This window comes from Paenibacillus sp. GCM10027627, assembly GCF_042675505.1.
Classification (GTDB): Bacteria; Bacillota; Bacilli; order Paenibacillales; family Paenibacillaceae; genus Pristimantibacillus.
The window spans coordinates 230172-287842 of record NZ_JBHTHB010000003.1 but is presented as its reverse complement, the minus strand read 5'-3'; the positions used below and the strand labels follow the sequence as shown (position 1 = coordinate 287842).

The following is a 57671-nucleotide window of genomic DNA, read 5'->3' as shown; positions in this document are numbered from 1 at the left end:
GTCCATACAATCCAGCCCTCCTGCTCCATTCTTCTTAGCAACAGAACCATGTTGCGCTGTGTGCAGTCCAGCGTCTCCGCGAGCTCGGAAGTCGTCACCTCGATGGGCTCTCCGTTTCGGGCTTCGGGATACGCTTCCCGCAGCAAAAAGTAATGTCTGCGAACTTTCATGCCATAGGCCTTCTTTCATTCAGAAAATATGAAATTAATCGTTTTAAAATTGCACTTTTTGTTCTTATTTTCTAGGTTACAATAAAATCAACGTGAACACAAAGGAGTGCTTTGGAATGAGAGACGCGGCGCCTTGGCAGAAACGTTACGACATGATGGGGATATCGGCGATCTTGTTCGGGCTGATCGGGCAATATTTGCTGGTCGGCAGAGCGCCGGGCATATCCATTCCGCTGTTTGTTATCGTTTTTTACGGCTTGTTTTTTTATGCGGTGAAAGGGAGAATCGGAGGATTCGACCGATGGAAGGGACAATCGAAAACGGGGTGGCTGCTGCTTGGTCCGATCGGCATGATCTCGCTGGCCTATGCTTTTTTTGACAATCATATTTTCCAATTTTTTAACTTGTTCGTTCTATTCGGCTTAATAGTCGCTCAGACGATGCTCATTACAAGAGGAGGCTCGCAGCCATGGCATCGGCTCCGATTTCTCTATGAACATATGAAACAATGGATGATTGTGCCGATGTCTCATTTGCGAGTGCCGTTTGAGATGCTGGGAGGCTGGCTGAGAATAGGCGACAACAAGACGAGAGCGGGTGCAGGCAAGGTTGGAATGGGGTTGCTCATTGCCGCTCCTATTCTAATTGTTGTTGTGCTCCTGCTTGCCTCCGCCGATGGGATTTTCAGTTCGTGGCTGAATTCCATTCCGCTTTTTATGGATGAAGACCTTTTCGGAGACGTTTTGGTTCGGGTTATATTCGGCGGATTTATTGCGTTGTATACGTTTTGCTATATATGGGGTTTGCTGTTCCGCAGCCGAAATGCTGTACATGAACAGAAGGCGCAAGCATCTGCATTCCCGCAGGCTTTTGCGTCGCCGCAAGGGGCGGTGTTGCCGGAGGTTAAGAAAAGCGGAGGGCTTGATCCCGTCACAGCGGCCACCGTATTTATTTGCATCAACGTGGTTTATGTTTTGTTTGCGGCCATTCAATTTACGTATTTGTTTGGAGCGGCGGAAGGCATTTTGCCCGAAGGGACGTATTATGCCGATTATGCCCGTCAAGGCTTTGCGGAGCTGGTCGCTATTGCGCTCCTCAATATTGGATTGTTAATAGTGGGACTGCATTACATTGAGCCGTCAGGAACGGGGATGCAGCGTTTTCGGAAGCTTTTGCTCAGCCTCCTGGTCGGATGTACGGTTGTAATGCTTATCTCCGCGTACAGTCGTCTGTCGCTTTATGAGGAAGCATATGGCTATACGCAGCTTCGGCTTCTCGTGCATGGCGTTATGATTTTGCTTGGCGTGCTGATGGCGGTTGCGCTGGTTCGCATTTGGTATCAATGGTTCTCTTTGGCGAAGGTTTATGTTGCATGTATGATTATAGCGTACGTTATAATGAACTATGTCAACTTGGATTTGCGGATTGCAAACAACAATATAGAACGGTATGAGGAAACGGGCAAAATGGATTTTGATTATTTAAGCATGTTATCCGCCGATGCGGCCCCCGCTATATTTAAGTTTCGCGAGAACTATCCAGAGCTTGGAAGGCTGGATGAGATTATAGAGGGCTACAACGATGCGGCGGAGACGAAACGCCACTGGCAATCGTGGAACTTTTCGCTTCAGCGGTTGAGAGGGGAAGGCGGTAACTGAGAGTGAAGGCTGTACCGGAAGCTGAACGGAGACAAGCGCAAAGTGACAAGCGGGGAAGTGAACCGTCAAACGGATAACGGTTCCCGATGGCAGCGGGATGCAGCAGATGGGTGCAAAGAAGAGCGAGGGGGGGGGGGGACATTATGAGCAGGACGAAACGTTGGTTTTTCATTTATATACCGGTTTCAATTGCAGTGCTTCTTCTTTTTTTGTACACGGAAAACAATTCAATCGGCACGACTGCCTATAAGTTAAGCTCGAGCAAGCTGCCCTCAGGATTTGAGAGGTATCGAATCGTCCATTTATCCGATTTGCAAAGCAAGGAGTTTGGACGGGATCAGCGGCCGCTCATCCGCAAGGTACAGAAGCTGAAGCCCGATATCATCGTCGTAACCGGCGATTTAGTCGACAGTACTCACTACAATGCGGACGCCAGCTACAAGATGATGAAGGGCGTTGCGGAGATTGCTCCCGTTTATTTTGCCAGAGGCAATCATGAATATTTTGCTCCGGACTACCCGGCACTTGAACAAAAGCTGCGGGAGGCTGGCATTCATATTTTGCAAAATGTTTCGGTAAGCTTGCCGCTTGGCGATGGAAGGATTGAGCTGGCCGGAGTGGACGATCCCGTGTTTGACCAGATTGAGGATGGGGATGTTGCTAAAATATCTAAACATCTCGATCAAGCGTTAGGCGGCTTGGAAGGCGAGGAGGCGGAGGCCTATACGGTGCTGCTGTCGCATCGGCCGGAGCTGTTTCAGGTTTATGCCGATTACGAAATCGATCTCAGTCTGGCAGGCCATGCGCATGGAGGACAATTCCGCATTCCGTTTGTAGGCGGGGTTTATTCTCCGGAACAAGGCTTCTGGCCGGACCTCTCGCAAGGTTCGCATACGTTAGGGGATAGCACCTTAATTGTTAGTCGGGGCCTCGGCAACAGCATCATTCCGCAGCGATTGTTCAATCGCCCCGAAATTGTAGTGGTCGACTTGATTGGAGAGGGATAGTTTGAGGGAGCATTGCCGTCCAATGAATTTGGAGGGTTAGCGCCATTCAGCATGAGAGCCTATGCCAGGTCGTTTAAAAAGGGCGCCGCAAAGCGGTGGAAAAGCCAATTCGTCTCTACTCTCGCATGCATATACTATTTAAAGTGTTTGCGAGATTAACGAGAAAGCGGATGATCGTATGCCAAGCTGGTGCTGCGGGGTTCGAATTGAAAGAAATGAAGGCACTATTATATTCGGAAATATTAAGCAGTATTCGCCTGTATCCAACACAGTAGCGGGGCCGATCGAAGAAAAAAAGGCGGCAAGAGAAGAACAGCTTGCCGAAAGCCAAGGCTGCCGACGTTTCAAACGGAAAAAAAGAAGACGGATAAAAAAAGGGACCCGCGGCAACGGGCAGCGGGTCAAAAGTTTATATTTTAAAAAAGGGGGTCGAGTTCTATTATATGCCCCTTTCATTAAGACGTGATGAATGTAATGTTTCATTTTCATTACAAAACATGGGTAGCCTTTCCACGATAGCCGCGTTAGCATTTTCGGATAGAAGCTGTTCCGCCCGCCGCTGGCAAAAGCGATCATTAACCATGATCTATACGATGTACAAAAAAAACCGTTCCTTTCGTAAATGGTGGATGATCATTCCATTTACGAAAGGAACGGTTTTTTTCTAAGACGGCTTACCGTACTGCTGCCGAAATCAAAAATCTATGCTGTTGGAACAACCTCATCTTTTGCATACCCCAAAAAACGTATTGAACGAAAAATAACGCTATGATATAATCAGTAGCGCGATTGACTTTTTAAAGAAAAAGAGTTATTCAGTTTTATTCCCACTTTAATTGTATACCTTTAGCTTTGATTTGTCAACGCACTTTTTTATCCCAAAAAACGGTCATAAGGAGTGTGTTCAAAGGGACATGGAACCCAAACATTGGCGGCAGGAACAGGAGCAGTTGGAACGAGTTAAAGAAAAGCTGCAGGCGAGAATCGACGAGCTGGAGCCGGAAGTAGCCGGACTGCGTAATCAAGCTGCGGACATCCGTAAGCGATTTTGGGAAGAGGTAACGATTAATACAAGCACGCAAGAGGACTTCGAAGAAACCTTCTATACGATAAACCAGCAGTCGGCCGTATTGGCTGAACGGGAGCGCGGTCAGAAGCTGATGACGCAGCAATGGAAAAACATGAATCGTTTGCTGCCGTCGCCCTATTTTGGCCGGATCGATTTTCAAGAAAAGGGGTTGGACTCCAGCGAGCGGATTTATATCGGCGTATCCTCCTTTGTGGATGAGGATGGACTAAGCTTTCTCATTTACGATTGGCGTTCGCCGATTGCAAGCATGTACTACGACTGTTCCCCAGGTCCGGCGTCCTATGAGACGCCAATCGGACAGATAGCTGGGGCGATGGAGCTGAAGCGCCAATTTCAAATCGGGAACGGACACATTCGCAGCATGTTTGACGCCAGCGATACAATTGGAGACGAATTGCTTCAGGAGGTTCTCGGTAAAGGCGCAGACTCGCAAATGAAAAACATCGTGGCCACCATCCAGAAGGAGCAAAACGCCATTATCCGCGATGACAAAAGCCGAATGCTCATTGTGCAAGGAGCGGCCGGCAGCGGCAAAACTTCCGCAGCTTTGCAGCGGGTAGCATATTTGCTGTACAAACATCGGCAGACCATTAAGGCGGATCAAATCGTGCTTTTTTCGCCGAATCCGATGTTCGCGAGTTATATTTCGACCGTTCTGCCCGAGCTTGGCGAAGAAAATATGCAGCAGACGACTTTTCAGGAGTATCTCGATCATTGGCTAGGTTCTACTCTTGCGCCGCAGGATCTTTTTGACCAAACCGAATTTGTGCTGACCGCGCAAGGAAAGACGGGATATGAGGCACGCCTGAAGGGAATCGAGTATAAGGCTTCCGAGGTTTATCTGCGGGCTTTGCAAAATTATGGAGTGTGGTTAGGGCGGGAAGGCATGCGGTTTCACGATATTTGGTATCGAGACCGCAAACTAATTGGAGCTGAGCGAATAGAGGCCCAATTTTACAGCTATGACACCGCTTTGCCCTTGTTCCATCGGATTGAATCCCTGCAACAATGGCTGTTGGATGAACTGGCTTTGCTGGAGCGGATGGAGCGCGGAGCGCCGTGGGTACAGGAGGAGCTGAGTTATCTCGACTCGGAGCAGTATGCAGACGTTTTCGGGATATTGCATAGGGATAGAGAGTTGTTTGATCTAGCAGAAAATTACGCCGTCGTTTACGAGAAATTGAGCAAGAAGCGCCGGGAGGATGAGGGAGACTTTTCTTTCGCCCAGAAGGAAGAGGAGCTGCTTCTTCGAAGGGTAGTGAAAGAAAGCTTTAAACCGCTTAGGAAAAGCGTGAAAAAATTTCAATTTGTCGATGTAAAAGGCATATACGGCCAATTGTTTGGCAACGAAGCCGATTATCGGGAAAAAACAAACGGAGCCGCCATTCCCCCGCTATGGGATGAAGTTTGCAAGCAAACGAAGGAAGCGCTGCTGCGGAATGAATTGTTCCATGAGGATGCGACTCCGTATTTGTATATGAAAGAACTGATCGAGGGAGTAAGGACAAATACGGAAATCCGGTACGTCTTCGTTGACGAAGGCCAAGATTATTCGGCGTTTCAATATGAATATTTGAAAAAGCTGTTTCCCCGTGCCCGCATGACGGTGCTAGGTGATTACGGGCAGGCGATTTTTGCGGGGGCAACAAGCTTAACTGCTTTCGATTCGCCGCTAGTCCGCCTTTATGGGGCAGAGGAAACGAAGCTGATCTCCCTTGCACGAAGCTACCGCTCAACAAAAGAGATTGTTGAATTTACGAGAGCGATGCTCGCTAATGGAGAGGAAATAAAGCCTTTTGAAAGAAGAGGTCCAAAGCCGCTTCTGATCAAAGCGGAGAACTCCGATAAGCGCAATGCGGGAATGTTGGCCGATATTGCCGCTCTTAAGGCTGAAGGCTTCGATTCCATTGCCGTCATAACCAAAACTGCCGCTGAAAGCCGGACCGTCTACGAATCGTTGCGCAATGAATGGGACGAAGCCACGCAGCTTATAACGAAGGAAACGCCAAGTTTTGAAAAAGGAGTCATGATCCTTCCCGTCTATCTGGCTAAAGGCGTCGAGTTTGACGCTGTTTTGGTTTACGACTGTTCACCTGCGTCCTATGGAAAGGAAAACGACCGAAAGCTTCTATATACGGCGTGCACTCGTGCGATGCACCGGCTCCATCTTTATACGACGAGCCATTGGTCGCCATTCGTGCAGGCATTGCCTGCGAATTTGTACGAAAGCCCGCAAGCTTGAGGGACATCCATCCATTCTAAAACAATGCTCATTGAGCGGAAAGCAGGGATTTATGTCAGCTCCTAACGGAACAAAATCAATGCAGGCAAGCGGGGAATCTTTTTCGATCAAAACGATTTTACCGCCGCTGATCGCCATCGTAGTCGGCATGATTATGGTTATTTTGGACAGCACTGTCGTCAATAATGCCATTCCGCAGCTTGTCGACTATTTCGATACCGACTTGAAGACGATTCAATGGACGATTACCGGCTATACGCTCGCTTTAGCAGCCGTTATTCCGCTTGCAGGCTGGATGACCGACAGATTCGGGGCTAAACGAATTTTTATGATTACGATTGCCTTGTTCACCTTAGGCTCCATCCTATGCGGTATCGCGCAGACGCCGGAGCAGCTCATTATTTTTCGTATCATTCAAGGATTGGGAGGCGGCATGGTAGGCCCGATTGGGATGGCCATGGTGTTTAAACTTGCGCCTCCGGAGCGCCGCGGCTCCATTATGGGCGTACTCGGCATACCGATGCTGGCGGCTCCGGCTTTCGGTCCGGTGCTTTCTGGTTGGCTCATCGATTCCGTGAGCTGGCACTGGATTTTTATGATCAATTTGCCGATTGGCATTCTCGCTCTTATTCTAGGATATAAGTATTTGCCAAAAGGAGGGCGTCAAAGGGCGCCGCATTTGGACGTCATCGGCATGTGTCTCGCTCCAATCGCTTTCTCCATGTTGGCATTCGGCGTTAGCGAAGGCGGTACCAGTTGGTCCTCGACTTCTACCCTTATAGGTTTGACGATTGGCGGTATTGCACTTGTTCTCTTTATTTTTGTGGAATTGGCGCAAAAGCAGCCGCTGCTGGAATTAAAAGCGTTCAAGTCGTCTGATTTTACACGAAGCATCATCTTGACCTGGATTGTTCAACTTGCGATGTTTGGCGCATTGCTTATCGTACCGCTTTATTTGCAAGGCGTCATGCGTTATACGGCGCTTGAAGCGGGCTGGATTATGATGCCGTATGCGTTATGCGCAAGTATCGGGATGCCTATTAGCGGCCGGCTGTATGACAAAATCGGCGCACGCCCGTTAGCGTTCGCTGGTCTAGCTACCGTAGCTGCCGCGTTGTTTATTTTGTCCGGCATATCGGTGGATACTTCACTTTGGATTTTGCTGCTGTGCCTCTGTTTGATGGGCCTTGGCATGGGCTTCTCCATGATGCCGCTTAACACGCATGTACTTAGCTCCGTGCCGCGCCATTTGGTGAGCCGGATCACACCGCTGACGACTGCCGCTCAGCAAGTTGTCGTCTCATTTGCGGCCGCGGGTTTGACGGGATATTTAACATCGCAAATTGCCCTTCATTCCGCAAGCGCAGAAGCGAACGCAAATCCATTGCAAGCCGTCGTTGCAGGGTACGGCGATACGTTTTTCCTGTCCGCGTGCCTCGTTATCGCGGGAGTGGCGCTGACTCTTTTGCTGCGCAAACCGAAGCGGCAGGAGGAGGAGGGCGCTGCCGGTGCGAGCAATCCAGATCCGGCGATGATGAGTCATTAAGGAGATTTAGGGCGATGGAATGCGATTGCGACCTTCAGCTCCTCATCTTTTATTGGGAAAAATCCTTGGTTGCCGTGAGGTCGGCCAAGGATTTTTTCTTTTGATCAGGGAGAGTTTGGACAGGCTGGAGTCATGACGATTTTGTCCCGTGGAAATGCTCCATCAACCAGTCGCGGAACGAACGCGAAGCGAGGGACAAATAACGTTTTTCCGTCCACGATAAATAGTAGGTTCTAATGCTGACGGGCTCTTCAATAGACAAGGGGCGATAGTCACAGTCCGTGTCGATTAACGATTCCAGCCAAAAAGCGACCCCGATCCCCGATTTCATCAGCTGTTTCATCGTATTTAGATCGTCGACCTCGCAAATGATATTTGGCTCGAAGCCTGCAAGCTGGCACAGTTCATCGGTCTGCTCCCGGAACGAATGCCCTTTTTTGAAACTCATAAAAGGCTCTTCGGCCACTTCGCTTAATTTAATGCTTTGCCGGTCGGCCAGCCGATGGGAGAGAGGAACGGCAAAAAATATGTTTTCGTCCACGATAGGATAGTTCACGATTCCTTTACGCTTCACCGGCGAGCATGAAATACATAGGTCGATGCCTCCGTTTTCAAGCAGCTCTTCTTTTGCCTCCCTTGTGGAAACTTGCGATACGCGAAAACGAACATCCGGGAAAGAAGCGCGGAAAGCGTTAATCGCCTCTGGAAAATAAGGCAGTGAGCTGGAATCGATCGACACCGTTCCTTTTTCCAGCCCGGCCATATCTCGAAGCTCCCGTTTCCCCTCTTCCAGCGTGTTCAGCGCTATATCCACCTTTTTCAAAAAGGCTTCTCCATATTCGTTAAGACGAATTTGTCTGCCCTCGCGGTCGAACAGGCTGACGCCCAAATCGCGCTCCAGCCGCGAAATCGTCTGGCTTAATGCAGGCTGCGTAATATAAAGCTCCTCGGCCGCTTTCGTCAAATGTTTAAGCTGCGCCACCTTTTGAAAATATTTCAGCTGAAGCAAATCCACCGATCGCCGCCCCCATTTCATAAGCTCAAACTTATGATTATATAAACTAATATACATTTAACATTATTTGTATTCAACTGTACAATTCGAAGTACGGACCGCTTCTGGCGGTGTAAAAAAGCTGTATTTGAAAAGGAGGATTGGCGGATATGGAAGATAGACGTTTATCCATCGCCAAGCAAAATCGCATCGTTTTGTTGTTTTGCTGCATGGCGCCGTTTGCCATCATGAATAGCTATATGTTAAATCTGGCTTTGCCGGAAATGGCCGCTTATTTTGGGGTGAACACATCTACAGCCGGCTGGCTGATTACGATGTCCGGCATTATTTCGGCGCTGGGCGCCCCGATTTACGGAAAGCTGGCCGATATTTACGGCGTTAAGAAGCTGGCCATATTTGGAGTTATCTTGTTTTCAGCCGGTTCGGCCATCTGTATGGTTTCGCCTTCTTTTCCACTATTAATGGTCGGCCGGGTCATTCAAGGAATAGGCGTGTCTTCCATTCCATCGCTGGCGATGCTTGTTCCGGTATTTTATGTGGATGCGGAGCGCCGGGGAAAGGCGCTAGGCACGATGGCTTCCACGATGGCACTTGCAGGAGCGGTAGGGCCGGTTGTTGGTGGAGTGATTACAGGGTATTTGCACTGGCGGTTTATGTTTCTTTTTTCAGTATTGGTTCTGGTTATGCTGCCGCTTATTATGAGATGGCTGCCTGATCAAGGAGCGAAAAAATCAGAGAAAATGGACTTCCCCGGCGCCGGACTGCTCGCGGCTTCTGTGACCGGACTTATGTTGTCCGTTACGTTGCTAAATCCGCTGCTGCTTATTGGGAGCTTGATTGGTTTTGTCATCTTTGTTATCCGTGAGAAAAAAGCAAAAAACCCGTTTGTGCCGTTGCCGTTATTTCGTTCCTCTTCGTATCGTTTCGGCTTGCTCGTGGGGGGATTAAATACGGTGATGAATTTTGGAGTATTTCTCATTACGCCGCTGCTGCTTTCCAAGGCGTATGGGCTGGAAGGACAGTGGATTGGCTTGCTGATGGCTCCGGGCGCTGTCGTTGCGGCAGTGCTGGGGAAGTATGGAGGGAAGCTGGCTGACCGAAAGGGCAATCATTACGTGCTAAGGATTGCCGCCATATTGCTCGGCATCGGTTTCCTTTCGTTATCGACCCTTGCAGGGTACGCCTATTGGGGAGTGTCCTTGAGCCTCATTTTGACGCAGGCTGGTTATATTCTGATGCAGCCCGCTACCGCTAATTGGGTGTCGGCTTCCCTAGATCGAGAGCATGCGGGGATCGGCATGGGCGTTTACAGCTTATCTAACTTTCTATCGATTGCATTAAGCGGGGCAGCTATGACGAAACTGGTGGAGTTCGACGCACTGCCCCTTGTCAATCCAATCGCCGGTTCGATGGATCAGTCAAGCATATACAGCAACCTATATCTTCTGTTTTTTGTTCTCGCCTTGTTTAACTTATATTTTGCCTACAAAATGAAAAGAAAAAGGGCGGGTAAAGAGGGATCCATTGAAATGAAAAAAACGGCAACCCAATCAAACACTTAGCGCAATAAGGCTTAAGAAGAGAAGCGGCTTTTCGTTAAAAGGACGACTGGCGCAGCCCTTTCCACAAAGCCAGCAAGCTTTCGAGCTGTAAGATGGCATCGTCCATTTCATGCGGAAATAGCTGCGCTTGTCCGCCGGGCGACTGGATAAGCTCCGCAATCGACTGGGACAATTGTTGTTGCCTCGCCAACTGATGGTTCCATTGCTCTAGCAAAGCGGCGAGGCTCGCTTCGGAAGGAGCGGAGGTGGAGCGTTCCGATGTGGCTTGCTCCGACCGCCCGGAACCCGATTCTGCCCGCCCTTCAGGCGCTCCGGATACACCAAAGGAGCCCGGTGCAGAGGCTGAGGCGGAGGGCGCTTCGCTGCTTGTTTGCAGAGGCTCCGTCTTCTGACTGGCGGTGGCGTCAGCCTTTTGGCTGGCCTCCGTCTTCTGTCCGGCGCTAGCCTCAGCCTTTTGCCGAGCCTCTGCCGCTTCAGCTCTCGCTTGCTCCGCTTTTACTCTTTCTTTACGGTTCTGCTCGTAGACCGACCATGTTTCGATTAGCCCCGGACCCGTTTTCAGCAAAAGCTTTTCTTTTGTGCTCTCCGAGATCGTTTTGTCCTTAAACAGCTTGGCTATTTTTTTCACGTCACTAACGGGAAGCTCATCTCTTGCGGCAATAAGGGCGATGGGATCGCGATGCTCCATCGGCAAGTCTTTTAATGGCATTAACTGATCTTCGGTCAGCTTGTCCTTCCGGATTTCCGTTCCGCCGACAATAAGCTTTTTGACCGCGTTGCTGAATTTCAACAGTTCGCATTTGTTTTTGATATAGTTTTCCGGCTTGCCGAGCTTGGCGGACAAAAATTTGATCGAGCTGCGGAACCGGTTATCGTTCATCAGCTTGTCGAACGCTTCCGCTTCCTCAATTGGCGAAAAGCCTTCGCGAGTTAAGTTTTCCGCAATTTGCTCCAAATAAATATCCATCTCGTTCGTTAGATCGGAGACGATGCAAGGGATGGCATGAAGGCCCAGTCTTTGGCTTGCTTTGTAGCGGCGATTGCCGTATATGATTTTGTAGCGGCCGTTGTCCGCTGTTCTTACTTTAATGGGGGAAAGCAGCCCCAGTTCCTCTATGCTTCGCATAAGCTCCTGCAGCGCTTCTTCGTCGAACTGGTATCTTGGCTGATCCTTATCTTCATCGATAAGCGCCAAAGGCAATTGTATGATATCCATTCCGATTCTCCTATTCATTCTTTGTTTAAGTGGAACGAACCTAATTATATAACAGGTTGGACATGTCATGTAGAAAATAAAGTAAAAATAAGATGATGCTCGATTTGTCCATTTACTTAATTTTACCAACCGACGCGGAAGATATTTATGGCGCTTTGTAGAATAATATCAGCAAATCATGGCGGGGGTGGACGAATTTGTCGCATCGGAATCGGAAAGGAATTTGGGCCGCCGCTATCGCCGTTTGTTTGCTTGCAGTCGCCGTGTATTGGGGCTGGAGAAGCAGCTATTCCGGTGTTCAACTGCCGCCGGCGGAGCCGTTGCCGCAGCTTGAGTCCAAGGAAACACTAAGGGAACAATACGACGTCATTGTCGCCGGGACCGATCCCGAAGGCGTTGCGGCAGCGGTGTCGGCGGCGCGAAATGGACTGAAAGTTTTGCTTGTAGACGGGAAACAGCGAGATCGGCTTGGCGGACTTATTACTTTAGGATGGTTGAATTCGCTTGATTTGAATTATTCTCCGGCCAAATCGCTTGTGCCTGGCAAACATGCTTTTTTAAATAAAGGGATTTTTCAGGAATGGTACGATGAACTGGAGGGGACCTCAATCGATGTTCAGACGGCAGCGGCCCAGTTTCACCGGCTGGTGGAGGCCGAGCCTAATATCGATCTTCTGGTGAAGGTGCAATCGATGAGACCCAAAATGGATGGGCACACCGTTGTCGGCATGGATATTGTGGATAAAGAGGGGCTTCATCGAGAGGCGGTAGCCAAAGCGATTATAGATGCTACACAAGATGCCGATGTGGCCGCTTTGGCGGGCGTACCTTTTACGACGGGACGCGAAGATTTGGGGCAGCCGGATGCGCGGATGGCGGTAACGCTAGTATTCAAGCTTAGCGGAGTAACGGAGGAGATTTGGCGTTCTTTCGGCAAACGGGAAGATACGGGCATAGACAAGATGAGCGCATGGGGCTTTTTGGACGCTAAGTTGTACGAGTCCTCCGATCCGAAGCGGGTTGGCATGCGCGGGCTCAATATCGGGCGGCAAAATGACGGCACTATTTTGATCAATGCCATGCATTTGTTTGGGATCGATCCTTTGGACCCGGCATCAGTGAAGGAAGGCTACGAGATCGGAGAGCGGGAGGCGCCGCGCATCACAGCATTTCTAAAGGGCAAATTTAAAGAGCTGGAGAAGCTGGAATATGCGGGCGTAGCTCCGGAGCTGTATATCCGGGAGTCCCGTCATATGGTTGGGGAATACCGGCTGTCGATGGCTGATTTGATGCAAAATAAAGATTTTTGGGACGCGATCGCTTATGGCTCCTATGATGTCGACATTCAGAGGTTAGGCGTGGACGATTCAGGTTCGATTATGATGTCCCCGCTGCAATACGGTGTTCCTTTCCGCGCTTTGGTGCCGAAGCAAATAGACGGCTTGCTTGTCGTTGGCCGCTCCGCCAGCTTTGATTCGCTTCCCCATGGCAGCGCTCGTGTTATACCGCTTGGGATGGCGACCGGGGAAGCGGCTGGAGCGGCAGTAAAGCTGGCTATATCGGAGGGGATTTCGCTTAGAGAATTGTCCCGTTCGGAACAGAAAATCGTCGCTTTGCGCATGATGCTGACGAAGCAAGGCATGGACCTAGACATGCATGTCAAAAGCAAGCCGCATTATACGAAACATAAGGCGTACAAAGGGTTGTTAGCTGCCGTGAGCATGAATATGACGATCGGCGGCTACGGCAACAATAAATGGGATTTAAACGGAGCGGCGGATGAAGCTCAATTTCTCAATATGATGCAAAAGCTTCGGGAGTCGCATCCGGGTCATTTTCAGGGCAGTCCGGGAGCGACAAAGCTGGTGAATAAAGAAGGAAGGCTGCTCTCTTTGGATAAAGCGGCGTATGCCCTTTGTGCCATGACGGGGATAAGGACGAGTGAGGAGACGGCTGTAGGAGAACTGCTCCAGCGCGGTTGGATTTCGAAATCGAGCGTAGCGGAAATTAAAAACACCAATTCGTTGACGAATGGAGATACGTTTATGCTCATTCGCGACATTACGGAATTTTACGCCGGGGAGAAATATGAATAAAGGGGAAGGAGCTGCCATCAGCGCGCCGTCATTACGGCCTGCCGGGGCAGCTCCTTCTGTTTGTTAAAAGCTTTTTGGGTGCGATAGTTCCAAAGCCGTTATTTAAAAAAGCTTTCGAACGCTTTTTTGACGGCTTCCTGATCATGGGAGATGGAAAGCAGCACATAGTTGCCGTTGCGTAAAATTTGATAATTTTTAGCGTCCTCATATTGGTCCGGCAAATATCTTGAGAAAATATCAATAATGTCTTCGGCCCGCTTCGTCAGTCCTTCTTTGACGGCATCGTAATGTTTCTCGGATTTAAGCTTGACGACTACGAGTTCCGTCGCTTTTGTATTCATCATCGCTTGATTGAAGCTGCCTTCGGATATGTAGTCGCTCGCTTTGAAATAATACCAATCCTCTACCGCATCGCCTGTAACGGAGAGAAGCGCGGGGAGTTGAACATCCGCTAAAATTTTGTCTACGATATCCGACGTTTTGATTGCGCCCTCCGGATCCGGCTTAGGAGTCGGCTTTGGTTTTTCGCTCGGCTTAGTCGACGGTTTTACGCTAGGCTTTTCACTTGGCTTGGCGCTCGGCTTGCCTGCGGCCGGTTTGTCGGTCGGTTTTGGCTTGGCGGCAGGAGGTTTTTCGGACGGTTTCGCGGTCGGTTTTTTGGACGGCTCCGTTGTCGGTTTCTCCGACGGCTTGACGGCGGGTTTGTCCGTCGCTGCGGCTGACTCCGAAGGCGCTGCGCTTGGCTCTGCACTCGCTTCTGGCGTAGCCGAGGGTTCGGCAGTCGCGGAAGCGGAAGGCGAAACGGTCGCTTCCGGGGATCCGGACGGCTCGGTGCTTGTGCCCGCGCTAGCGCTTGGGGCTGCGCTGCTCTCTGCGTCCGAACCTTTGCCGTTAGAACAGCCTGCGGCAAACAAGGACAACGCGATGGTCAGAGCGGTCATTGTTTTGAAAAGCTTCTTGTTGTTGATCATGCTCGTCTCTCCTTAATCTCATGAAGTCGAATCACTAGACGGCCTCCTCCGTTCAAAGGTTGCAGGTCATCTTGCGTTTGCAGCGAGGCTCAATCCAATTTTTCCAATCCTTTGTAGGCGAAATGATTTGTTGGTCCGTGCCCTTTGCCAAAGCCTAGACTGTGCTCGATCGCCGCTTGAATAAAAGCTTTGGCCGTATGCATAGCCTCAAGAAGAGAAGCGCCTTTGGCAAGCTCGGCCGCAACCGCCGCTGAAAACGTACATCCCGTCCCATGGGTATGCGCCGTATCGATCCGTTTGCTTTCTACGTAGTAATAGCGGCTTCCGTCATAAAGCAAATCGACCGCGGAGTCTTTTGTTGAGCTGTCATGGCCCCCCTTCAAAATGACGCCGCCCGTCCCCATCTGCAGCAGCCGTTTGGCAGCCTCTTCGCGATCGCTTAAGGTGGCGATGCTCATCCCCGCCAATAGTTCCGCTTCCGGGAGATTGGGCGTAATGACGGCGGATAGAGGCAGGAGATGGTCAATAAGGGCGGATAATGCTTTGCTCGCCAGCAGTGAAGTTCCCCCTTTGGCGATCATGACAGGATCGATGACGATGTTTCGCCATCCGAATTTGGCGGCGGCATCAGCGACGGTTTCGATTACTTCCGCATCGACCAGCATTCCCGTTTTTACGGCATCGGGAGGAAGATCGTCTCCGATAGCGTTAAGCTGCGCGGCGACGGCCGAAGCCCCGGCAGGGAAAACGGCGTGAACGCCTAGCGTATTTTGGGCGGTAATGGCAGTAACGGCGGACATTCCGTAGACGCCAAGCTCTTGAAAGGTTTTGAGATCGGCTTGTATGCCCGCTCCTCCGCCGCTGTCCGAACCTGCAATCGTAAGCGCCTTGCGAATCGTTGTTGTCCCCTGCATCGCGTATCCTCCTTATTTCGTCCGTTTAAAAGATTTATGCATATGTACAGCGTATTTTCATACACGACATTCGTCTCGTCCCAGCTTCTTTATCATTGTAGCAGGAGAAGGCGCCAAGAAGGGGTTATTTTCGCCAAGGGGAGGAAAGGTTGATTCGTTGCCGCGATTTTGATAGTTTGGAAGAACAAATGTAACTAGAGGGGAATGGATGAGACATGGCGATGGAAATCGAAAAAAAATATTTGCTGCCGCAATATCCTGAACATTTGATCGCAGAAGGGGAACTGGTTGTGCGGTCCGAGCAGCGAATTGAACAGACTTATTTGGCTATGGACGATAATGAGGAGCTGCGCATTCGCCGGATCGAAGATTTAACGACGGGAGAAATCAGCTACACGCATACTTTTAAAAAGGGAAATGGATTGGTGCGCGAAGAGGTGGAATATGGGGTGTCGGAGGGGATTTACAGTCAGGTGGCGTCCGCCTTCGGGTATGAGCCGTTGACCAAAAACCGGATAACGGCGTTGTGGCAAGGAAGAACCGTCGAAATCGACTTATACGATCAAGTGCAGCTGGCTGTGCTCGAAGTGGAGTTCGAATCGGTTGAAGAAGCCCATTCGTTTGCCGCTCCGCCATGGTTCGGCCAAGATATAAGCTCGGAGAAGCAATACAGCAACAAGACCGTATGGAAGCAGCTGCAAGGCGGGAAGTGGAAAGGGTGAAGGAAGGGCAATGTCGATTCATGAGCCGGGAGGTTTTTTAAGAAAAATAGCTCTGCTGCGGGACGAGGTGCCTTCATTCGAGCAGTATCCGTTCAGCCTGCAAGCGGTTCGGGAACTGGAGGAGCTTAGCTTTCATCCAAAGGTGACGTACATCGTCGGGGAAAATGGGACGGGAAAGTCGACGCTAATGGAAGCGATCGCGGTCGCTTTGGGGTTCAACGCCGAAGGCGGGACGATCAACTTCTCCTTCCAGACGGAAGAGACGCATTCTGATTTACATCAATATATCAAGCCGGTAAGGGGAACCAAAAGGCCGAAGGACGGTTTTTTCTTCCGAGCGGAGAGCTATTATAACTTGGCAACCAATATTGACGAGATGGACCGCGAATTCGCATTTGGCCCTCCAATTATCACTTCCTATGGCGGCAAATCGCTGCATAAGCAATCGCATGGAGAATCGTTTTTTGCTACGTTTCTGCATCGGTTTGGCGGGAAGGGGCTGTACCTGCTGGACGAGCCGGAGGCGGCGTTGTCTCCGTCGCGGCAAATGGCTTTTCTGGCAAGAATGCATGATTTGATTCGGGACGATTCGCAATTTATTATAGCGACGCATTCGCCCATCATGCTCGCTTATCCGGAATCGGTCATCTATGAGCTAACACCGTCCGGAATTCGGACGACGACTTGGGAGGAGACGGATCATGTCGCCGTCACCAGACAATTTTTAAATCATCGCGAACGGCTGCTGCAGCAATTGCTCGGCGATGATGAGGAGGAATAGGCTGGTGAGGAATGCGCCGCCTATAGGGAAGGCCGGTTAAGCGAGGGGATGCCCTCTTTGCTTAACCGGCCTTTTTTGCAATGAAGCTGCTCTACTAGCTCATATCGGGTTAGTCCACTGCCAATTCCTATTTTCCCGTTAGCGATTTAAGCTCGTTATAGAGAGCTTTTGTTGTTGCGGAATCCTCATCATTGTATACGACATATTGCTCTTTCAGCTTAATGAGTATGAAGGGAGGAGCCTTTTTGAACACGTACAGCTTCGCAGGACCTAGCTCGGTCAGCTTAAAGCTGCCTCTGGCATACGCGGAGGTCGCTATTCCGTTTTGGCGAAAGCCAGTCGGAACGGTGTCCTCCAGCGTAATCTCAAGCACGTCTTCCCGCTTGAAGCTAATAGCGTATTCCGTGTTTTCAATGCTGACTATGCCACTCTCCCCGTTAATTTGCATCGTGGGCGGAGTCGAGTCCGCACGGACGATCATGGCTGCGGCTGGAATCGTAACGGCTGCGGCAAACACGATGGTCCCAGCAAGCACTGCTTTGCCGCCTTTGGTCGCCATGTTGAGCGCTCGACCGATGCCTACGCGCTTTGGCACCATAATGGACGTATCGGCCGGATTAAAATAATGCAACCCATGCCGCCAATGCAGGTCGTTGTCCGCATAATAGCCTTTGCCGTCGGTGCCGCCATATCGGTATTCCAAGTCCCGGATCCGGTTATGAACAAAATAAATGCCGAGCATTGGCACAACGGAAACCATCGCGATGCCGCCGAGCCATAGATTGGCGTTGATCATCGTTCCTTCGGACAGCAGCCTGTACGCGATAAAGGCGTTTATCACTTCGAAGATGGCGAGCAGCAGCCAAAAAATGGACCAGTACCATCTTGCCGCATTGCGGATGGCCTCGTTCGGCACGGGGTTCCGGCTGTATGCGCGCGGCTTTCCGTGTGTAAACGTTAAGGAAATGAGCAGCGTCACTCCTGTCATAAGCAACGCTGCGATTCCTGTCAGTCGAAGCAGCGGGCTTCCGTTTTGAATGGACAGCACGATAAACGGAACACACAATAGAGCCGGAACGGCAAACCAATACGGGGACCACGGCCACATCGCCATGTAATGGGCAAGCTCCTTTTCGATAGAGACGTACCGCTTTTCCCCGACAAACCATCCTTGCTCCCGCTTTAACTTGACTGTCTTGTGATGGATTCGTTTAAATGGTACTGTTGAGGTGTAGATGAGCATGATGAGCCACAGCAAGAAATAAAACAAGGCCAGCGCTACAAACTCGCCCATCCAAAGCATAGGGAGCAGAGCTGCAAGCGCGAAAGCGCCGTACCAAAGATAGCTTTTGCGGTATTCCGCCCGAAGCGCGGCAAGCCGCTTGTCGGCCATCGCTTCCTTCGGCAAAGTTACGCCGAACCAGATGCCGCCTCTCGCATCCGATTGTCTCCAATACTGTGCCAGGATGGCGATATAGGCCATGATAGACGGAATAAATAAGATCCAATTATTCAAATGTTGTACCTCCCGAATTGATAGGCTTGGCATTAACGCCCAATATAATATACTAGATTTGCTTTTGTCAAAACTAAAGGAGCTGCAAACGAAATGATACGATTTGGCTTTATTGGCACAAACTGGATTACAGACCGCTTTCTTGCGGCCGCCCAGCTTCATGAAGCTTTCCAACTGTCAGCGGTTTATTCCCGAACGGAGCAGACTGCTCGCGAATTTGCGGAAAAATATGAAGTTCCCCATCGGTACACCGATTTGGAGGAAATGTTTAAAAGCGGAGAAATTGACGCCGTTTATATCGCAAGCCCGAACAGCTTCCATGCGGCTCACGCCATTGCGGCGATGAATAACGGCATTCATGTGCTGTGCGAGAAGCCGATTGCGTCCAATGCCCGGGAGCTAAGAGAGATGATAGAAACGGCGAAGCGGACGGACACGCTGTTGATGGAAGCCGTCAAATCGACGCTTATGCCAGGTTTTGGAGCCATGAAGGACAACTTGGAGCGAATCGGCCCGGTTCGCCGTTATTTTGCGGGTTTCTGCCAATATTCATCGCGCTATGACTCGTACAAAGAAGGCGTCATTTTGAATACGTTTAAGCCGGAATTGTCAAACGGTTCTCTGATGGATATCGGCATTTATTGTATTTATCCGGCGGTGGCGCTGTTTGGAAGGCCGCAGAGCGTCAAGGCGCAGGGCTTCCTGTTGGAAACCGGCGTTGACGGGGAAGGAAGCGTTGTGCTCGGCTATGAGTCGATGGAAGCGGTGACGATCCATTCCAAAATAACGAATTCCTCTCTTCCGAACGAAATTCAAGGTGAAAAAGGCAGCTTGGTCATTCAAAAAATTAGCGAGCCGAACCGCATCGAGCTTCAAATGAGAGACGGTCATACGGAGGACGTGTCGAGGCCGACGATCGAGCAGACGATGTATTATGAGCTGGATGAATTTATTACGCTGCTAAAAGAAGGGCGCCGGGAGTCGGCCGTCAATACACATGAAGTGTCCCTGATTACGATGGAAATTTTGGATGAGGCGCGCCGTCAAGTCGGCATCCGTTATCCGGCGGACGAAGTTTAAAAATATTTTTTCTAAAAATATATGTAACTATTTTCCAAGTAATGGCGTCTTATAATTGAGGTTTGTTTGTATTTAGGCTGCTTGACCCCAGTTAAATAAAGGGTCTTCCGTCTTTTTCAACAAACCATAACGTTGAGTGTTCTTTACTTTGTTAGAGTAAAGCAAACAACTTAGAGTGAAAAATATTACAAATTATGCTTTATTCATATCAAAAGTAAGAGCTTCTCAACTGGAAAGGAGAGATGCTCTTACTTTTTTTTGTGCTGCAAAATTAACAACAGCTGTATTGGATTTACTTAAACCATATTTGTAATGAGCCGACGGTTAAATACTTGCAATTGTTCATATTTAACATGAACGGGGAGGGGCATAACGATGAAAAAAATGTGGGTAACGGTCATTTTAATCGCTTTAATGGTGTTCCAAACTACTGTGTTTGCACAGAACGATAGTTTAGGAGAGAGCAGCAAAGAGATTGGGAGCGAGCTTCCATTAGATCCTAAACAACAAAACCAATTGAAGTATGAGAAGCAATATTTGGATTCCATTTTTACTATTGTTGAAAAGTATTTTGGCGACACGGAAGGGTTTCATAGCTACGGAGAAATTTATATTGATAATGAGGCGGAGTTTAAATTTGTAGTAGCCGTAGCGAAATGGGACGATACAGTTGCATCGTTTATAAACGATTTAAAACAGGTTGTTCCTGCACATTTGCTGTCTGTGGAAAATGTGAAATATTCAAAGGGAGACCTTATTGCGCTTCAAGAGAGCATTCTTGCAAAGTTAAAGAGCAGTCATCCTAATTTTTCTAGTTTGAATGCTGTAGTCAACTCTAGCATAAAGGATCAAAAAGTTATCCTTTCAATTACTCAGCCTGTAATGTTTAAGCAGGAAGACTCAATCTCCGGCTTGCTTGCGGAATACGGGGGGCTGCTGAAAGTGGAAGCAGGCGTAAAGAGTGAGCCGGCAAAACTTAGAACCGATGAATTTACTGCTTTGGGCGGCGGCATACAAATCACTTCGCCCGGCTGTAGTACGACTGGCACAGCTACGAAAGACACTAGAGAGTTTTTAATTACGGCAGGCCACTGCTTGACCAATATAGGCGGTACAGCGTATCAAGGTGGAGCCAACATTGGAACGCAGCACTATTCGGCGTACACGAACGGAGGCACCGATGTTGGAATCATTCTGTTGACCAACAAAAACAAAAAAATTACTAATCAGTATTATTACAATAATGTTCTCAATGCAGAATATGGGAATAAATATACGACCACGTCAAACGTATTGGCGAATCAGCTGCTATGCAAGTCAGGCAACACAACGAATGTCACATGCGGAAATGTAAGCAATACGAACGGCAGCGTTACTTATGGCAGTATTACTCTTTCTAATATTATTGTTATATACAAAGCAACTGGAGGAGTTGTGGACGGCGGCGACAGCGGGGGCATTGTATTTGACGCTTATACGACAACTAGATTAGTAGGGATTGTATCCGGCAAATCTTTGGCAACCGACACTCAACCTGACGGTGCTTGGGGATATATAACTAAAATCGGCCCTGCACTAACCGCCGCAGGGAATGTTACTTTGTATACTAGCGATACATTAAAAAATGTTGATCCAGTAAACTAATTCAGAAATTAGCGTAGTTTGGCTTAAGCTGGCATCGGTCTTCGTGGATGCCAGCTTTTTGCATTATTGCATTGCCAAGCACCCTTGCAGCTCTCATGGGATTCATCACCAAGGTGGTTTTCCTATGTTCACCGGAAGGGTGTTTGGCGCTTTTTTAAAACTTAATCTAAAAATTAGGAAAGCCGGTAAATCGCAAAAGGCTCTCTCTGCTTGAATGGCGCGCTAATCTCATCCAGCTTGGCTAAAGTATTAGCGTCAAGCTTCAGCTCAAGCGCTGCGAGGTTGCTTTCAAGCTGCTCTGCCCGCGTAGCTCCCGCGATCACGGTCGATACCGCAGGCTGGGCCAGCAGCCATGCCAACGACAAGACGCTCGCCGTGCAGCCTAGCTCCGTTGCCAAGTCGTTCACTTGTTTTGACAGAGAAATCGTTCTTTCGTCTAAAAACCTGTTAAACGATGGATCCGTTTCCGCTCGCGAGCCTTCCGGCTGATCGGTTGGGGTGGAATATTTGCCGGTCAAAATACCGCCCGCTAGCGGGAAATAAGGGATGATGCCGATTCCTTGATCCAGGCACATTGGAATGAGCTCGCGCTCCGGCGTCCGATCCGCCAGCGAATAGCTCGTTTGCATCGAAATGTAGCGGTTTAGCCCAAGCTGGTCGCTTATTCCGATCGCTTTCATGAGCTCCCATGCGTAATAATTGGAGGCGCCAATATAACGGACTTTGCCGGAACGAACCATATCGTCTAGCGTCCGCAGCGTTTCCTCCAGAGGAGTTTCAGGGTCGAACGTATGAATTTGGAATAGGTCGACATAATCCGTTTTTAGACGCCGCAGGCTCCCTTCCAGTTCCGCCATCAGATGGCGTCTGGACGATCCGCGCTCATAAACTCCCGTTCCACGGGGCAAACCCGCTTTGGTCGTCAGCACAGCCTCGTGCCTGCGTCCCGCTAACGCTTCTCCAATTATTCTCTCCGATTCCGTTCCCGCATAAATGTTGGCCGTATCGAGGAAGTTGACCCCCGCATCCAGAGCGCTGTGAATAATCCGAATCGAGGCTTGCTCGTCTGAGCGTTTGCCGAAAGCATTTGTTCCAAGTCCGAGTACGGAAACCTTCAACCCGCTCCCGCCTAATCGCCGATAGTCCATAGAAATGTTTCCTTCCCTTTCATATAGGTTTCATGTCCATTTTACCCCCGTTTGGAGAAGAATGCCAAGAAGCGCCGAAAGCGTCTTGCCTTTCAAGGATTGTTAATCTTGAACTCTAATTGCCGCTCTCCTGCTCAGAAGTTGAATGCCGCTTGGCTGGAGAGGTATACTTTTAATATCAACATACTTGTTTGCTTAGGAGGACTGCCCGATGCGTTTTGTCAGCAACAACGGAATAACCGATCCGGCGCTAAACCTGGCACTGGAGGAATATATATTGCGATCCTTGCCTGGCGAGGATGACTATTTGCTTTTTTACATTAACGAGCCGTCCATTATTATAGGGAAAAATCAAAATACAGCAGAAGAGGTTAATGCCGAATATGTGGAGCAAAACAAGCTGCATGTCGTGCGGAGGCTGTCTGGCGGCGGGGCGGTTTACCACGATCTTGGCAATTTGAATTTCAGCTTTATTATGCGGGATGACGGCGGGTCGTTTCACAATTTCAAGAAGTTTACGGAGCCGGTCGTTCGAGCGCTTAAGAAATTAGGCGTAGAAGCGGAATTGACCGGGCGCAACGACTTGCAGGTCGGCGAGAGGAAAATTTCCGGCAATGCGCAGTTTCATACGAAAGGCAAAATGTTCAGTCATGGCACGCTTCTGTTTGACAGCGAGATTGAAAACGTCGTGTCTGCGCTTAAAGTGAATGCCGAGAAGTACGTCTCCAAATCGACCAAGTCGATTCGCAGCCGTGTAGCCAACATTTCCGAGTTTCTTGCAGAGCCGATGACGGTGGAGCAATTCCGGCAAACGCTGCTTGCGTCTATTTTCGAAGGGGCGGAAGAAGTTCCCGTTTACGAGCTGACCGAGCAGGATTGGGAAAAGGTTCGCAAGCTGGCGGATGAAAGATACCGCTCCTGGGAGTGGAACTACGGCAGATCGCCCGCCTTCAATGTACAGCAAAAGAAACGGATCGAAGGCGTCGGCACGTTCGACGTTCGGCTCCAGGTGGAAGACGGCGTTATAGCGGAGGCCGCCATTTTCGGCGATTATTTCGGCCGCGGCGACCGTGCGGAAGTGGAGCAAAAGCTTGCGGGTACGCGTTATGACGCGGCTTCGCTTAAAGAGCTAACGGAAGAGCTGGATTTGGCCTATTATTTCGGCCCCATTACGAAAGAGCAATGGCTGGAGCTTCTATTGTAGGTTAGGCCGTTGATTCTTGTTTGATCACTGCGGAAACGGTTTTGTTAGAAGCTGCAACTATGCGGACTAAGTAAATCATCTTGCCTAAGGGCGGGTGAGTCGCTTGGTCCGCTTTTTTAGCTACACTAATTTGCAAATTAGTGGTTTTTGAAGCAACTAAACTCTCCAATCGGCACACTCGGACACATATAGTGGTATGTGGCACAACTGGAGTCTCCAATTGGCGCTCCCTGGCTAGTCTAGTGGTCCCTTTCGCAATTACCGGCCCCATTTCCATCCATCCCCCATGCATTCGGAAAATCTAATATTTCTGAGATCATACCGTCTCCATTTTTAAGGTTCCACCGTCTCCTTTTTAGGGTGTGACGCCTCCCTTTTCATTGGCGCGATAAAGCTTGAAGGCATGACTCAGCATAACTTTGGCCACCGCATACAAGGGAACGGCGAGCAGCACGCCGAGCAGACCGGAGAAGCTCCCCGCCGCCAAAATAAGAACAATGACCGTAACGGGATGAATGTTCATCGTTCGGCCCATGATTTGCGGGGAAATGAGATTTCCTTCAATTTGCTGAATGGCAATGGTAGCGATGACGACATATAAGGCTTTCATAGGATCTTGAAACAACGCCACGATGACAGCCGGCACCGCTCCGATGACCGGTCCAAAAAAAGGCACGATATTGGCCGCCATGCCGATGATGGCAAGCACTAGCGCAAAGTCCAGTCCTATGGCGAGATAAGCGCCTAGCAGGAGTACGCCCGCGACGAGGCTTACGAGCGCTTTGCCTAAAATAAACGAAGACAACGTGTCGTCTAGCTCGGACAAAAGCTCCGGAAGATGGCGCTGGTAGCGAAGGGGAGCAAGCCTCGCCAGCTTTGGTGCAAGAAGGCTGCCGTCTTTTAGCGCGTAATAAAGAATAAACGGTACAAGGCTGAGGACGAGCAGCATATTGCTTATCCATCCGATAGCTTGCATGACGCTGTTCGCTACGGATCCCGCATACCGTTTCCATGCCGATCCCATTTCGCCCCGCATATCCGGTATTGCTTCTCTAATAGGCGGGGAAAGGGAGTTGGATTCCTTTTTTAACGAATCGAAGCTGTCCGCCGCAAATGCGGCCATGTTTGGAATTTCCTCTATAAAGCTTTCAAACTGATCCCGGACAAAAGGGCCGGCCGACCATACGAGAACCGCGATCAGCAATGCGGCACAAAAAAAGACAAGCAGCACCGCGGCCGCTCTCGGCATTTTGAATCGTTCAAGGCCGTTGACAAGGGGTCTAAGCAAATAGTACAACACCCCTGTAACGGCAAATGGCCAAAATACAGCATTCAGCACAGTCAAGGCAGGCTGGAGCAGATGGCGGTTCAGATGGATCAAATAAAGCAGCAAAAAAATGAGGATGGCGGCGATCAACCATTTAAACCGCTTTTTTTCCTGACATGACATTCGGCAGACCTCCCGTCTTTTATAATGGGAGTAACCTCGGCGCACAAAGTTTAAACGAGAGAACAAGCAGCTCGGAGGAGCAACTCTAACTAGAAGACGCATAGTAAGAACCGTTATGTCGGATAAAAAGGGAACCTTTTGGCGGGCTAAAGGGTCAAATAAGTAGAGGTGAGAAGTGGTGGAAAAACATTTTATGCACTATCTGGCTCCCGGCTTCGACCGATCCGCCGTTTTGGAAGAGTTGATGACGGAATACGGGGAAGATGTATGGAACTTCGCCTATTTTCTGACGCGCAGAAGAGAGATGGCGGACGACATTTCCCAAGATGTCTTTTTGATTGCCTATAACCGGCTTTATACATTTAGGGGTGAATCCAGCGTCAAAAGCTGGCTGCTCAGCATTACCCGCAACAAGTCGCTTAATTATTTGAGAAGCGCGTTTTTTCGCAAGGTCGTCCTTTTTGGTGCTCATCAGCATGGGGACAGGGACGAAGGAGGGGCCACCGAGTTTTCGGCGGAGCAGGCGGCGATGAACAGAGCTCATGCAAACGATATTTGGGCAACAGTCATGTCGCTCCCCGTCAAGCATCGCGAGGTGCTTGTGTTGGCCTATCACTACGACCTGTCTATGATGGAAATCGCGCGCACGCTGGGGCTGTCCCTCGGGACGGTGAAGTCGAGATTGTTCCGGGCGAAGGGAAACATGGCTGATCGAATGCAGAAGATACGGGAGGAGGAGGAGGAATGATGGATCAGCATTTTAAACAGGACTGGGAAAGCCGGTTAAAGGAGTCTCCTTTTCAGGAGTCGGGGTTCACGGAGGAATTGAAACGTAAAGTGAGACTACGGACGAATTCAAGCGAGAGCAAAAAAACGGTCCGGATAGCCGCATTGTCCGGCATTTCTATTTGTATGGTTATTCTTTTGGCAATGTTTGTTCCGGGAATGTTGAAGCAAGGCGGGCAGGACGCTGGACAGCCTCCGTCCATGACTGATGCATCTTATTACGAAAACGATAAGCTAGTTATGCAGGTTTTTGCCGATCCGGGTTTAATTGCGGGCAAGTCGTTCGGCTATCTTTTTCATTTCACCGATCCCATTGAAACGTTTATAGATAAAGGAATAAGAATTACCGCCACTCATGAGGCAACCGGACAAAACGTTACGGCTATGTCCTCCGTGCAAATAAAAGGACCTAGCTCTGGCTACAGCGGTTTGCATCGGTTTACGCCAAGCTTTGCTCTGCCGCTCGAGGGCCTTTGGCGGTTTGAAGTATGGGTCGATAATGAGCTGCATGCTATCGTTCAGCTTAATGTTGGCGAGCCGGATTGGAAGCCAAGTTCTGTGTTTACCCTTACAAGGAGTGCGGAGGGAAAGGCTGGAGAGATCCCGGCGTCATATCGTGTAACTGGGGTGCCCGACCGAATCGCCTTCATAAATCCCGGTTTTGTAGCTGGGAAAACGAACAAATATATGTGGTTTTTACCCATGCCGATTCAGGAACGGGACGCAAACTTTCGTGTAATGGCCGTCAAGCAAGGCACGAGCGATATGATGGAGCTGTTTCGATCCGATTCCATCGGCAATGACGGAAGCGTACCGAGCAGCATGATGATTGAGGAACCCGGACTATGGAGGCTGCTGCCCTTCGTAAATGGCGAGTTAATCGAGAGCATAGTGGTCGAAGTCAAAGCGGAAAAAGAATAGATTACGCCATAGAGCCGTTTCCCGAACCGAAGGTTTCCGGGAGACGGTTTTTTTGGAAACATCTGCTCATTTTGCACGTAGTACGTTATAATTTAGGCACATTAAAGACCGAGAGGGTGGAAAAACGTTTGGAACAAGGGGAGTTAGCTGTTGTATTGCTAGAAAAAGTCGGCGACGGGCTTCGAGAAATTGAAGTGCGCAATTGGTCGGCGAATATGGTGGCCGCACTGGATCATGTCAATTATATTGTCGTAGGCGGCAAGGAATATGAAACGGTGGAGGGCAGGCTAAATCTCGATACGAATCGGCTGGAGCTTCTCCTCGTCGCAATGAGAGCTTGATTTTCATAACCGAAAGGCGGCAATCACATTGAAGCAAGATGATAAAAGTCGTAATTCGATAGCAAGAATGGTTGGTACGAACGGGAAGCCGCTAAAGGTGCTGTCTACTACGCTTGGGGCGGCTTTGCTGGCAAACGTTATTTTTGGAACAAACGCTTTTGCAACGGAAGTAGAATACGGGGGCGAAGAGGAGCCGAAACTGATCTCATGGACGACCGAGGAAGTAAAAGCTTACTTTGATCCTGTTGCGGATTGGGAGCTTCCGTTCTCGGGGATAAGCGGGGAGGAAGAAGAGGGCGTTAATGGAGCAGAGGAAGCGACTGGCGGGGCAACTGTTAGCAAACCCGGCTCCAGCTTCGGCTGGGATGATCTGCTTCTCTACCACATGCTGTTTAGCGTGGGCCGCTCCTATTCGTCCAAAAAGTGGCATGAACATCGCCCTTCTTTTTACAGCAGTTCAAAAGCTGCGTATGTGCCGATGTCGTATACAAGCGACTATTTTCAAAACAAAAAGGTTGTAGCACCAGCCGTCAAAGGCCAGACGAACGGTTCAAGTTCCAAGACGGGTTCAACCTCGGCGCCTGCTGTGAAAGACCGTTCCACCTCCTCTAAGCCGGGAGGCATTGGCGGCAAATCTAGCAGTATGAGCTCAGGTAAAAGCAGTTCTTCGGCGTCCAGCAGCTCAGGTGGCGGGTTCGGCGGATGAGGCATACCTTTGAGGTCGTATCCGAGCCGGATCCGAACCGTGATGAGCGAATAAAAGCGTTGCAACAACTGGGTTTTGGCTGGGCCGATATTGGAGAAGAACCGTATTGGATCGATCAAGTGGTAGCGATGAACAGGGATACATATGAAGAGCTTGTGCAAGCGTCCTCTAAGCTTTGGGCCATTCTTGAGCGGACCGCACGTTACGTTCATCGTCATCATGGTTTGTATGAGCTGATTGGAATTCCGGACATTTTGTGGCCGATGTTGGATCAATTGCCGATTCCGGATAACGAACCGATCAGCCGCTATGCCAGATTCGATTTTGCCATCGACAACGACGGAGCTATTAAATTGCTGGAGTTGAATGCAGATACGCCAACCGGTTATGTCGAAGCTTCAATTGCCACTCCTTGGCTTTGCGATCAGGTAGCACTCGATTCGCCTAATCGAGCAATGAAGGAGCGAATTGCCGAAGCGTGGTCGAAAGAAATGCCGGATACGGCGGCATGTGTCGCTTACGGCGAGCATTTGGAGGACTCCGGGACGATTGAAGCGCTTGTCCGCCATAGCGGTCTAAATGTCGTTTGCCGCGATTGTCTAGAGTTATACGTAGACGAAGGCGTTTTGCGGGATAGCGAAGGCAGGGAGATTAAAAGAATGTTCGCTCTTTATCCGAAGGAATGGATGGCGGTTGACGACGGAGGGGAGGCGCTTGCGTATTCCATTGAAACGGAGCGGTTGTCGCTGTTTAACCCGCCGCACAGCATTTTGCTCCAGTCCAAAGGGCTGCTTGCGGCAGTATGGGGATTGTATGAGCTAGGGCAGTTATACAGCGAAAATGAGAGAGAGGCCATCGAAAAATACATGCTTCCGACGTACAATAAAGCCGTATTCGAAGGAAACTTCGTATCCAAATCGATGTTTGGACGCGAGGGCGGTTCCGTGCGCTTATTTGATCCCTCCGGCTCGCTGGAGTTGGAAGATAGAGATGGATATGATACAAGCGAACTGTTCCCCGTCATTTATCAAAAGCGGGCTAAGTTGGCGCAAATCCAAACGACCCATGGTTTATTGCATTTGTTGACGGGCATGTTCGTTATAAACGGAGAACCGTGCGGTCTTCTTGGCAGAGGTGGTGGCCTTATTACGGGCAATGCCAGTCATTTTATCGCGATTGGAGTGAAATAGATGTATCCATTTAGCAGACAAGCTAATGTCCGCAGCAACAAGAAGCCTCAAAAATGGGGGCTGGCTGCCGCAGCAGCCTTAACGATAGCTCTCGCCTTGACTGGCTGCTCTTCCGATACCGATTCGGTGTTCCGGACTTCTTCATCCTATTCATTTCTAGAACAATCGCGTTCCTACGTTGATGACGTTCCTTACGATTATCAAGTGGTTCAAAGCAAGGTTGATAACATAATCGGGGATGAGATTTTTATTATGCCGGAACGCGAATTTCTACTTAACGACCAGAAGTACGCCGTAGGAGACAAAGTATGGGCGCTACAGTTCAAAGGGGCCGAAGTTACTTCGGATTCGAAGGAACGAACACGGGTTTGGACGACAGCTTGGAAAACGATTAAAACGTATAAAGATAAAAAGTCCGCCGTTGCTGATATGGATAAATTGAAATTAACCATTACAACGGAGATTGATCTGGTAGGTCTATATAAAACGACATATAAAGGGGAGACTCGCCATTTCGCTGTTGTGGAGCTGCCCTCGGGCAACCGCGTGAAGCAATTGGTGGATGACGCCAGATACGAACGACTTTCAAAAGGAAAAACGGCGACGGTGCATTTGGAAGAAATCCATGATTATTACGATTACGATTTAGTTTTTTCGAAATTTCGGGGGTGGGCGGATTGACGGTTGTTATAAATATAGTGGTTAGTGTAGCTGTCATTATTGTACTTCAATTGCTCGGCATGTTTGTGTTTAGTTTAATGACGCCGTTTAAGGACATGGAGGAATTGAAGAAAGGTAATATTGCGGTGGGGCTTGCGCTTGGAGGCAAGTTTATTTCGACAGCTTTGATTTTGGGAGTAGCGGCTTATACAAATTCATCGATCTGGTTCATGATGCTCTGGTTTGCGATCGGCTACGTTTGCTTGATTGCCGCTTATTGGATTTTTGAATGGCTGACGCCTAGCTTCAACGTTTCTGAGCAGCTTCTTAAAGGCAATATTGCGGTTGGCATTATGTTGCTTGCGGTATATTTGGGCTTTTCGTTTGCGATCAGCAGTTTAATTATTTAAGTCAGAGGGGCGTCTATATGCATTTGATTCGTCTGCTATCGACCAAGCTGGTGGGCTTAAGGAAAAAGACGATTGCCATCTGGATTTTTATCTTCGTCACTTTCAGTTCAACGGTTGCCTATGCGCTTGAACCGGACACATTCGGGAATTGGTTTAATGCGTTGTATTGGGTGCTGACGACGATGGCGACAGTTGGCTACGGGGATTATTTCGCTAAAACCATGGAGGGAAACTATTTACGATTTTCCTCTATTTTTTTGGGATTGGTCTGCTAACTCTTGTCATCGGTAAAGTCATAGATTCGATTTCTATCATTCAGCGTATGAGAGGTGAAGGGAAGTTGAGCTACCATGGCGAAAACCACATCGTCATCATTAACTGGAGCAAAAAAGCGCAGACGGCTGTAGAGGAAATTTTGTCGCATCGTCCTAAAATGAGCATCGTCATTATCGACGAGTCGAAAAGTCATCCGATGGAGCATCTGCCGTCCGTTCATTTTGTAAGCGGCGACCCTTCCGAAGATGAGGTTTTGAATAAAGCGATGATTCATAAAGCAAGTGCGGCTATTATATTTGCCGATGCAAGAATTGACGAGTCGTCGCTCGTCGACGGCAAGTCTTTGCTAATCGCCTCCAGTATTGAAAGGATAGCGCCGCAGGTGCATACGACGGTAGAAATTGTCCAGGAAAAGCATATAACAAATTTTCGTCATGTTCAGGTTAACGAGTTTGTGCTTTCGCATGATGCGATCTCCCGGCTTGCCGTTCGCTCCGCCATGCAGGAAGGCAATTCGGACGTGTTCCGCCAACTGATCAGCAGGCAATATGGCGACGATATTTATGAAGTGCCGGTAAACCCTTTATGGCGTTCGTATGGAGATGCTTTCAAAGGATTGCTGGAGCAAGGCGCCACTTTGCTTGCGGATCGCAATGATCTGGGCATCAACCGTCAGCTCGATAAGCCTATACCGCCAGACGCTAGGCTGTTTGTGATTAGCGATGAAGCGACGTTCAAGCGAATTTCCGGTAATTAGGGGAGGCGTATGTACGGGGAAAGTTAAATGATGGTGGATGTACGGGACAAAATAATGGATTTGAAAATTGCCGTGCAAATTGCGGCTTTTTTTTATTTTTTGGGATCAAGGTGATGTCATAGCTAAATGACATGCTCTTGATCCCATTTTACAATGGCCCGTTCTAGAATAATTCGATGATTGAAATACTGACATTAGCGGTTTGTGGGGGGGAAGGTTCCGTTATAAATACGGTTGTAACTGTAGCTGCAACAAGATTGAGTATGCTTGGCCCTCCTGCTGCTGTTGTGACTATGACGGAATAGGTGTCTACCTGGACAATTTCGACAGCCGCTTCATACCCAGAACCCGGAACGGGGACCCCATTGAGTGTAAGAAAGATAACAGGGGCAGTGTTGTTTACCATATTAACAGAATGCGTTATGAAATAAGTGTGTCCGCCTGCTAGTAGAATATCTGGAGAACCGGGAACGTGAGAGATATCCGTTCCGGATATAACGCCGTTATTACTGATTGCAATAGGCTGATTTACAATTGTTGTTACTATAGGTGTAAGGTTGTATACATGTGCGGAATTTGTTAATTGCGGTCCCGTGGCACCAGTTGAACCTGTATCTCCAGTGGCTCCAGTGGCCCCCGTGGCTCCAGTAGAGCCCGTGGCTCCGGTGGCCCCCGTAGCTCCGGTAGCGCCCGTAGCCCCAGTAGAGCCCGTGGCTCCTGTATCACCAGTATCTCCAGTGGCACCAGTAGCTCCAGTAGCCCCGGTATCTCCAGTAGCGCCCGTGGCGCCAGTGGCTCCTGTATCACCAGTATCTCCAGTGGCACCAGTAGCTCCGGTAGCGCCCGTAGCGCCTGTAGCTCCCGTTGGTCCTGTCGGGCCGCCGGATGGTCCCGTTGGACCGGTTGGTCCTGTTGGTCCGGTCAAACTTGGTGAGCTTAATATGTTTTCCAGCTTGTTAGATAGCACTAAGTCTTTTTGCACCGACGTTTTCAGCATATCCTGGACGCTCGTATTCACATTTAAAATATCGCTGATCGTTGCGGATGGTCCGGTAATACCCGGCAATGTCCCCAATACAAATTGAATTTTTTCACCCTCCGCATTGATAATATGGCTCATTCCAAGCTCTTCCATTGCGATGGAGGAAAGTAATAAATTGATTGCGTCGTCCCGAGACACTGTTATCGAAGGAGTTATATTAGGAATGTTGGCTTGTGACAAAATGTTCACTCCTTTCATCGTCTGTTTTTTAGGCTTAACCTGCAAAATATTTTATTTATATAGTACAAGGTCTGATCAAAAAGAGTGTGGACTAACTAAACAAATAGGTTAGAAATGAGCTCCATTGTCAGCATATCTTTACGTGGCTTGAACCCGGATAGGGCTGTGGGATAGCGGAATGGCGCACGATGCTGTGGGAAACAGTAGTAGGGTGCATAAACGCTTAAGGATAAGGAGCCAGAAAAAGATGCAAAAACAACCGGGACAACAGCGCCAAGCCTTTCCGCCGCAAAATCAAGAGAGGCAGCCGGGGTTGGAGTCGGAGATGAGCCCGCGGCCCATTTTCGATAACGGCCGATATAAAGCGGCTTCGAAGCTGGAAGGGAAGGTAGCGCTTATTACTGGCGGGGACAGCGGCATCGGCAGAGCCGTTGCGGTCGCTTTTGCCAAGGAGGGTGCCTCTATTTGCATTGTCTATAAAGATGAACATGAAGATGCGAACGAGACTAAACAAATGGTTGAAAAGCTGGGGGCTGCATGTCGGCTTGTCAGCGGGGACATCGGCTCGGAGGCGTTTGCCAAAATCGCCTTAGGCGCAGTTATCGAGGAGTACGGGAAGCTGGATATTCTCGTCAACAATGCGGCGGAACAGCATGTTAGGCAGAAGCTGGAGGACATCACTTCCATTCAACTCGAAGCCACATTCCGTACAAATGTGTTTGGCATGTTTTATGTAACGGCAGCGGCTATGCCTCATTTAAAGCAGGGGAGCGCTATTATTAATACAGCGTCTATTACCGCATACAAAGGCAATCCTACGCTCATTGACTATTCGGCGACAAAAGGGGCGGTCGTTTCCTTTACACGGGCGCTTGCCGCCAATCTGGCAGGACAAGGCGTTCGCGTTAACGGAGTCGCTCCCGGACCGATTTGGACGCCGCTTATCCCGGCATCGTTCGACCCGCAAGCCGTTTCCGTCTTTGGGACGGATACGCCAATGGGCAGAGCAGGGCAGCCTCATGAATTGGCAGCGGCGTACGTTTATTTGGCTTGCGACGATTCCAGTTACATGACAGGGCAAATTTTGCATTTGAACGGCGGGGAAACCGTGAACGGATGATAAGTTAGGCCACCTAATACGACAAAGATTGTCATATAACAAGGATATAATTTAATATAAATAAATCGAATACATTAAAGGAGGGTTGCGCATGCGAGCAAGCAGGCTCGTGTCTATCGTTATGCTGCTGCAAGCGGAGCGCAAGCTTACGTCCAAACAACTGGCGGAAAGACTGGAAGTGACGGAGAGGACGATTGTTCGCGACATGGAAGAGCTGAGCGCATCCGGTATTCCTGTATATGCGGAGCGAGGGAATAGGGGCGGCTGGCTGCTGGCTGACGGATACCGGAGCGGCATGACCGGGCTTGGCGCCGATGAGTTGACCGCTTTGCTGCTGGTCTCCCAAGATACGCCGATGAGCGAGCTGGGCGTTCAGAAGCCGCTGGAATCCGCGATCAGAAAGCTGTTTGCGGCAGCGTCGGAGGCTGCCCGCACCGATGCGAAGTCGACCCGGGACAAACTTCATATCGATGGAGCGGGGTGGCGCGGGAATCCGGCTGTCACCAACCAGAGCGGACACTCGCTGTTGCCAGCCGTTCAAGAGGCGGTTTGGAACGAACAAGAGCTGAAAATCATCTATGAGCGGGAAGGGACCAAGACGGAACGATTCGTTCATCCATTAGGATTGGTAGTGAAACGCAGCATATGGTATTTAGTAGCGGCAGTAGAGAATGGGGAGCTAAGAACATTTCGAATATCGAGGCTGCTTGATGCGGAGATGAAGGAGAGGCGTATTGAACGTCCTGAAACATTCGATTTGGCTGCTTATTGGGAGCAATCGATCCAGCAATTTAAAGAGCAGCTGCCTCGCTATCCGGCCCAACTGCGGGTGAAGGAGCAGCTCATAAAAAGACTGTCAGCCGAAAGATTTGTATCGGTCGTGTCGATGGCCTCAGGCGACAGCGGCTGGATAGAAGCGGCCGTACAGTTTGAAACGCTTGATTCGGCTTGCGAAATTGTGATGAGCTTTGGGTCGGGAATCGAGGTGTTGGAGCCAGCCGAGCTTCGCAAATTTGTTATAGATGAAATGGAAGCGGCCAGAATGGTATACTTAAGCGGCAGCGGTTAAACGAATGAACGCCGCTGATCCTAAACTAATCCGTTAAGGGGATGTACATATGAGCACAAACATGGAAACTTATTTCGCCAAATACGCGGAGCTTATCGTCCGTACGGGCGTCAATATTCAGGAAGGTCAAGAGGTGTACGTGAACGGTGCTTCTATCGAGATTGCTCCTTTGGTGCGTCTGATTGCAGAGAAGGCATATGAGGCGGGAGCTTCCAACGTACATGTGGAATGGATCGACGAAAAGCTGTCCCGCATGAAATACGAAAAAGCGTCCGACGAAGTATTCAGCCATTTTCCAGAATGGGAGACAGCAAAGCGCAATGAATTTGTGGAAAAGGGCGCTGCCTTTATTTCCATCACTTCCTCCAGCCCGGATTTGCTGAAAGGCATTCCTTCGGATCGTATTTCCGCTTTCCAAAAGGCGTCGGGCCAAGGCCTCAAAGAGTTCCGCAGAGCGATTCAATCGGATAAGGTGAGCTGGACGGTTGTAGCGGCAGCCGGTACGGAATGGGCGAAAAAGGTGTTCCCGGACGTCTCCGAAAGCGAAGCGGTAAATTCGTTGTGGAAAGCGATTTTTGATTCCGTAAGGCTGCATTCCGAAAATCCGGTGCAAGCATGGGTAGATCATAACGATACGCTCCATCAAAAAGCGGAAGTGCTGAATCAAAACCATTTCCGCAGTCTGCATTATACGGCTCCGGGCACTGATTTGACCGTGGAGCTGCCGGATAAGCACATTTGGGTGGCAGCAGGCAGCACCAATCAAAAAGGGTTCTCCTTTATGGCCAATATGCCGACGGAAGAAGTGTTTACCGTGCCGCAAAAAAACGGAACAAACGGGTACGTATCCAGCACGAAGCCGCTTAGCTACGGCGGCAACATTATCGACAATTTCAAGCTGACGTTTGAAAATGGACGTATTGTGAAGGCGGAAGCGGAAGTTGGCGAGGAAATTTTGAACAAGCTGATCGAAGTAGACGACGGCGCTCACTATTTGGGCGAGGTTGCTCTTGTGCCGCATGAATCGCCGATTTCCGAGTCCGGCATTTTGTTCTACAACACTTTGTTCGACGAAAATGCTTCCAACCATTTGGCGATCGGCAGCGGCTACGCTTTCAACATCGAAGGCGGCAAAACGATGACGCCTGAGGAGCTTGAAGCTAACGGCGTCAACTCCAGCATTACGCACAATGACTTTATGATCGGCTCCGCCGAAATGGATATTGACGGCATTAAGGACGACGGTACGGTTGTGCCTGTATTCCGCAAGGGGAACTGGGCGATTTAGGTTTAACCCGCGTAATCGGAACGGGATAACCTTATTGGCTTTGCCCACCTTGATGCAAAGAGGAGCTTAACCGATGCCGGATTGGTCCTATCAGACGCTGTTTCGTCCTATGCTGTTCCGGCTGCCCTCGCGGGTCAGCCGGGCTTTTACGCTTGGTGCCATGGGCGCCATCAGCCGCCTTCCGGGCGGCTCTTTTGTCATACGCACTTTAGGCCATATGGAGTCTTCGTCGCTTCTGCATAGAAGCATTGCGGGGCTTGAGCTCACAACTCCGGTCGGCTTGTCTGGCGGCGTCGACCCAGGAGGAGTCGCGCAGCGGGCGCTTGCCCAGTTCGGCTTCGGCTTTATGGAACTGGGGCCAGTTACCGTGCAGCAGATCCGCTGCGATTCTCCTATCGTCCGGTCCGTTCGCGATGAAACGATCCTTTACCCCTCTTATTTCGAAAATGACGGCTTAGCCGCTATAGCCGAAAGGGTGAAAACCGCCGGGCACGCCCTTCCGCAATTTATCCGGCTTGCTCCTTTGCCAGACGCCTCCCCAGAAGAGGCGATTGGCCAATTAGAAGAGATGGCTCTTACCTTAAGCGCGGCGGGCGCTTCAGGCTTTTATGTAGATGTCGCTTCCGGCGGACGGCCATGGGCGGAAATTGAGGATATATGCCGGGGGCTGCCGCGGATAGAAGAAGCGGCTTCCGGGCTGCCATTTTTCCTTTACGTTCCTTTGGATTTGGAAGAGGAGCTGCTCCGAAATTGGCTGTTGATGCCGGAGCTGTCGGTATGCAAAGGAGCCGTTATCGGCGAATTCACCGGCGCTTTACGAAGCTACGGCAATGGGAAAGCCTATAAGGGGAAGACGAGGGACGTCGATGAGTCAAACTCAGCAATCAACGTCGCAGACAGAAGCGACGTTGTTGCGCTTCCCGTTCAAACAGGCAAAAACGGGCTTGAAGCCTCGCTGGGCAAAACCGCTCTCATCCGTCAGCTCAAGGGGACGGATTTCGTCATTAAGGCGGGAGCTGGAGTTCACGAGCCGCTGGACGCCCTCCAAATGCTGCGTGCAAGCGCCGATTTGATTATGCTGCACAGCGGACTAGTGTACGCCGGCCCCGGCTTGCCCAAACGGATTAACGAAGCCGTCATCTATGAAACGGTGAAGCACGAGCCTCTTCCAGAGCCGATTCCGTTTTGGCGTAATTGGGGCTGGATGTGCCTGCTTGGCGTCGGAATGATACTGGGCGGTTTGCTGGCTTGGTGGATCGGCGCAACAAAAGTGTTGCTTTCGTACGATCTCGATTTTTTGGGTATGACAACCGAAGAGATTCACCGAGTAAACCATCATTTGCTCCACTTTATGTCGCATGACCGCATCACGCTTGCCGGAACGATGATTTCAATTGGAATCCTTTATTATCAGCTTGCCAAATACGGAGCGCGCTACGGGCAGCACTGGGCAAGGACGGCGCTTGTCACTTCATGCGCGGTCGGGTTTTCCAGCTTTTTTCTTTATTTAGGTTACGGTTACTTCGATCCATTCCATGCACTCGCTTCGGCAGTTCTGCTGCCGATGTTTATTCTATTCCTTCGAAAAGCGGAGGATCGTCCAAGCCGTGAGCCGGTCAATTTGCGAAATGATCGGACGTGGCGTCTTGCGATGTGGGGCCAGCTTTGTTTTGTCGCTCTAGGCTTTGCGCTTGTTGCAGGCGGTGTTGCTATAGCTGGAGTGGGCGTTACAAATGTGTTTGTAGATGCCGACCTCGCCTTTTTGGGAACGGCTCCGGGGCAGCTGAATGAGGCGAATCCCAACTTAATTTCGCTTATCGCGCACGACAGAGCCGGATTTGGAGGAGCATTGCTATGCGATGCGCTTGCGATTCTTATTATTGCTTTATGGGGAATTGGAGAAGGGCGGCGCTGGCTTTGGTGGACGCTGCTGATCGGCGGGGCTCCAGGCTTCTATGCCGGACTTAGCGTTCATTACGGAATTGGCTACATCGACTTCTTGCATTTATTGCCCGCCTTTTTTGCGGTATTTTTGTATATCGCCGGACTTATTTTGCTATACCCCTACATGATGAGAAAGTCGCCTATATGACAAATGTCATATAGGCGACTTGACGTTTATGACTGTGAGGCGGCTCTCGGATTTTTTACAATGGATGTAGAGTAGGCTAGAGAGGTGGAGTACTGTCCATTTCTTTTGCCCGATACGAACGTTCCAGGAGGAAGCCAACATGATCGATCCCAAACAAGCCCAGTTGAAAAAAAGCGTTTCTCCCTTTGAGAAGTCAGAGCTGCGAGTGAGCATCAGGCAGATGATCAACACGCTCGCGCCCCTGTTTTTATTTTGGTTCGCCGCTTATGCAAGCCTTTCCGTTTCGTATTGGCTGACGCTTGCTTTTGCCGTGCCGGCCGCTTTTTTTGTCATCCGGACGTTTATCATTTTTCACGACTGCTGCCATGGCTCCTTCTTCAAAAGCAAGCGGGCCAACGATATCGTAGGCATCCTTACGGGTGTGCTGACCTTAGTGCCCTATCAACAATGGAAAAACGCACATGCCATTCATCATGCGACCAGCAGCAATCTCGACAAGCGCGGAGTAGGCGATTTGTGGATTTTGACCATTGAGGAATACGCGTCGTTGCATTGGCTTCAGAAGCTGTCATACCGTGCATACCGTCATCCGCTTGTTATGTTCGGGCTGGGACCGATCTTTGTGTTTGTGTTTCAATATCGCTTTAACCGCAAGGGAGCGCGGCGTAAGGAACGCATCAATACGTATGTCATGAACTTGCTGATTGTAGGTTTGTATGCGTTGATGTGCTGGGCGCTTGGCTGGAAAGCTTTCTTGCTCGTTCAAGGCCCTGTATTTTATATTTCCGCGATGCTTGGCATATGGCTGTTTTATGTGCAGCATCAATTTGAAGATTCTTATTTTGAGCATGAAGAGGAATGGAGCTATGTGAAAGCGGCCGTTGATGGCAGCTCCTATTATAAATTGCCGAAATTGTTGCAGTGGCTCACTGGCAATATCGGGTTCCATCACGTTCATCATTTAAGCCCGAAGGTGCCGAATTATTATTTGGAAAACGCTCATGAATCCACTCCGCCATTGCACAAAGCGACGACGATAACGATTCGTGAAAGCTTGGAGTCGTTGAAGTTCCGCCTATGGGATGAGGAGGGCAAACGTTTCGTCAGCTTTAGGTCGGCGAAGGAGCGTCTGCGCCAGTTTAAATCGTCCGGCGCAAAGCCGTCGGGGAGAGACCCGCTTAAAGCAAGCTGAAGCCTCTTATGGTAAACTGGAGGAAATCGCTGCCGCATCGCCGGCTCGTCTATGACGGGAACGGAATCGGCGCAATGCGGCAAAGGACGGACGCCCAATGAATAAATGGTATCAAATTTTTCATCGGAATACAGGGCTTAGCCCGTACGTATGGGTCGTATTCTGTATTCTTCCGTTTTATTTTATATTCCGGTCCTCCTCAACTCCTGAGGTGATTTCCGGCATTGTCATCGTCATTTTGTTTTTTGTATGCTACAGGCTGTCCTTTGTTTCCAAAGGATGGCTTGTCTATTTCTGGACCAGCGTACAAATTTTAATTTCTATTGCGATGACGCTGTTGTTCAGCTATGTTTATTTCTCCATTTTTCTTGCGTTTTTTATTGGCAATATTCAAAATCGTGCCGGATTTTTTACGTTGTACGCGATCCATTTGGCGAGTACGTTCATTACGGTCAACTATGGGTTCGCTACGCAAAACCAATTGTTTTTTACCCAATTTCCGTTTATTTTGATCAGCTTGATCGTTGTCATTTTGCTGCCGTTTAATACGTACAACCAGAAGAAGCAAGGCCAGCTCGAAGGACAGCTGGAGGATGCGAACAAACGAATTGCGGATTTAGTCAAGCAGGAGGAGCGTCAGCGGATCGCCCGCGATTTGCATGACACGCTTGGGCAAAAGCTTTCGTTGATCGGGCTAAAAAGCGATTTGGCAGGCAAGCTTGTAGACAAGCAGCCGGAACGTGCGCGGGCGGAAATTAGAGATATTCAGCAAACGGCCCGTACCGCCTTGAAGGAAGTTAGAGAAATGGTAACGCAAATGCGCGGGGCGAGGCTGGACGAAGAAATGCACCGCGTTTCGCAAATTCTTGGAGCGGCGGGCATCGAGTTGGAGGTTCAAGGCGATTACAGGGTGACGGCGACTAATTTGCTGACGGAAAACGTGCTTAGCATGTGCCTTAAGGAAGCCGTAACCAATGTGGTCAAGCATAGCAAGGCGACTCGCTGTACGATCGCTTTTGTTTCATCTTCGACGGAATTGACGGTTACAGTCGCGGACGACGGAATTGGCATGGATATTCGTCCGGGCTATTTTAGAGGAAACGGTCTGAGAGGGATGAATGAGCGGCTGGAATTTGTCAACGGCAGCCTGTCGCTGAAATCGAGTAGAGGTTTGGAGCTTGCCATTACCGTTCCGCAAGTAGTAAAACGTCCGATAAAGGAGGAGGCTCGCGAATGATTACAATTGTAATAGCGGAGGATCAGCGCATGTTGCTGGGAGCCTTGTCCTCGCTTCTGGATTTGGAAGAGGATATGCGCGTCGTCGGGCGTGCGTCAAACGGCGAGGAAGCGGTGCGGCTGGTCGACCAGCACCGTCCCGACATTTGTATCATGGATATAGAGATGCCGGCCAAAAGCGGTCTGGAAGCTGCGGAAGAGCTGAAGGGAAAATGCAAGGTCATCATATTGACGACTTTTGCGAGAGCGGGTTATTTTGAACGGGCGGTCAAGGCGGGCGTCAGCGGTTACCTGCTGAAAGACAGTCCCAGCGAAGAGCTGGCCAGCTCCATTCGCAGCGTGATGTCCGGTAGGAAAATTTACGCCTCGGAATTGATGGACGAAGCCTACGGTGGAGGCGGGGACAACCCGCTTACAGAGCGGGAGAAAGCTGTGCTTGAGCTGGTGGCGGACGGGAAAAATACGAAGGAAATCGCAAGCGAGCTGTTTTTGACGACGGGCACGGTTCGAAACTACATTTCCGTTATCCTCGATAAGCTGGGTGTCAGCAATAGGATCGAAGCGATTACTCGTTTCAAGGAGAAAGGCTGGTTTAAATAACCGGTCTTTTTTATTTGGGAAAAATGGCTGTTTACGGCGTTAGCAAACATATTATTTTATTGTTCCCAAGAAATTGGAATAAGTTTAAGAAACGTTAAGAAAAAATTTACATATAAAACAGGTTGAACGTTTATAGTGGAGTCAAAGTTCGAATTTTTATTTCATCGGACACGCAACTATTAGACAACAAAAAACGTATAGTTGTGGTACAAGTTGGATGGGGAAGAAAAAAAACGAAAGACTAAAATGTGGAGAGAGGTAAGAGGGGAATGAAAAACTGGTTCAAAAAATCGGTATCCGTCGCTTTGATGGCGACTCTGCTTGCCGGATGCAGCTTTGGCGGCGGCAGCGGAGAAGGGAAAAAAACGCCAACATCATTAAAGGTTATGTACTATGACGAGAGCAGCTTCTTTCAGGAATATGGAATGCTGTATAGCGCGCTTCATCCGGAGGTTGACATTCAGGTTGTTTCGACTTCGCAGTTGCGGCGCGATGGCGAAAACGATGAGAAGTTCGACTATGCCAAAGCTTTGGAAGAACTCGTTGCAAAAGAAAAACCTGATGTGATCCTATCCGATTCCAATGAATTTGAAAAGATGGCGCAAAACGGGAAGTTCCTTGACCTGAACGCCAATATGACAAAAGACAAGTTTAATACCGAAGGCATGATTCCCGGCATGGTCGATTACATGAAGGAAATCGGCGGAGGACAAGTGTATGGCTTGCCGTCCTCGTTCTACACTCAAGTTCTTTTCTACAACAAAACCTTGTTCGACAAATATAATGTTCCGCATCCAACCGACCAAATGAATTGGAGCGATGTCATTCAGCTCGCCAAGCAGTTCCCGACTGAAGGCGAGCCGGCAGACCGCGTATACGGGCTAAAGGTAGGCTATAATGGCGGTCTTAGCGAAATTAGTTCAGGCATTGCCAACTCGGAAGGACTGAACTATGTTAATCCGACTACGAAACAAATGACGATTAATACGCCGGGCTGGAAAACGGCTACCCAAACGGCACTAGACGCCCTTAACTCGAAAGCTCTTTACTCTGAGGGCGATAACCCGAATATGGGGGGCGGAGGCTCGTATGAGGATTACCTGCTCCAAAATCCGTTTATTAGCGGCAAACTGGCGATGACGATTGATGGCACTTATTTTATGGACGAAATTAAACGAGCTACTGAATATATCAAAGAAGAAGGAAAAGTGGTAAAGGACTGGGATATCGTCACCGTTCCGGTCAGCCCGCAATTCCCCGATGAAAGTGTAGATATGAGGTATAATGGCATCTTCTCAATCAATAAAGAATCTACAAATCCAGAGGCTGCATGGAACTTCGTTTCCTACGTGTCCAGTGAAGAATTTGCACGCGTTAAGTCCAAGTCCAACTACGGCAACTTCGGCGTTCATACCAAATATATTAAGGATGAAGAAGGACGCAACTATGCGGCGTTCTATAAGCTGAAGCCTTCCAAAAACGCAATCGATTATACGGAGATGGAAAAGCTTCCGTCGCAGTTCAACATGATCTTCTATGATTACATGAGAGAAGAGTTCAAAGCCATTCAGGATGGCAAAAAGTCGATTGACGAAGCGCTGGAAGTGCTGCAAGTTAAGGGCGAAGAGCTGATCAAGCAAAAATCGATGACAGAAGAAGAGATGAATGAGTATTGGCAAAAGAAAGATGCAGAGGCGCAGGGAGGAGTCTAGTCTTTTAGGCTACTTTCGGACTAAGATCGGATAAAATAAGGAACGTTTCAATTAGCCATACGGCTTGATTGAAACGTTTCTTTTTTTGCAGCTTAGTATGTTCGATTCGCTTGTACACTTGTTTCATATGATCGGGTGTCCTCAAATAAATCTTCTTCCGATTCTTTAAGTTGCAAATGACGGGCATCGACTTTATAATAGCAACCATTCATCTTAGCTAATCTAAACAACTGGGAGTGGTTGAAATGGGACATGTTCGACTCGTGAAGCCAGCAGCAGAGTACCGACAATCTTATACGGCGTTTTATGAGGATTGGAAGTCAACCGGCGAAGGAATTGTACCGTGGGTCGTGCAAAGGGACCCAGGGGATTTCGAGGCTTACTTGGATTTTTTATACGGATTCGACACGGAAGAAAAAGCGGCTCTATCGGAGAATGGATTTGTGCCTAATTCCACCTATTGGCTTCTTGACGGCGAAGATCAAGTGGTTGGTGCGGTAAACATTCGCCATAGGCTGAATGAGAAGCTGCTGGAAAGCGGCGGTCATATCGGCTACGGAATCAGCCCTTCTCACCGCCGTAAAGGATATGCAAGGGCACAGCTTGCTCTAGCGCTTAATATCGTTAAGGAAATGGGATTGAAGCGGGTGCTGCTTGTTTGCAACAAAACGAATGAAGCCTCGGAGAGAACGATTCGGGGAGCAGGCGGGCAGTTCGAGTCGATGGCAACGTCGGACGATGGCGAAGAGCTGCTCAGATTTTGGATTGAGCTGGACGAAAAATAGAGATGTCGGACAGGAATGGCTACAAAGGAAATGCACCCCTTGGGTGAGCGTGATGAAGCGTTCCCGAATGGGTGCATTTTTTTGCATGAAAGCCGCATACCGTCCGATATTCTGAAGCATCTAAACCAAACATAGAGGAGGCGCAGAACAGAAGGCTTTTGCCAAGAAAAAAGGGAGCACGGGTCATAGGGCCCTGTGCTCCAACATCGTTATGGCGTTGCCATTGGCATGCTATCGATGACTCCCGGATATCTGTTCTCGCTGGCGGGAAGGGATGGGTACGTCAACGAACCGCGTTCCGATAAGGTGCTCAGCTCGTTTGCTTTCAGCATGGCATCGGACAAAGTGTAGAGTGTATCGCCCGCATACAGAATTCGTTTGACGGATTTTGTGTAGTCATATCCGTACATGCCGCTTTTTTGGAGATCCTCGCCCGACAGATGGCTGATCCTTCCCCGAAGCTGGAAGCCATGCTGCAAGTCGATCCGATAGACGTAAGCTCCCTGGTACACAAACTCTCCGTAAGCGGTGAGATCGTCTTCCGCTCCCGCAGTTTTGTTCTTTACTTCATGCAATTGAACGGGGAAGGCGAGCAGTCCTTTTTCTTTTGAAAACAGCAATGCTTTGTGATTGTGCAGAAGCTCGGAGTCGGTTCCCCGATCGCCAATCAATTGTTTAAACAGCTCTTTTGGCTGAGATACATCGCTTACGTCGAACAAAGCAATTTTTAGTCCTTGATAATAAGCCATCGTGTCATCCCGCCCCATTCCTTTGGAGGGCAGTTCTACCGTATCCTTGCCAAAGCCGATCAGATGATTCTCGTCATAAGGATGGAGGTAATCGCTGTAGCCGGGTATTTTCAGCTGCCCAAGCACCTTCGGCGCGGCAGGATTGCTAAGATCGATAGCAAATAGCGGGTCTACGTTGCGGAAGGTGACCATATAAGCGCGCGCCCCCATAAACCGTACGGAGTAAATGCGCTCGCCGGGAGCAAGCCCTTCCAGCTTGCCAATCGTTTCGAGCTTTTCGTTTAAGACGTATACATTATTGGTGGAGCCTTCTTCTCCGGTAGCCCACATGTTGCCTTTAGTCAGTGCGACGCGGAAATAGCCCTCGTGTTCATCCATAGAAAATTGGTTCAGGAGGGCGCCGGGTACGGTGCCTTCTCCAATATAGACCATGCTGCCGCTGTCCAGCCTAAATTTATGGACTCGAGTCTCCCGTTCGTAGCCGCCGTTATCCGTATTTTTGAAAGCGGATTGAGCGACATACAAATGTTTTTGGGAGGCGTAGATCGCCTCGCCGGCCCCCAAATAAGCGGCGAGCTGAAGCGGCTGATTCTGCTGGCTCAAGTCGACCGAACCGACAAGCATCATGGAGCTTTCCACGGGCTCCGGAAAATAGTGGATATCGTTGAGTTTCAAAGTAAGCTTTTCTTTGGAGACGGAGCTGTCGCTGTAATAAGGCTCAAACGCGCTTGCCAGCCCCTTCCTCGCTTCGGCAATTCTGCTGGCTTCCGAGCCTTCATTAATCGGCTCCCTGATGGAGAGCGGGTAAGGATATGCGCTGTAGCTGTACTTGTTGGTAACAATGTATAGGGAGCTGCCGATTTTTCTTGAGGACAGGTAACTGCCTTCTTGCGCCAGCTCTCGCACCAACGTCGGTTTGCCGGAACTGTTCAAGTCATAAACAAACGTTTTGACGGCGCTCTTCGCATACATCGGCGGCCAAATGGCCATCTTGGAGGCAGTTGGAGGCGTGGACGGCGATACGGGCTCCGTTTGCGCCTGTGCCTGTGATGAGACGGATTCTTTTGCCGCATCGTTCACTTGAGTCTGATTTGGATCTGTCTGATAGACTGGGTAGTGGGTGCCAAGCACCAACAGGCGCCCCTTTTCGATATAGAGCTGCTCCGGCTGGAACTCTCCGTCCGACGACTTGCTGTAATCCAGCTCAGCGGCCAGCTTTGGCTGCTTCGGATTGGATATATCCGCAATGACGACCCGCGTTCCGCTTATTTGGTAAATGAATTTCCCATCGGTTTTCGCCGAGTCCGCTTCGTCCACTCCGTCCACCTGAACGTTAGTTTTGGAATAATCGTCGGAATCCCCGAATTCTCTACCCACGTTCGATGAAGGATCCGAGCTGTTCGGAGCCGAAGCTTCGTTATTTTTTTCCTCAAGTGTAAATATGGGCCCTCCCGTCAACACGTTATAAGGATCGTTCCCGCCCGTGGCGGTTTGAAGCAGCTCCACCAGTTTGTCAACAGTGCCGATAGAAGGCAGTTGTGCAGGCTCCTCAATATGAACGGTCCGCTTCATTCCGTCCCAAGAAACGACTGTTCCAAGAGATTCGGAAATCGCTCTGAGCGGAACCATCGTGACGTTATTTTTGGTAATTGGAGCGACGGGCAGCTTGATTGTTTTTCCGTTTGCAATCATAGCCGTGGAGCCAATCGTGAGCGTCGCATGGCGGCTGCCCCTTGTAAGTTCTACCGTTTTTTTACCTTTGTTCTCTTTGCCGTATACTACCTTTGCCCCTAATGCCTCAGCGATTTCTCGAACGGGAACGAGCGTTGCTCCGTCCTTGATGTAAGCCCCAGTAGAGAGTTGTAGCGGCTTGTCGCCTAGAACGATGCGTATCTGGGCTTGCGCGTTAGCGATATGAACCGCGGGGTTCTGCAAAAATGGCGTCACGCATATTGCAATCGTCAGGCATACCGCTAGTAGTGCCTTCTTCTTCATTCCTCACTGCCTCCTTTTTTCTGAAAAAAATGGCTGCTGTTCAATCCCCACCCGGTCAATTATGTTTTTCTGTACAATTAAACGCTTGCTTACTGGAATATGTTTCAAACATTTGATCGATATAGCAAATGTTTTTGAAGCAAGGAAATAGGCTTGACGAGGAAAATATTTTGTTATATGGTTAGTTACATAACTAATGAACCACATAAGTCAAGAGGTGAAAACGTGTTTGACGAACGAAGCCCCATTTATCAGCAAATAGCGGACGGCATAAAAAACGATATTGTGAGCGGATCTTTAAAGGAAGAAGAGCAGGTGATGTCCACGAATCAATACGCTGCTTTTTACCGGATCAATCCGGCTACAGCGGCAAAAGGGTTCCAAATTTTAACCGAAGAAGGCATCTTGTATAAGAAGAGGGGAATCGGCATGTTTGTTAGTCCAAATGCGAGAGCGACTCTGCTTAAAGGGCGGAGGGAGCGTTTTTTTGAAGAAGTGGTCGACAAGATGGTGGAGGAAGCGCGCCAAATTGGAGTGAATATGGAAGAGATCGTGAAGCATATTGAGAAGCGCAAGGAGGGGGGCGGAGTATGACACTCGGAATAGAGGTTAACCAATTGACCGTGGCTTATCCAGACACGACGGCGGTTGATCGGATTTCGTTCAAGCTGGAGGGCGGTAAAATTTACGGTCTGCTCGGCCGGAACGGCTCCGGCAAAACGAGTCTTTTGTCTGTACTCGCGTCTTTCCGCAAGCAATCGGGAGGAGAGGTTCGAATAGGCGGGGAAGCCCCGTTTGAAAATGCCGATATCGTAAGCCAAGTTTGCTTTATTCAGGAGAACGGCCATATGTCCGACGGATTTACCGTAAAGGATGCGCTGCAAATGGCCGCGAGCTGCTGGCCGAATTGGGATGCCGCCTATGCAGAGAAGCTGCTCGGGCAATATAGCTTGCCTATGAAAAAAAGGATATCAAGTCTGTCTAGAGGAATGAAATCCGCGCTTGGCGTTACGATTGGACTTGCAAGCCGCGCTCCTATTACCATTTTTGACGAAGCTTATTTAGGAATGGACGCCCCTTCTCGTTACGCGTTTTACGACGATGTGCTTCAGGACTATATGGAGCATCCGCGCACTTTTATATTATCGACCCACTTAATTGAGGAAGTAGGCACGCTGTTTGAAGAAGTGCTTATTTTGGATAGGGGAAAGCTGCTTCTACAGGAAGAGCATGACGTGCTGCGGCAGCGCGGGGTGACGATTACGGGGAAAGCCGATAAAGTAAACGAATTTGTAATAGGATTGAATGTACTCAGCGAGGCGACGCTTGGCAGCACGAAATCGGCGACGGTTTACGGAGAGCTCAGCGGGGAGAGGATCAAACGGGCGCAAGCCGAAGGTCTTGAGTTAGGTCCCGTTTCGCTTCAAGATTTGTTTGTGCATCTGACGAAAAAGGGAGCGGAGCAAGCGTGATGAAAACAAAAAGAAATCCGGCGTTTATCGTCTCATCCGGCTTATGGTCGAACCTTAAATGGACGATGCTCATATTTTGGATCATATTTATCGCAGCGGTTGTCTTGATTAATATATTTATACGCCCGCAAGGAATCGATGTTGAACTTTCCGAATCTGGCGTCTGGGCAAATTCATCCACCTCGCCGAAAATTTTTATGTTAGTGATGGGCATTGTGCTGACACCGGTTTATTTGGCAAGCTACGTTTCAAGCGGCATAACGAGGAAGCATTTTCACATAGGAGCCATTCAGGTATTCGCCCTTCTCTCCCTCCTATCCGCATGTATCCTTACGATAGGATTTCCTGTCGAACGTGCCTTGGTGGACTGGATAGGAGCGGCGTCTTTGCCGGATCATCCTCCTCTATTTCGGACGCTAATCGAAAACTTTTTTCTCATTTTCGGTTACTTCGGATGCGGCTGGATTATTGGCACCGCCTTTTACCGGTTTAATTGGAAGCTCGGCGTCGTTATTTGTGTACTCTCTCTTATTCCGCTTTGGACAATGGAAACGATCGCACACGCGGCGGGAGCAATGAAGGGAATAGGCCTGCAAGGATTGGATGTTGATTTTATTCCTTCTATCGGAATTGGACTCGAGATGTTGCTCTTTCTACTTCTCTCTTTTGCCGTTTTTGCGGTTAATCGTTGGATGATGCGCAACATTACGATCAAAAGAAAGCTAACTTAACGAACGCCATATGCCCCCTTGCAGCAGCCCTCTGGACATTCGCCCTTCCCGGTGATGCTCCAGGGGGCTATTTTGTATAAAATTGCCGCTTTAATTATAGTTGCTATTATATTTGGAATAGAGGAAAATGTTAGTAGGTGAATTTGACGAACAATGTCGAATTTTAGAAGATTAATAGCATGAACAATTTCAGCAGAGGTGTTGGAAATGGTGCGAACCATAAGATTTTCTTATACATTTATTGCCTTTCTAGGCTTATTTATATATATAGTTCTTTTTGCCCAGACTGCAAATGCAGAAGGAAACGTCGCTGGGGGAGCGGCTCGGATCACGGAGTGGCAAATGCTTTGGGAGCAGCCCGGACAAGCTCTGACCATCGAGAAGGTAAGCGCACTGCAAGACGGTCAAGAGTGGTTCTCAGTCCAGGCAGGAGGACAGTATCCTCAGCTTCCGGCGGGAGTAACGGCGGCATGGCTCAAAATAAAGCTGCCTGAGCTGACGCAAGGAAGGCCGACGTTGACCATTAAGAAGCTGTATGCGCAGGACGTTCAGTTTTTTATTGATAACGAGCTCCTTCTGGAAAGGCATAGAGACTACTCGTTTGACAACAACGAAATGATCATTCCTCTTTCTAAATATGAATCACACAAGTGGATGTATGTAAGGCTCGTCGTCAATGTCGACAGACTGGGCTTGCATCATGAATTGGAGATCGGGGAATACGAGGAGCTGTACAAAAATTATATTAAGCTCGATCTCATTGACGTTGTGCTTGGGACAGGGCTGATCTTTATCGCCTTCTTTATGATGGTCAGCGTCATCTTTTTGAACCGGGCTTTTTTGCCGGGATGGCGGGCGCTCCTTATGGTGATGTTGTCGACGGGCGTCATGATATTGACGTACTCCAATTTTGCGGATAAGTTTTTCCCGGAGTATGGGAAGCTGACTTACGTTCTGTTCGATATTGCGGCTTGTTTCTTGCTTCCTTCCTTATTTTCTTTTTTTCAAGGCATATTTGGAAAAGGGCCTTACGGAATTATAGATAAGTTTAAAAAAGTGTTGCAGTATTTTACCGCCCTTTATTTGCTCAGTTTCATTCTTGGATTATTTTTTGATTTTTTCCCGGATACGTATTCCAATATTGGCATTATGGTGTTTGGTATTCTTGTTATTGTCGGAAATCTCATCTTGCTGGGGTCGCTCGCTTATCATTTTAAAAGCAAAAACAAAGAAGCCGTTATTTTATCAGCGGGCATCGCTATTTTCGCTTCGGTCGGCTTGATGGAAATATTGTGGTATTTCTACAACGATAAGCTTTACAAAATGTTTTATTGGAAAATCAGCATCTTATGTTTCCTGGCGTCGCTCATTATTATTTTGGTACGCAGGGTTATGCATAACTACGAGCAGGCGGTTCAATATTCAAAGCAAATCGAAGTGTTCAACAACGAGCTGCAAAGAACTGAGAAAATAGAGCTCATAAGCAATTTGGCGGCTTCCATCGCGCATGAGGTTCGCAATCCTTTGCAGGTGACGAGAGGGTTTATGCAGTTGTTGGGCTCCCGAACAAAAGACGACAAGGACAAGAGCTATATGGCGCTTGCTATCGACGAGCTCGATCGGGCATCGGAAATTATTACGGACTTTCTGACGTTTGCCAAGCCGGATTTAGGCGAGTTCATGCATTTGGATATTTCGGAGGAGGTTCAGCAAATCGTCGCCATATTGGCTCCATTCGCGACGATGTCCGGAGGAGAAATTAGGCTGCAAAGCGAAAAGAAGCTGTATGTGCGCGGCAATCCTTCAAGGTTCAAACAAGCGCTGATCAATATTATTAAAAATAGCATTGAAGCATTTGGAGAAGAAGGGAAAGTGGAAATTTCCGCATACCGATCTGCCGGCAACCAAATTTTGATCAAGATCAAGGACAACGGGGAGGGCATTAGTCCCGATGACTTGAAAAGACTTGGTGAGCCCTATTATTCCAAAAAGACAAAGGGAACGGGCTTAGGGCTAATGGTCACCTATCGGATCGTCGAGACGATGAACGGCGAAATCCGGTTCGACAGTGAAAGAGGAGCAGGCACTCAAGTATCCATTACTTTACCAGCCGTATAATAGGCAAAAAACGTTGAGCTCTAAGAGCCCAACGTTTTTTTGTTATACCCAACGCAAGTTTTCGACTTTACCAACGGCGTCTTCCGTGGAAGGGCTTTGCGGCAATACCAGATAGTATGTATCTTCGGTCTCTTCAAGTACTTTCAATTGGAGATTAGCGGGAACTTCAATTCCGAAAGCAGCCAAAATCGCCGCTTTTGGGTCCTCCAATAATTGTTTTTTAAAGCCGGCATCTGCCCATGCTTTCTCAATAATTTGTTCTCTTAATTGCTGTTCACTTGGCACCGCTATCATCCCTTCGATATTGTGTAGGATTACCAAGACTAGTCTACCAGCTTTAATCGACAAGTTCTACTACTATTTTACTAATTCATACAGATATATACTTCTAATAGCATAGTTCGACAGACTTATCTAAGTTTCTGTAAAAAATTGATTCCTCCGCCCAGCCTTTTTTGTTTGTTTAAGCGGATGTTTTGGGCCATATCGGCGATGCTGCCAGCCATATAGCTATGATAATCCGCAAGATGGGAGGACAGAAACGGCAGCTCAAGCAGCGTCTGATGACTGCGATGGGCGATGGCCGCATACCGGTCCATTATGCCTAGAACAAATAGGCTTGTTTCGACGTCCGGCTTCTTCAGATCTGAAATGGCGATGGGTATTCCCGCTGTTTCGGATCGCTCCTTAGCGATCATAGCCAGCAATCCGTTATAGCTGCCATTCTCCAAATCTTCCTTCCAATCGGACCAATCGTCCAGCATTTGTAGCGTCATCAGCGCGATATCGACGGCATTTTCATAGGCGGAAATTCGCTCTTTGCGGCCCGCGAGCAAGCAAGCTCCCGTACTCGCGATTTTGACGGGGGCCGCTTTCCCTGCCGTCATCATACGATTGGTATTAAAATAGTCGAGTTTGTTTTCATTGACCACGCTATCCGCCCAAGTAGCTACGTAGCTTTCGAAATAGGGCCAAAATGGGCTTTCCGAAGGGAAAAGCTCTCTGAGCGCAGACAACATTTTTAAATGAAGCAAATTGGCTAGCGCAAGCTGCTCCTTGGAAACGGAACGGCCGTCATCCATGGCGTCATCTTGAATAAAAAAATAAAGCATGCCATATATATTGGCAAGCACTAAACTCCGGCATTGCCGATCCGTTAATTGTACCGCTTCCTTCATCCAATAAGGCAGTAGAACGCAAATATAATCTTTGCCTCCGCCCGGGGCTAAAGGGTCAAATTTGTCCGCATAGCTTAGACCGATAGAATTCAGCGGGGATGGGAAGCCGGCAATCTCATGTTTTGCATCGAGGAACGCAGCGGCCAGCGGCTTTTTAAAACAATCGAACCAATTCATAGTCAAGAGGCATAAGCTCCGTTTCTATAAATAAAATAGTCGTATAGAAGGCATTTCCTCTACTATATCACGTACTAGTTCGCACTGCCTTAGGCAGTTGAATAACTTGACAAATTTTGAAGATTGTTTGAGAATTCATTTGAGTATATCAGTTGAGTAATGATAGAAAATCAATTAAAATGAAGAAGAAACGAGATTCGTTCATGGATTTGACACAATATCTCTGTCAGGACGGGCTTTGCGGAGGCTGGACTAAAGTCGGGGTAACGTCTATTACTTTAGCAGGTTCAGATTTTGCTGCACTTGCTTTAAAGTTAATACCAGTTAATACCTAGAAAAGAAGTTCTTTAATGTGGAGGTCAATCTTGTATGAATAGAGAAATAGACATTTTTGTACTGCTTACCGATACGGGAACCGTCCTAACCAAGCTTATTCGCTCTTTTACAAAAGATCCTTTAAACCATGCATCTATAGCATTTGACGTTAATCTTAACGATGTATATAGCTTTGGCCGGAAAAATCCGAGCAATCCGTTTTTTGCAGGTTTTGTTAAAGAAAATGTGCGGGGACCTTTTTTCGAGGATTCCATGTGCGCTTTGTACAGATGCAGAGTAAGCGTTACGACATACAACAGCATACGCTCTCAAATTCAACATTTTGAACAATATCACGAGCTTTATAAATATAATTTGGTAGGCATGCTTGGCGTTGTATTTAATATCGAATGGGAGCGCAGATACGCTTATTTTTGTTCCCAGTTTGTCGCCACGGTGTTTGAACGGAGCGGAATGAACCTCGTCGACAAATCGCCGCTGCTAGTCACTCCTGGAGATTTGCAAAATACGTCTCAGCTTGAGCTGGTCTATCACGGAAGCCTGCACGCCTATACGGGCTGCGAGGAACTAACGGCAGCGAGCACATTTAGAACCGCCTAAACGACAAAGGATCTCTCACATGGAGGTCTTTTTTTGTTTCGTTTGTATGATATGATAATCCACAACAAAGAAATCGTGTGACTCGCATTTTATAAAGCGGTTGGGGAGGAATTTTTAATGAATGCAAACAAGCTGACATTAGACACGCCGTTTACTTTAAAGGGGTTGTCGCTGCGCAATCGAACGGTCATGGCTCCTATGTGTCAATATTCGGTGGAAAATAAGGATGGAACGGCGACAGATTGGCATTATGTCCACTATGCCTCCCGAGCTGTCGGAGGTGTCGGTCTTATTATTGTAGAAATGACCAATGTGGAGCCTGCAGGACGCATTACAGACAAATGTTTGGGTCTTTGGTCAGATGAGCAAATTCCGGCGCTGCGCCGGATTGTGGATGAGGCGCACCGGCATGGCGCCAAAATCGGCATTCAAATCGCTCACGCGGGTCGCAAGGCACAGGATGCTCCAGAACCGGTAGCCCCTTCTGCCATCGCTTATGACGAATTATCAAAAACACCGCGGGCACTCGAAACCGAGGAAGTAAAAGATATGGTGCGCAAATTTGGAGAAGCGGTAAGAAGAGCGGTGGCTGCGGGCTTTGACGCGATTGAGCTGCATGGAGCGCACGGCTATTTGATCCATCAATTCCACTCTCCAAGGTCAAATAAGCGGAATGACGAATACGGCCAGGATCTTGCTCTGTTTGGCAAGGAAATTATTATGGAAGCTAAAAAACAGATGCCCGAGTCGATGCCGCTGTTATTTCGGATATCAGCAGTGGAATATGCGGAGGATGGCTACGACACGGAATATGGCATCCAGCTAAGCAAAACGTATTTAGAGGCGGGAGTCGATCTGCTCGATATTTCGACCGGCGGTGAAGGAAAGCCAAGCGAGGACAAACGGCCGACGGTTGAGCCCGGTTATCAATTGGAAGCTGCCCACGCGGTCAAAAAAGCGCTGGATGTTCCTGTTATTGCGGTTGGCTTGCTGCAAGATCCGGAGGTGGCCGCAAATGCGCTGTCAAGCGGAAAGGCGGACTTGATCGCCGTAGCGCGAGGTTTGCTGAAGGACCCTTATTGGGCGCTGCATGCCATTGAGGCGACGGGCGGCAGTTACGAGGAACATATACCGACTCCCTATGTGCGGGGATTTTAGAGGGAACAAAAAGACGGAGGGACGGCTTATGAAAGGTCAAGGCCTGTTATTATCGGCATTTGCGTTTGCTCTGCTGATTGCCATTTTTGCAGTGATTAACGTGGAATCGGTTAAAGTTAATTTTTTGTTTACGGAGACGACAACTCCGCTTATTTTAGTCATTTTGGTTTCCACGTTGCTAGGGGGATTGACGGTGTTTTCGTTCGGTGCGATTCGGATTTTCCGCTTGCAGCGGACGGTCAAAGCACTGGAGAAAAGATTGGCCGACGGGACAGGAGATCCGAAAGTTGCAGATAGCGATTTTACAGTGGGAGCGGTCAAGGGGCAAGAGAAAGTGTTGATGGAAGATGATCCGGCAAAGGGTCCCTTTTGACGATGATCAAAGCCGTTTACACCTATGCCAGACATGAAGACGAAGCGGAACTGTGCTCCCTTGAGCTCAAAACTTTGTTTGGAGCGGAGGCGGTGCATGAGGGCGTTATAGAGGTATTATCTCCAACATTTGTGCCCTCTGCCGATCGCAGTCCATTTACGAAAAGAAAATTGGAAGTTCTGATGGAAGAAGAGACTTTCCCGGCGCTGCTCGAAAAGCTGAATGAGCTGGACCCATTGGCCGGCACGTTTAAAGTGATGTACACGGAGGGCGATGAGAAGGCTGCATACAGTGAGCAGCGTCAGCTTGAGCGGCTGGCGGGAGCTTCAATCCGCGGTCAGGCTGAGATGCGGAGCCCTTCCCTGCGGTTCGGGTTGATGCGGTTTAAGGGGAAATGGCTGTTTGGCCCATGCGAAGAAAGTGATGCCGTATGGCTGAAGCATCAAGAAAAGCCGCAAAATTACTCTACCGCTTTGCCGACAAGAGCGGCTAGAGCGATCGTCAATATTGCGGCAGGAGCGAAATCTACCGCCTCATTGCAGCTCATCGACCCATGTTGCGGAATGGGAACCGTGTTGATCGAGGCTCTTTCGATGAGCATATCGATTGAGGGGAACGATTTAAATCCGCTTGCTGTGATGGGAGCCCGCGCCAATCTTGCCCATTTTGGCTATCCAGACATCGTGAAGCTTGGAGATATGAAGGAGCTGACGGGGCGGTATGATGGGGCTGTTGTCGATATGCCGTACAATCTTTGTTCAGTGCTTCCCGAAGAGGAGAGCATTGGCATGCTGCGTTCGGTCAAAAAGCTGGCCCGCCGCGCGGTTATCGTGACGACATCCGATATTGAAAATCAGCTGCAGGCGGCATCATTTCAGGTAAGAGATCGCGCTTGCTTAAGGAAAGGCTCTTTTACCCGTTATATAAATGTAGTAGAATAGGAAAATGGAGTATAAAGCGAGGTGAACCTATGTCTACGAATGAACAAAACGAAGCTGCTGAGCAGCCGAAACAGCTGACCCAAGCAGAACGCGCCAAGCAATTGCTTGCCCAGAAGAAGCAAGGGGGAGCCGGGAAGCCGGGAAGCCAAAAGCATCTGACGACCGGGACTCAGGAACTGAAGAGTCAAAACACAAAAAAGGTGAACAACCAACGCAAAAAAATGGGTGTCTAATCGACATAAGCATTTGGATGGAACGCTTCTCTGCAATCGCAGTGGAGCGTTCTTTTTTACCCCCAATAACGGTGACAAGCTTGGCTGAATAAGATATAGCCTAGTGGATTGTGGAAAGGGACAACCAGCGGCGTGGTCGGAACTGACAGAGGAAATTCAGAATGAATTGCCGCGAGTCCCCGCATAATGAGGGTAGCGATTTCACCATGTACTTATGGAGGGATTCGAGATGGCCATTCATTCTTCGACGCTGCAAGTGTATTTGCTCGCAGGTGTTAAAACGACGACATGCTCCTTCAATGCATGCAAGGCAAGGCTGGAGGAGCAGCTGAGCTCCGAAGGCATCGATCCGATCATACAAGTGTTGTTTCCTTACGGCGATTCCAGCAGAAGCCTTGTTCGCCAAGTGCTGGAGGTTAAAAGCGATTTGTCGAATCGGATGAGATCCGGAAAGATCGGCGGCAAAAAAGCATGGACGCAAATTAAACAAACCATTCTCCCCGAGCGTATGCTGTTGATCGGCCACAGCGGCGGAGGGGCGGCTGCGTATCAAGCGGCCAAGCTGATGGAGGAGGAAGGGGTCGCCCGTGATTTCCGAGTTGTGCAGGTCGGTTCGCCGCGCACGCCGATTCATCCACGTTTGCAGGGGCGAGTCAGTTATTTCCATTCCATCGATAACATGGGCAAGATGAACGATCCCATTAGTCGGATCGGCAGTTGGGGAGGCTGGAGCCGGACGGGCCGCTCGCTTCCGCGCTGGAATAGCTATAAATACGCTCCAGGCTACGTGGAAGGAATTCCGACCGTGGGCGGTCATGCCGATTATTTTCGCAATACCGAGCCCTTTTTCGATTTGGAATCCGTTTGCAATTTGGATAAAACGATCGGCAGGATGCGCGCATGGTTGAAAGGGTGGCTGTAATCCTTTAGACTAAAGGAAAGCATTCAAAAAAAAGGATGATTTTCTATGGCTAATACGCACACCTTCTCCAAAGGCGAAGAAATAGCAAATGCGGTCACACATGGCATTGGGGCTCTGCTGAGCGTTGCCGCCCTTGTTCTGCTCATTGTATTTGCTTCCATAAAAGGCACCGCACTTCATGTCGTCAGCTTCACCATTTACGGTTCGGCGATGCTCCTTCTGTATTGCGCGTCCACGCTTGTCCACAGCTTTCCAGTAGGAAAGGCCAAGCGCATATTCGAATCGCTCGACCATTCTTTTATTTATGTGTTTATAGCCGGCACTTATACTCCGATTTTGTTCCACATCGTACAAGGGGCGCTTGGCTGGGTATTGTTCGGGATCGTTTGGGGAGTAGCCATTGTCGGGGTCATATTTAAATCGATGTTCGCCTCCAAATATTTGTTTACGTCCACTATTTTGTATATCGCGATGGGCTGGATTATCGTGTTTGCATGGAAGCCGCTTACGAATCATTTGGCTCCAGGGGGCTTGCAGCTTCTTGTGACGGGAGGCATCCTTTATACGGTCGGAACGGTGTTTTATATGTGGCGGAGTTTTCCATACCATCATGCCGTTTGGCATCTGTTCGTATTGGGCGGATCGGTTGTTCATTTTTTCGCCATTTTGCTATATGTTCTTCCCGCGAATTAAAATAGGGGGAGTTAGTTTAAAACTCCAGCTCTGGACACCAGCCCGGAGGCTCGGCGCACATCGCGACCGCGTCTGCGGGCTGTTCTTTTGCCAAATCCGCGAAATAGCTGGACAAAATATGATTGCCGGAAACTGAGCCCATCCGGAATGAGCGCTGTACTTCTCCTTTAACATGCAAATAAAAATAGGTTTGTTTTGTTTTGGGAGATTGGTAAACAAGAGGCGGCAAATGCGGAACGATGTCAAATTCATTTTGAAACCGCCAATGTGTTGGAACGGAATAGTTGTAGAGCTGGACAAACTGAGGATCTCCGACTCGGGGAGCTCCGAATGTATACACAATCGGGGAAGTAAAGGACGTATTAAGGGCGATATCCAGTGCGGCGAGTGTAGCGAGAGCTCCGCCTAGGCTATGGCCGGTAATGAACAAAGGTTTGCCCGCTGGCAGCATCCCAAGCAAGGTATGAACTTGATCGCGGCAGGACATATAAATGTCCGTAAATCCTTTATGAGTTTGCCCGCCGTTTTTGACGGGACGATACATCGTTTGCTGGGCGATAAAATCGGCTACCCAATCGACGGCTGATCCGCTGCCCCGGA

General features: G+C 49.1%; 55 protein-coding genes (2 of these 55 cut by a window edge). 41 read left to right on the top strand and 14 right to left on the bottom strand.

Annotated features, from left to right (window positions below; translation table 11 throughout):
- Positions 1–170: the beginning of an ABC transporter substrate-binding protein gene (locus ACFQZE_RS13135; protein WP_379357593.1), read on the bottom strand. 1648 nt of this gene lie to the left of the window's left edge; only the first 170 of its 1818 coding nucleotides appear in the window; it begins with the start codon at positions 168–170; the stop codon falls past the left edge of the window.
- Positions 171–286: 116 nt separating this feature from the next.
- Here ACFQZE_RS13135 and ACFQZE_RS13130 point away from each other — a divergent pair, with 116 nt between their 5' ends.
- The 5 genes from ACFQZE_RS13130 (at position 287) to ACFQZE_RS13110 (ending at position 7713) form a co-directional block, all read left to right on the top strand.
- Entirely contained in the window at positions 287–1828 is a 1542-nt protein-coding gene (locus ACFQZE_RS13130) for a DUF4153 domain-containing protein (RefSeq protein ID WP_379357591.1), read from the top strand.
- Positions 1829–1971: 143 nt separating this feature from the next.
- A complete protein-coding gene (locus ACFQZE_RS13125) occupies positions 1972–2835 on the top strand; it encodes a metallophosphoesterase (RefSeq protein ID WP_379357589.1) in 864 nt (287 codons plus the stop codon).
- 178 nt (positions 2836–3013) lie between these two features.
- On the top strand, positions 3014–3301 hold the full coding sequence (locus ACFQZE_RS13120; RefSeq protein WP_379357587.1) for a hypothetical protein: 288 nt from the start codon (positions 3014–3016) through the stop codon (positions 3299–3301).
- A 448-nt stretch (positions 3302–3749) separates the two neighbouring features.
- Positions 3750–6167 carry an RNA polymerase recycling motor HelD gene (gene helD / locus ACFQZE_RS13115; RefSeq protein ID WP_379357585.1) on the top strand — a complete coding sequence of 806 codons (2418 nt, stop codon included), beginning with the start codon at positions 3750–3752 and terminating at the stop codon, positions 6165–6167.
- 52 nt (positions 6168–6219) lie between these two features.
- Positions 6220–7713: an MDR family MFS transporter gene (locus ACFQZE_RS13110; RefSeq protein ID WP_379357582.1), complete on the top strand. Its 1494-nt coding sequence runs from the start codon at positions 6220–6222 to the stop codon at positions 7711–7713.
- A gap of 130 nt (positions 7714–7843) precedes the next feature.
- Here the strand turns inward: ACFQZE_RS13110 and ACFQZE_RS13105 are convergent, their stop codons facing one another.
- Positions 7844–8728: a LysR family transcriptional regulator gene (locus ACFQZE_RS13105; RefSeq protein ID WP_379357580.1), complete on the bottom strand. Its 885-nt coding sequence runs from the start codon at positions 8726–8728 to the stop codon at positions 7844–7846.
- A 149-nt stretch (positions 8729–8877) separates the two neighbouring features.
- Between ACFQZE_RS13105 and ACFQZE_RS13100 the strand changes: the two genes are divergently transcribed.
- Positions 8878–10290, top strand: coding sequence for an MFS transporter (locus tag ACFQZE_RS13100; RefSeq protein WP_379357578.1), 1413 nt, complete (start codon positions 8878–8880; stop codon positions 10288–10290).
- A 34-nt stretch (positions 10291–10324) separates the two neighbouring features.
- Here the strand turns inward: ACFQZE_RS13100 and ACFQZE_RS13095 are convergent, their stop codons facing one another.
- Entirely contained in the window at positions 10325–11506 is a 1182-nt protein-coding gene (locus tag ACFQZE_RS13095) for a ParB/RepB/Spo0J family partition protein (protein WP_379357576.1), read from the bottom strand.
- A 197-nt stretch (positions 11507–11703) separates the two neighbouring features.
- Here ACFQZE_RS13095 and ACFQZE_RS13090 point away from each other — a divergent pair, with 197 nt between their 5' ends.
- Positions 11704–13602 (top strand): FAD-dependent oxidoreductase, encoded by a 1899-nt coding sequence (locus tag ACFQZE_RS13090; protein ID WP_379357574.1) that lies wholly within the window; start codon positions 11704–11706, stop codon positions 13600–13602.
- A gap of 98 nt (positions 13603–13700) precedes the next feature.
- Here the strand turns inward: ACFQZE_RS13090 and ACFQZE_RS13085 are convergent, their stop codons facing one another.
- Both ACFQZE_RS13085 and thiD read right to left on the bottom strand, forming a co-directional pair.
- Positions 13701–14573: a DUF4358 domain-containing protein gene (locus ACFQZE_RS13085; RefSeq protein ID WP_379357572.1), complete on the bottom strand. Its 873-nt coding sequence runs from the start codon at positions 14571–14573 to the stop codon at positions 13701–13703.
- An 89-nt stretch (positions 14574–14662) separates the two neighbouring features.
- Positions 14663–15487, bottom strand: coding sequence for a bifunctional hydroxymethylpyrimidine kinase/phosphomethylpyrimidine kinase (gene thiD, locus ACFQZE_RS13080; protein WP_379357570.1), 825 nt, complete (start codon positions 15485–15487; stop codon positions 14663–14665).
- A gap of 215 nt (positions 15488–15702) precedes the next feature.
- Between thiD and ACFQZE_RS13075 the strand changes: the two genes are divergently transcribed.
- The gene (locus ACFQZE_RS13075) at positions 15703–16209 is read left to right on the top strand and encodes a CYTH domain-containing protein (protein ID WP_379357568.1); all 507 of its coding nucleotides are present in this window, start codon (positions 15703–15705) and stop codon (positions 16207–16209) included.
- Between the two features lie 10 nt (positions 16210–16219).
- Positions 16220–16990, top strand: coding sequence for an AAA family ATPase (locus ACFQZE_RS13070; RefSeq protein ID WP_379357566.1), 771 nt, complete (start codon positions 16220–16222; stop codon positions 16988–16990).
- 127 nt (positions 16991–17117) lie between these two features.
- Here ACFQZE_RS13070 and ACFQZE_RS13065 read toward each other — a convergent pair whose 3' ends face one another.
- On the bottom strand, positions 17118–18506 hold the full coding sequence (locus ACFQZE_RS13065) for a DUF5808 domain-containing protein (protein ID WP_379357563.1): 1389 nt from the start codon (positions 18504–18506) through the stop codon (positions 17118–17120).
- Positions 18507–18599: 93 nt separating this feature from the next.
- On the opposite strand from ACFQZE_RS13065, the gene ACFQZE_RS13060 reads away from it, so the two are divergent.
- Together ACFQZE_RS13060 and ACFQZE_RS13055 are read left to right on the top strand one after the other, a co-directional pair.
- Positions 18600–19586, top strand: a complete 987-nt coding sequence (locus ACFQZE_RS13060) for a Gfo/Idh/MocA family protein (protein ID WP_379357560.1) — start codon at positions 18600–18602, stop codon at positions 19584–19586.
- A 375-nt stretch (positions 19587–19961) separates the two neighbouring features.
- Complete coding sequence (locus ACFQZE_RS13055) at positions 19962–21230, top strand: S1 family peptidase (RefSeq protein ID WP_379357558.1); 1269 nt, start codon at positions 19962–19964, stop codon at positions 21228–21230.
- A gap of 173 nt (positions 21231–21403) precedes the next feature.
- Here the strand turns inward: ACFQZE_RS13055 and ACFQZE_RS13050 are convergent, their stop codons facing one another.
- On the bottom strand, positions 21404–22378 hold the full coding sequence (locus ACFQZE_RS13050; protein ID WP_379357556.1) for an aldo/keto reductase: 975 nt from the start codon (positions 22376–22378) through the stop codon (positions 21404–21406).
- Between the two features lie 211 nt (positions 22379–22589).
- Between ACFQZE_RS13050 and lplA the strand changes: the two genes are divergently transcribed.
- Positions 22590–23582 (top strand): lipoate--protein ligase, encoded by a 993-nt coding sequence (lplA, locus tag ACFQZE_RS13045; protein ID WP_379357554.1) that lies wholly within the window; start codon positions 22590–22592, stop codon positions 23580–23582.
- A gap of 355 nt (positions 23583–23937) precedes the next feature.
- Here the strand turns inward: lplA and ACFQZE_RS13040 are convergent, their stop codons facing one another.
- On the bottom strand, positions 23938–25032 hold the full coding sequence (locus tag ACFQZE_RS13040; protein WP_379357552.1) for an AI-2E family transporter: 1095 nt from the start codon (positions 25030–25032) through the stop codon (positions 23938–23940).
- 178 nt (positions 25033–25210) lie between these two features.
- Here ACFQZE_RS13040 and ACFQZE_RS13035 point away from each other — a divergent pair, with 178 nt between their 5' ends.
- The 9 genes from ACFQZE_RS13035 to ACFQZE_RS12995 all read left to right on the top strand — a co-directional run bounded on the left by ACFQZE_RS13035 (position 25211) and on the right by ACFQZE_RS12995 (position 31079).
- Positions 25211–25780: a sigma-70 family RNA polymerase sigma factor gene (locus tag ACFQZE_RS13035; protein ID WP_379357550.1), complete on the top strand. Its 570-nt coding sequence runs from the start codon at positions 25211–25213 to the stop codon at positions 25778–25780.
- Positions 25777–26739, top strand: coding sequence for a hypothetical protein (locus ACFQZE_RS13030; RefSeq protein WP_379357548.1), 963 nt, complete (start codon positions 25777–25779; stop codon positions 26737–26739). Before ACFQZE_RS13035 ends, ACFQZE_RS13030 begins: the two co-directional genes overlap by 4 nt.
- A gap of 128 nt (positions 26740–26867) precedes the next feature.
- A complete protein-coding gene (locus ACFQZE_RS13025) occupies positions 26868–27080 on the top strand; it encodes a hypothetical protein (protein ID WP_379357546.1) in 213 nt (70 codons plus the stop codon).
- Between the two features lie 28 nt (positions 27081–27108).
- Complete coding sequence (locus ACFQZE_RS13020; protein ID WP_379357544.1) at positions 27109–27786, top strand: hypothetical protein; 678 nt, start codon at positions 27109–27111, stop codon at positions 27784–27786.
- The gene (locus ACFQZE_RS13015; RefSeq protein WP_379357542.1) at positions 27783–28976 is read left to right on the top strand and encodes a glutathionylspermidine synthase family protein; all 1194 of its coding nucleotides are present in this window, start codon (positions 27783–27785) and stop codon (positions 28974–28976) included. The genes ACFQZE_RS13020 and ACFQZE_RS13015 overlap by 4 nt, the downstream gene beginning before the upstream one ends.
- Positions 28977–29657 (top strand): signal peptide protein, encoded by a 681-nt coding sequence (locus ACFQZE_RS13010; RefSeq protein WP_379357540.1) that lies wholly within the window; start codon positions 28977–28979, stop codon positions 29655–29657.
- On the top strand, positions 29654–30046 hold the full coding sequence (locus ACFQZE_RS13005; protein ID WP_379357538.1) for a DUF350 domain-containing protein: 393 nt from the start codon (positions 29654–29656) through the stop codon (positions 30044–30046). The genes ACFQZE_RS13010 and ACFQZE_RS13005 overlap by 4 nt, the downstream gene beginning before the upstream one ends.
- Positions 30047–30063: 17 nt before the next feature.
- Positions 30064–30321: a potassium channel family protein gene (locus tag ACFQZE_RS13000; RefSeq protein WP_379357536.1), complete on the top strand. Its 258-nt coding sequence runs from the start codon at positions 30064–30066 to the stop codon at positions 30319–30321.
- A 65-nt stretch (positions 30322–30386) separates the two neighbouring features.
- Positions 30387–31079, top strand: coding sequence for a TrkA-related ion transporter (locus tag ACFQZE_RS12995; RefSeq protein ID WP_379357534.1), 693 nt, complete (start codon positions 30387–30389; stop codon positions 31077–31079).
- A 163-nt stretch (positions 31080–31242) separates the two neighbouring features.
- Here the strand turns inward: ACFQZE_RS12995 and ACFQZE_RS12990 are convergent, their stop codons facing one another.
- Positions 31243–32301 carry an alpha-helical endospore appendage domain-containing protein gene (locus ACFQZE_RS12990; protein ID WP_446786388.1) on the bottom strand — a complete coding sequence of 353 codons (1059 nt, stop codon included), beginning with the start codon at positions 32299–32301 and terminating at the stop codon, positions 31243–31245.
- 247 nt (positions 32302–32548) lie between these two features.
- Between ACFQZE_RS12990 and ACFQZE_RS12985 the strand changes: the two genes are divergently transcribed.
- The 8 genes from ACFQZE_RS12985 (at position 32549) to ACFQZE_RS12950 (ending at position 42610) form a co-directional block, all read left to right on the top strand.
- The gene (locus tag ACFQZE_RS12985) at positions 32549–33421 is read left to right on the top strand and encodes an SDR family oxidoreductase (RefSeq protein WP_379357530.1); all 873 of its coding nucleotides are present in this window, start codon (positions 32549–32551) and stop codon (positions 33419–33421) included.
- 91 nt (positions 33422–33512) lie between these two features.
- Positions 33513–34490, top strand: a complete 978-nt coding sequence (locus ACFQZE_RS12980; RefSeq protein WP_379357528.1) for a helix-turn-helix transcriptional regulator — start codon at positions 33513–33515, stop codon at positions 34488–34490.
- A gap of 49 nt (positions 34491–34539) precedes the next feature.
- Positions 34540–35778, top strand: a complete 1239-nt coding sequence (locus ACFQZE_RS12975; protein ID WP_379357526.1) for an aminopeptidase — start codon at positions 34540–34542, stop codon at positions 35776–35778.
- 73 nt (positions 35779–35851) lie between these two features.
- Complete coding sequence (locus tag ACFQZE_RS12970; protein ID WP_379357524.1) at positions 35852–37870, top strand: dihydroorotate dehydrogenase; 2019 nt, start codon at positions 35852–35854, stop codon at positions 37868–37870.
- A gap of 139 nt (positions 37871–38009) precedes the next feature.
- A complete protein-coding gene (gene desA, locus ACFQZE_RS12965) occupies positions 38010–39062 on the top strand; it encodes a Delta(5) desaturase DesA (protein WP_379357522.1) in 1053 nt (350 codons plus the stop codon).
- A 97-nt stretch (positions 39063–39159) separates the two neighbouring features.
- Complete coding sequence (locus tag ACFQZE_RS12960) at positions 39160–40299, top strand: histidine kinase (RefSeq protein ID WP_379357520.1); 1140 nt, start codon at positions 39160–39162, stop codon at positions 40297–40299.
- The gene (locus tag ACFQZE_RS12955; protein WP_379357517.1) at positions 40296–40898 is read left to right on the top strand and encodes a response regulator; all 603 of its coding nucleotides are present in this window, start codon (positions 40296–40298) and stop codon (positions 40896–40898) included. Before ACFQZE_RS12960 ends, ACFQZE_RS12955 begins: the two co-directional genes overlap by 4 nt.
- Before the next feature lie 269 nt (positions 40899–41167).
- The gene (locus ACFQZE_RS12950) at positions 41168–42610 is read left to right on the top strand and encodes an ABC transporter substrate-binding protein (protein WP_379357515.1); all 1443 of its coding nucleotides are present in this window, start codon (positions 41168–41170) and stop codon (positions 42608–42610) included.
- A gap of 4 nt (positions 42611–42614) precedes the next feature.
- Here ACFQZE_RS12950 and ACFQZE_RS12945 read toward each other — a convergent pair whose 3' ends face one another.
- On the bottom strand, positions 42615–42737 hold the full coding sequence (locus ACFQZE_RS12945; RefSeq protein ID WP_379357512.1) for a hypothetical protein: 123 nt from the start codon (positions 42735–42737) through the stop codon (positions 42615–42617).
- Between the two features lie 118 nt (positions 42738–42855).
- Between ACFQZE_RS12945 and ACFQZE_RS12940 the strand changes: the two genes are divergently transcribed.
- Complete coding sequence (locus ACFQZE_RS12940) at positions 42856–43395, top strand: GNAT family N-acetyltransferase (RefSeq protein WP_379357510.1); 540 nt, start codon at positions 42856–42858, stop codon at positions 43393–43395.
- 209 nt (positions 43396–43604) lie between these two features.
- On the opposite strand, the gene ACFQZE_RS12935 is transcribed toward ACFQZE_RS12940, so the two are convergent.
- Complete coding sequence (locus tag ACFQZE_RS12935) at positions 43605–46139, bottom strand: beta-propeller domain-containing protein (protein WP_379357508.1); 2535 nt, start codon at positions 46137–46139, stop codon at positions 43605–43607.
- A 225-nt stretch (positions 46140–46364) separates the two neighbouring features.
- Here ACFQZE_RS12935 and ACFQZE_RS12930 point away from each other — a divergent pair, with 225 nt between their 5' ends.
- From ACFQZE_RS12930 to ACFQZE_RS12915, 4 genes are all read left to right on the top strand, one after another.
- Positions 46365–46733, top strand: coding sequence for a GntR family transcriptional regulator (locus ACFQZE_RS12930; protein ID WP_379357505.1), 369 nt, complete (start codon positions 46365–46367; stop codon positions 46731–46733).
- Positions 46730–47611, top strand: a complete 882-nt coding sequence (locus ACFQZE_RS12925; RefSeq protein ID WP_379357503.1) for an ATP-binding cassette domain-containing protein — start codon at positions 46730–46732, stop codon at positions 47609–47611. Before ACFQZE_RS12930 ends, ACFQZE_RS12925 begins: the two co-directional genes overlap by 4 nt.
- Positions 47608–48342, top strand: coding sequence for a hypothetical protein (locus tag ACFQZE_RS12920; protein ID WP_379357500.1), 735 nt, complete (start codon positions 47608–47610; stop codon positions 48340–48342). Before ACFQZE_RS12925 ends, ACFQZE_RS12920 begins: the two co-directional genes overlap by 4 nt.
- A 207-nt stretch (positions 48343–48549) precedes the next feature.
- The gene (locus tag ACFQZE_RS12915) at positions 48550–50460 is read left to right on the top strand and encodes an ATP-binding protein (protein WP_379357498.1); all 1911 of its coding nucleotides are present in this window, start codon (positions 48550–48552) and stop codon (positions 50458–50460) included.
- A gap of 42 nt (positions 50461–50502) precedes the next feature.
- Here ACFQZE_RS12915 and ACFQZE_RS12910 read toward each other — a convergent pair whose 3' ends face one another.
- Positions 50503–50745, bottom strand: a complete 243-nt coding sequence (locus tag ACFQZE_RS12910; protein ID WP_379357496.1) for an NHLP leader peptide family RiPP precursor — start codon at positions 50743–50745, stop codon at positions 50503–50505.
- A 125-nt stretch (positions 50746–50870) separates the two neighbouring features.
- On the bottom strand, positions 50871–51821 hold the full coding sequence (locus ACFQZE_RS12905; protein ID WP_379357493.1) for a hypothetical protein: 951 nt from the start codon (positions 51819–51821) through the stop codon (positions 50871–50873).
- Between the two features lie 363 nt (positions 51822–52184).
- Between ACFQZE_RS12905 and ACFQZE_RS12900 the strand changes: the two genes are divergently transcribed.
- The 7 genes from ACFQZE_RS12900 to trhA all read left to right on the top strand — a co-directional run bounded on the left by ACFQZE_RS12900 (position 52185) and on the right by trhA (position 57071).
- The gene (locus ACFQZE_RS12900) at positions 52185–52751 is read left to right on the top strand and encodes a hypothetical protein (protein ID WP_379357491.1); all 567 of its coding nucleotides are present in this window, start codon (positions 52185–52187) and stop codon (positions 52749–52751) included.
- Between the two features lie 117 nt (positions 52752–52868).
- Positions 52869–53909: an NADH:flavin oxidoreductase/NADH oxidase gene (locus ACFQZE_RS12895; protein WP_379357489.1), complete on the top strand. Its 1041-nt coding sequence runs from the start codon at positions 52869–52871 to the stop codon at positions 53907–53909.
- 28 nt (positions 53910–53937) lie between these two features.
- Complete coding sequence (locus ACFQZE_RS12890) at positions 53938–54282, top strand: LapA family protein (protein ID WP_379357486.1); 345 nt, start codon at positions 53938–53940, stop codon at positions 54280–54282.
- Between the two features lie 2 nt (positions 54283–54284).
- Entirely contained in the window at positions 54285–55223 is a 939-nt protein-coding gene (locus tag ACFQZE_RS12885; RefSeq protein WP_379357484.1) for a TRM11 family SAM-dependent methyltransferase, read from the top strand.
- A gap of 29 nt (positions 55224–55252) precedes the next feature.
- Positions 55253–55456: a hypothetical protein gene (locus tag ACFQZE_RS12880; RefSeq protein ID WP_379357482.1), complete on the top strand. Its 204-nt coding sequence runs from the start codon at positions 55253–55255 to the stop codon at positions 55454–55456.
- A gap of 229 nt (positions 55457–55685) precedes the next feature.
- Positions 55686–56378, top strand: coding sequence for a hypothetical protein (locus tag ACFQZE_RS12875; protein ID WP_379357480.1), 693 nt, complete (start codon positions 55686–55688; stop codon positions 56376–56378).
- A 45-nt stretch (positions 56379–56423) separates the two neighbouring features.
- Positions 56424–57071 carry a PAQR family membrane homeostasis protein TrhA gene (trhA, locus tag ACFQZE_RS12870; RefSeq protein WP_379357475.1) on the top strand — a complete coding sequence of 216 codons (648 nt, stop codon included), beginning with the start codon at positions 56424–56426 and terminating at the stop codon, positions 57069–57071.
- A gap of 16 nt (positions 57072–57087) precedes the next feature.
- On the opposite strand, the gene ACFQZE_RS12865 is transcribed toward trhA, so the two are convergent.
- Positions 57088–57671, bottom strand: the 3' portion of a protein-coding gene (locus ACFQZE_RS12865; protein ID WP_379357473.1) for a lipase family protein. The gene runs 232 nt beyond the window's last position; the window shows 584 of its 816 coding nt (coding positions 233–816); the start codon falls outside the window, past its right edge; the stop codon is at positions 57088–57090.

Coding starts and splice junctions, on each gene's coding strand:
- ACFQZE_RS13000 (WP_379357536.1), top strand. CDS start 30,064: ATGCATTTGATTCGTCTGCTATCGACCAAGCTGGTGGGCTTAAGGAAA.
- ACFQZE_RS13010 (WP_379357540.1), top strand. CDS start 28,977: ATGTATCCATTTAGCAGACAAGCTAATGTCCGCAGCAACAAGAAGCCT.
- ACFQZE_RS13040 (WP_379357552.1), bottom strand. CDS start 25,032: ATGTCATGTCAGGAAAAAAAGCGGTTTAAATGGTTGATCGCCGCCATC.
- ACFQZE_RS12925 (WP_379357503.1), top strand. CDS start 46,730: ATGACACTCGGAATAGAGGTTAACCAATTGACCGTGGCTTATCCAGAC.
- ACFQZE_RS12935 (WP_379357508.1), bottom strand. CDS start 46,139: ATGAAGAAGAAGGCACTACTAGCGGTATGCCTGACGATTGCAATATGC.
- ACFQZE_RS13130 (WP_379357591.1), top strand. CDS start 287: ATGAGAGACGCGGCGCCTTGGCAGAAACGTTACGACATGATGGGGATA.
- ACFQZE_RS12940 (WP_379357510.1), top strand. CDS start 42,856: ATGGGACATGTTCGACTCGTGAAGCCAGCAGCAGAGTACCGACAATCT.
- ACFQZE_RS12980 (WP_379357528.1), top strand. CDS start 33,513: ATGCGAGCAAGCAGGCTCGTGTCTATCGTTATGCTGCTGCAAGCGGAG.
- trhA (WP_379357475.1), top strand. CDS start 56,424: ATGGCTAATACGCACACCTTCTCCAAAGGCGAAGAAATAGCAAATGCG.
- ACFQZE_RS12955 (WP_379357517.1), top strand. CDS start 40,296: ATGATTACAATTGTAATAGCGGAGGATCAGCGCATGTTGCTGGGAGCC.
- ACFQZE_RS13055 (WP_379357558.1), top strand. CDS start 19,962: ATGAAAAAAATGTGGGTAACGGTCATTTTAATCGCTTTAATGGTGTTC.
- ACFQZE_RS12960 (WP_379357520.1), top strand. CDS start 39,160: ATGAATAAATGGTATCAAATTTTTCATCGGAATACAGGGCTTAGCCCG.
- ACFQZE_RS12895 (WP_379357489.1), top strand. CDS start 52,869: ATGAATGCAAACAAGCTGACATTAGACACGCCGTTTACTTTAAAGGGG.
- ACFQZE_RS13030 (WP_379357548.1), top strand. CDS start 25,777: ATGATGGATCAGCATTTTAAACAGGACTGGGAAAGCCGGTTAAAGGAG.
- ACFQZE_RS12945 (WP_379357512.1), bottom strand. CDS start 42,737: ATGAAACAAGTGTACAAGCGAATCGAACATACTAAGCTGCAAAAAAAG.
- ACFQZE_RS12915 (WP_379357498.1), top strand. CDS start 48,550: ATGGTGCGAACCATAAGATTTTCTTATACATTTATTGCCTTTCTAGGC.
- ACFQZE_RS12880 (WP_379357482.1), top strand. CDS start 55,253: ATGTCTACGAATGAACAAAACGAAGCTGCTGAGCAGCCGAAACAGCTG.
- helD (WP_379357585.1), top strand. CDS start 3,750: ATGGAACCCAAACATTGGCGGCAGGAACAGGAGCAGTTGGAACGAGTT.
- ACFQZE_RS13095 (WP_379357576.1), bottom strand. CDS start 11,506: ATGGATATCATACAATTGCCTTTGGCGCTTATCGATGAAGATAAGGAT.
- ACFQZE_RS12970 (WP_379357524.1), top strand. CDS start 35,852: ATGCCGGATTGGTCCTATCAGACGCTGTTTCGTCCTATGCTGTTCCGG.
- ACFQZE_RS13125 (WP_379357589.1), top strand. CDS start 1,972: ATGAGCAGGACGAAACGTTGGTTTTTCATTTATATACCGGTTTCAATT.
- desA (WP_379357522.1), top strand. CDS start 38,010: ATGATCGATCCCAAACAAGCCCAGTTGAAAAAAAGCGTTTCTCCCTTT.
- ACFQZE_RS12885 (WP_379357484.1), top strand. CDS start 54,285: ATGATCAAAGCCGTTTACACCTATGCCAGACATGAAGACGAAGCGGAA.
- ACFQZE_RS12890 (WP_379357486.1), top strand. CDS start 53,938: ATGAAAGGTCAAGGCCTGTTATTATCGGCATTTGCGTTTGCTCTGCTG.
- ACFQZE_RS12900 (WP_379357491.1), top strand. CDS start 52,185: ATGAATAGAGAAATAGACATTTTTGTACTGCTTACCGATACGGGAACC.
- ACFQZE_RS13085 (WP_379357572.1), bottom strand. CDS start 14,573: ATGATCAACAACAAGAAGCTTTTCAAAACAATGACCGCTCTGACCATC.
- lplA (WP_379357554.1), top strand. CDS start 22,590: ATGCGTTTTGTCAGCAACAACGGAATAACCGATCCGGCGCTAAACCTG.
- ACFQZE_RS13050 (WP_379357556.1), bottom strand. CDS start 22,378: ATGGACTATCGGCGATTAGGCGGGAGCGGGTTGAAGGTTTCCGTACTC.
- ACFQZE_RS13110 (WP_379357582.1), top strand. CDS start 6,220: ATGTCAGCTCCTAACGGAACAAAATCAATGCAGGCAAGCGGGGAATCT.
- ACFQZE_RS12875 (WP_379357480.1), top strand. CDS start 55,686: ATGGCCATTCATTCTTCGACGCTGCAAGTGTATTTGCTCGCAGGTGTT.
- ACFQZE_RS13015 (WP_379357542.1), top strand. CDS start 27,783: ATGAGGCATACCTTTGAGGTCGTATCCGAGCCGGATCCGAACCGTGAT.
- ACFQZE_RS13100 (WP_379357578.1), top strand. CDS start 8,878: ATGGAAGATAGACGTTTATCCATCGCCAAGCAAAATCGCATCGTTTTG.
- ACFQZE_RS12950 (WP_379357515.1), top strand. CDS start 41,168: ATGAAAAACTGGTTCAAAAAATCGGTATCCGTCGCTTTGATGGCGACT.
- thiD (WP_379357570.1), bottom strand. CDS start 15,487: ATGCAGGGGACAACAACGATTCGCAAGGCGCTTACGATTGCAGGTTCG.
- ACFQZE_RS12985 (WP_379357530.1), top strand. CDS start 32,549: ATGCAAAAACAACCGGGACAACAGCGCCAAGCCTTTCCGCCGCAAAAT.
- ACFQZE_RS13075 (WP_379357568.1), top strand. CDS start 15,703: ATGGCGATGGAAATCGAAAAAAAATATTTGCTGCCGCAATATCCTGAA.
- ACFQZE_RS13060 (WP_379357560.1), top strand. CDS start 18,600: ATGATACGATTTGGCTTTATTGGCACAAACTGGATTACAGACCGCTTT.
- ACFQZE_RS13120 (WP_379357587.1), top strand. CDS start 3,014: ATGCCAAGCTGGTGCTGCGGGGTTCGAATTGAAAGAAATGAAGGCACT.
- ACFQZE_RS12975 (WP_379357526.1), top strand. CDS start 34,540: ATGAGCACAAACATGGAAACTTATTTCGCCAAATACGCGGAGCTTATC.
- ACFQZE_RS13070 (WP_379357566.1), top strand. CDS start 16,220: ATGTCGATTCATGAGCCGGGAGGTTTTTTAAGAAAAATAGCTCTGCTG.